We start from the raw sequence: 55,023 nt of genomic DNA on the forward strand, positions 1-55,023 counted from the left end.
GCACGGCGACGGGAAACATCTGACGCCGGGAGAGGTCGTCAAGCCTGACGAGCGGCTCTCCTGGCCCCGGATGGTCGGCATCGGCGCCCAGCACGTCATCGCCATGTTCGGCGCGACGTTCGTGTTCCCGCTGGTCATGGGGCTCGACGCGAACCTGGCCGTGATGATGTCCGGCGTCGCGACGATCCTGTTCCTGCTCATCGTCAAGGGCAAGATCCCCAGCTACGTCGGGTCGAGCGCGTCCTTCGTGGGGGCCGTGGTGGCGATCAGGGCGGCCGGGGGCGGGGACGCGACCGTCACCGGCGCGCTGCTGGCCGTCGGCGTCGTGCTGGCCGGCTGCGGGCTGGCCATCCACCTGCTCGGCGTGCGGATCATCCACCGCGTCTTCCCGCCGATCGTCACCGGCGGCGTGGTGATGCTGATCGGCTTCGGCATGGCCTACGTCGCGGCCGACGTCTACTGGCCCAAGGACCCGTGGGTGGCGCTGCTCACGATGGCGGCCACGTTCGTGTTCATCGGGGTCTTCAAGGGCTTCCTCGGCCGCATCGGCGTGCTCCTCGGCCTGGTCTTCGGTTTCGCGCTGTCGTGGGTCTGGGACGTGGTGGGCGGTAAGATCCTGGCCCCCGACGCCACCGGCAAGGTGACCGAGCACTTCCGCGTCAACCTCCAGGGCGTCGCCGACGCCGACTGGATCGGCCTGCCGTCGCTGCACGGGCCGGTGTTCGAGGTGTCGGCGATCGTGCTGGTGCTGCCGGTCGTGATCGCGCTCATCGCCGAGAACGTCGGCCACGTCAAGGCCGTCGGCGAGATGACCGGCGCGGACGTCGACGGCTACATGGGCCGCGCCATCATGGCCGACGGCGTCGGCACCGTGGTCGCCACCTCGGTCGGCGGCCCGGCCACCACCACGTACGCCGAGAACATCGGCGTCATGGCGGCCACCAAGGTCTACTCCACTGCCGCCTACTACATCGCCGCCGTCATCGCGATCCTGTTCGGCCTGTGCCCCAAGTTCGGCGCGCTCGTGGCCGCGACCCCCGACGGCGTGCTCGGCGGCGTCACGACCATCCTGTACGGCATGATCGGCCTGCTCGGCGCCCGCATCTGGATCGAGAACAAGGTGAACCTGTCCGACCCGGTCAACCTGGTCCCGGTGGGCGCGGGCATCATCATCGCCATCGGGCCGGTCGCGTTCCCGATCACCAGCACGTTCTCCCTCAGCGGCATCGCGCTCGGCACGATCGTGCTGCTCGTCGGCTACCACCTGCTGCGCGCCACGCGCCGCGAACCGGTGCCCGAAACAGGCCGATAACCCCCTCTCTGACCGGCCGGCGACTTCCCCGTACGGAGGTTCGCTCTGGTGACCGCGGGATATTTGGCAGATCATGCCCGTGTAGCCGCATCCCAGCGGTCCTAATGTGCCCGCAAAGGCACGGTCGCCGGCCCGGAAGAGAGGGCGCAGATGGTTTTCGGATGGACCAGACACGGTGACGGCAGGCATCTGGCGCCCGGCGAGGTGGTCAGGCCCGACGAGCGGCTGAGCTGGCCGCGCATGGTCGGCTTCGGCGCCCAGCACGTGATCGCGATGTTCGGCGCCACGTTCGTGTTCCCGCTGGTGATGGGGCTCGACCCGAACGTCGCCGTGATGATGTCCGGCGTCGCGACGATCATGTTCCTGCTGATCGTGAAGGGCAAGGTGCCCAGCTACCTGGGCACCAGCGCGTCGTTCGTCGGCGGCGTGTTCGCCATCAGGGCCGCCGTCGGCACCGACCAGAGCCTCGCCGACGCCGTCGTGACCGGCTCGATCCTGGTCGCCGGGCTCGTGCTGGCGCTGGCGGGGCTGGCCGTGCACGTGCTCGGCGTGCAGATCATCCACCGGGTCTTCCCGCCCGTCGTCACCGGCGCGGTGGTGATGCTCATCGGGTTCGGGCTGGCGTACGTGGTCGCCGACGTCTACTGGGGGCAGGACCAGTGGGTGGCGCTGATCACGATGCTGGTGACGTTCGTGGTAATCGTGGCGTTCAAGGGGTTCGCCGGGCGCGTCGGGGTGCTCATCGGGCTGGTCACCGGGTTCGCGCTGTCCTGGGTGCTGGACCGGGTGGCGGGGCCGGTCACCTCCGTGCTGCCCGGCCAGAACCTGCGCGACGCGGCCGGCGCCGCCTGCCCGGCCGAGGGCACGTACTGCGTGGCCACGGCCTTCCCGCACGACCGGGTCGGCTTCGACGCCGTCGCCAAGGCCGACTGGTTCGGCCTGCCGGACTTCCACGCGCCCGACTTCCGGTTCTCCGCCGTGCTGCTCGTGCTGCCCGCGGTGATCGCGCTCATCGCCGAGAACGTCGGCCACGTCAAGGCCGTCGGCGAGATGACCGGCACCGACGTCGATCCCTACATCGGCCGGGCGATCATCGCCGACGGCGCCGCCACCGTCGTCACTAGCGCCGTCGGCGGCTCGCCCACCACCACGTACGCCGAGAACATCGGCGTCATGGCGGCCACCAAGGTCTACTCCACGGCCGCCTACTACATCGCCGGCCTGATCGCGATCCTGTTCGGCCTGTGCCCGAAGTTCGGGGCGCTGGTCGCCGCCACGCCGGGCGGCGTGCTCGGCGGCGTCACCGTCATCCTCTACGGCATGATCGGACTACTCGGCGCCAAGATCTGGATCGAGAACCGGGTGGATTTCGCCGATCCGGTGAACATGGTCCCGATCGGCGCGGGCATCATCCTGGCGATCGGACCGGTGACGCACATGATCGGCGGAGACTTCTCCCTGGAGGGCATCGCGCTCGGCACCGTCGTGGTGGTGGGCGGCTACCACCTGCTGCGCGTCATCGCCGGGCGCTCACCGGAACCGGCCCGCAAACCGGCCCCGGGCGAGGCCGGGTGAAGCCGCCGCCGTTCACCCACCACGCCCCCCGCGACCTGGAGGCGGCGCTGCGGACGCTCGCCGAGGTGCCCGGCAAGGTGCTGGCCGGCGGCCAGAGCCTGATCCCCATGCTCAACATGCGGCTGGCCGCGCCCGAGCACATCGTCGACATCAACCGCCTGACCGCCCTGGACACGGTGGCGGCGGGCGGCGACGGGGTGCGGGTGGGCGCGCTGGCCCGGCACTCGCGGGTGGCCCGGTCCGGCGCGCACCCGCTGCTGACCAAGGCGCTGCGGCTGGTCGCCCACCCGGTGATCCGCAACCGGGGCACGGTCGTCGGGAGCCTGGTGCACGCCGATCCCGCCGCCGAGCTGCCCGCGGTGCTGGCCGTCCTGGGCGGCTCGGTGCGGCTGGCCCGCTGGACCCCCGCCGGCGTCACCGAGCGCGACGTGCCGGCGCGGGAGTTCTTCGTCGGGCCCATGGAGTCGCTCGTCCGGCCGGACGAGCTGGCCGTGTCGGCCTACTTCCCGGCGCTCGGCGGGCGCGCCGGGACGGCGTTCGAGGAGGTGTCCCGGCGGCACGGCGACTACGCCCTGGCCGGCGTCTGCGCCGTGGTCACGCTCGACGACGACCTGCGCGTCGCCGCGGCCAGGGTCGCCTGCGTCGGCGTGGGCCCGGTCCCCGTCCTGATGGACGTGACCGGCGAGTGCGGCCACCGGCCGGCCGCGAGCGTCGACTGGCCGGCCGTCGCGCGGGCCGTGCGGGAGGGGACCGACCCCGAAGGGGACATCCACGCCACCGCCGCCTACCGGCGGCACCTGGTGGGCGTGCTGGCCGAACGGGCCCTGCGCGCGGCGGCACAGGAGGGGACGGCGACCGGTGGAACATGAGATCACGCTGACCGTGAACGGCACGGCCAGACGGGTCAGCGTCCCCGGACGCCGCCTGCTGTCCGACTGCCTGCGCCACGACCTCGGCCTGACCGGCACGCACGTCGGCTGCGAGCACGGCGTCTGCGGCTGCTGCACGGTGCTGCTCGACGGCGAGCCGGTCCGGTCGTGCCTGACCTTCGCGGTCACCGTGGACGGGCACGAGATCACCACCGTCGAGGGCCTGGCCGGCCCGGACGGGCTCTCACCGGTGCAGCGGGCCTTCGCCGAGTGCCACGGCCTGCAGTGCGGCTTCTGCACCCCGGGCTTCCTGTGCACGGTGACCGCCCTGCTGGCCGGCAACCCGGCGCCCACCCACGAGGAGGTGCTCGAAGGCGTGTCCGGCAACCTGTGCCGGTGCACCGGCTACCAGAACATCGTCAAGGCCGTCCACCGCGCCGCCGAGCTGCTGGCGGAGGAGTCGTGACCGGCGCGCGGGCCGGCGGGCCGCGGGAGGAGGGACCGTGACGACCAGGATGTTCGGCGAGCCGGTGCAGCGGCGGGAGGACCCGAGGCTGCTCACCGGCCAGGGCCGCTTCCTCGACGACCTGGGCCGCGACGCGCTCGCCGCCGCGTTCGTCCGGTCACCGCACGCCCACGCCCGCGTCGGCGACATCGACGTGTCCGCCGCGCTCGACGTGCCCGGCCTGGTCGCGATCTACACCTGGGAGGACCTGCCCGAGCGGGTGGGCCGGCCGCTGCCGCTGCTGATCCCGCACCCGGCGCTCACCCACGGGCGCACGGCGTACCCGCTGGCCAGGGAGGTCGTCCGGCACGTCGGCGAGCCCGTGGTCATGGTCGTGGCCGCCGACCGGTACGCCGCCGAGGACGCCTGCGCGCTCATCGAGGTCGCCTACGAGCCGCTCAAGCCGGTCGTCGGCCTGGCCGAGGCGGTGCAGGGCGCCCAGCTCGTGCACGAGGACGTGCCGGGGAACGTGGGGGCGCACCTCGTCCAGGAGGTGCCGGGGGCCGACGGCAGGGGCGCGCGCGAGGCCGTCGAGAGCGCGCCGCACACGCTGGCCTTCCGGCTCGACATCGAGCGCAGCGCCAGCATGCCGCTGGAGGGGCGTGGCGTGCACGCCCGCTGGGACGGCCGCGACCTGCGCGTCCACTCCAGCACCCAGACCTCCACCAGCGTGCGCATGGCCGTCGCCGCCGCGCTCGGGCTGCCGCTGCCGCAGGTCGAGGTGATCGCCCCGGACGTCGGCGGCGGCTTCGGCGTCAAGATCGTGCACCCGTGGCCGGAGGAGATCCTGGTGCCGTGGGCCGCGATGACGCTCGGCCGCGAGATCAAGTGGACCGAGGACCGCAGGGAGCACTTCATCTCCTCCGCGCACGAACGCGCCCAGATCCACCACGTACGCGTCGGCTTCGACGACGACGGCCGCGTCCTGGGCCTGGACGTGACGATCCGGCACGACCACGGCGCCTACACGCCGTACGGGATCATCGTCCCCATCGTCACCTCCACGCAGTTGCTGGGGCCGTACAAGCCGGGGGCCTACCGGGTCGAGTTCACCGCGGTCTACACCAACACCGTGCAGGTCACGCCGTACCGGGGGGCCGGTCGGCCGCAGGGCGTGTTCTGCATGGAGCGGACCATGGACAAGATCGCCCGCTACCTGGGCAAGGACCGCACCGAGGTGCGCGCGGCCAACTTCATCGGGCCCGATGAGTTCCCCTACGACCAGGGGATGACGTTCCAGGACGGCCGCCCGCTCATCTACGACAGCGGGAACTACCCGGAGATGCTCCGCATGATCAAGGAGCTGATCGGCTGGGACTCCTTCGAGCGGCGTCCGGGCCGGGGGATCGGCATCGGCTGCTACGTCGAGGGCACGGGCGTCGGCCCGTACGAGGGCGGGCACGTGCAGATCACCTCCGACGGCCGGGTGCACGTCTCGACCGGCCTGACCTCCCAGGGCCAGGGCCACGAGACCGCCTTCGCCCAGATCGCCGCCGCCGAGCTGGGCGTGCCCATCGAACGCGTCAGCGTGGTCACCGGCGACACCCGCAGGTTCGGGTACGCGGTGGGCACCTTCGCCTCCCGCGCCGCCGTCGTCAGCGGCAACGCCATCGCCCTGGCCTGCCGGAAGGTCAAGGAGAAGGCGCTGCGCATCGCGGCCGACGCCCTGGAGGCCGACCCGGCCGACCTGGCGATCGACGACGGCCTGGTGCACGTCGTGGGCGCGCCGTCCGCCGCGATCCCGCTCTCGACGGTGGCGGTGCTGGCCAACCCGCTGCGGTACGCCTTCGACGAGGAGACGGCCAGGGCGACCCAGTTCTCCGGCGCGGCCGACCCGGCCCGCCCGCCGGTGGCCGAGGGCGACGAGCCGGGCCTGGAGGGACGCGAGTTCTACTCGCCGATCAGGTCCACGTTCGCCTCCGGCATGCACGCGGCCATCGTCGAGACCGACCCGGACACCGCCGAGATCAGGGTCGTCAGGTACGCCGTCGTGCACGACTGCGGCCGGCTGATCAACCCGATGATCGTGGAGGGCCAGATCCACGGGGGAGTGGCCCAGGGCATCGGCGGCGCCCTGTACGAGCGCATGGAGTACGACGTCCACGGCCAGCTCGTCAACGCCTCCTTCATGGACTTCCTCATGCCGTACGCCACCGAGATCCCCCCGATCGAGACCGCCCACCTGGAGACGCCCTCGCCGCTCAACCCGCTCGGCATCAAGGGCGCGGGCGAGGCCGGCGTGATCCCGGTGTCGGCGGTCATCGCCTCGGCCGTCGAGGACGCCGAGGGCATCGAGATCGACCGCATGCCCATCTCCCCGTCGGACCTGTTCGAGCTGCGTATGCGATGATCGGCGCCATGCTCGCTCCCGGCGCCGGCCTGACCCGCTTCCCCGACGTGCCCGACGACGTGCGCACGATCGACCTGGCCTGGAACGAGATCACGCACGTGCCCGCCCGGGTGGCCGGGCTGGCCGCGCTGGAGGAGCTGCGGCTCGACGGCAACCGGCTGCGCGAGCTGCCCCGCCTGTCCGGCCTGACCGCGCTGCGCGCCCTGCACCTCGACGGCAACGAGCTGAGCGAGGTCCCCGGCTGCCCGCCCGGCCTGGAGACCCTCTTCCTCTACGGCAACCGCATCGAGCGCCTGACCGGCGACCTCGGCCCGAGCCTGCGTCACCTCGCGCTCGGCGGCAACCGGCTGACCTCCGTGCCCGCCGCGCTGTGGAAGCTGACCGCGCTGGAATCCCTCAACCTCGCCGAGAACGCCCTCACCGAGATCCCCGCCGACATCGGCGGCCTGACCCGGCTGCGCATGCTCGACCTCGGCCACAACCGGCTGGCCTCGATCCCGCCCGAGGTCGGCGACCTGCCGCTCACCGACTACCTCTACCTGAGCGACAACGGCTTCACCGACGTCCCGGCCGCGCTCGGCCGCCTCGACCGGCTGGCCTACCTCAACCTCACCGACAACCGGCTGACCAGGCTCCCGGACGCGCTCGGGTCGATGGCGTCGCTGGTGGAGCTGCGCCTGTACAACAACCGGCTGGAGGCGTTGCCCGAGACCGTCGGCGGGCTCGGCCGGCTGCGCGAGCTGCACCTGCAGGGCAACCGGCTGACCCGGCTGCCCGCCGCCCTCGCGGCGCTGACCGAGCTGCGCGTGCTCGACCTGCGCAACAACCACCTGAGCGAGCTGCCCGCGCTGCCGTCCGGCCTCACCCATCTCGACCTGCGCAACAACCGGCTGCGCGAGCTGCCCGCCGCGGTCGCCGAGCTGACCGGCCTGCGCAAGCTCGACCTGCGCTGGAACAAGCTCTACGACGACCCGCCGGTGCTCGATCTGCTGCGCGCCCGGGGCTGCGTCGTCCTGCGCTGAACCGGCGCGGGCGGGCGTGCGTACCTCCGCACATGACGACACTTCCACGTCTGGCCGTCCTCGCGCTGCTGGCCGGGCTGGTCGCCGCCTGCTCCTCCGGCGGCGGCTCCGCGGCGCCCGGTCCGAGCGCCCCGCGGGCGGCGGCGCCCCAGACGGTCGAGCAGCTCGCCGCCAAGGTCGGCTGCAAGCCGCGCATGCAGGTCGACGCCGCCGAGATCCGTACGGGCTACTGCCGGACCGCCGACGGCCAGTTCTTCGTCACGACGTTCGCCAGCCAGTCCGGCAAGGACGCCTGGATGGACGCCGCCCCCGAGTACAACCCGCACCTGGTCGGCAACCTGTGGACCGTGCTGTCCAGCCGCAAGGTGCTGGAGCTGCTGAAGGAGCGGCTCGGCGGCGACCTCCACCTGAAGGACCACCGCACGAACCAGATGCGCACGGTCGGCTGAGGCGCCCTACGCCGCCGCGAGCATGACCCGCTTGCGGAACACCCAGTACGTCCAGCCCTGGTAGACCAGCACGAACGGCAGCGTGATCAGCCCGATCCAGCTCAGCATCGTCAGCGTGTACGGCCCCGAGGCGGCCGCCGCCAGGGTCAGCCCGGGCAGCGGCGCGACGCGCAGCTCCATGAAGACCGCCAGCGTGGCCAGCACGATGCCCGCGGCGGTCGCGCCGAACGCCCAGCCCTCCCTGCGCCGCCAGATCAGCGCCGCCGCGGCGGCCAGCGCGGCCATGGCGGCCAGGGCGGGCAGCGAGCCCAGGTTGGACAGGGCCAGCACGGCCACCGGGATGGCCACCGCCGCCGCGGCCATGGCGGCGGTCCTGGCCCGGCGGCGCACCGGGCCGGTGGTGCGCAGCGCGAGGAAGACCGCGCCGTGCAGCACGCAGAGCGTCAGCGTGAACGCGCCGCCGAGCAGGGCCGCCGGGCCGCTGTCGAACAGCACGTCGGCGAAGATCGCGCCCCACAGGAACGCCGGGAGGCCGCTGCCGACCAGGATGCCGAGGTCGCACCAGATCGGGTTGGCGACCTTGCCGCGCCATTCCAGCCCGACGCCGCGCACGATCAGGCCGACCAGGATGAGCGTGACGGGCAGGTAGAACGCGCTGAACAGGCCGGAGTACCAGGCGGGGAAGGCGGCGAACATGGCGCCGACCGCCGTGATCAGCCACACCTCGTTGCCGTCCCAGACCGGGCCGATGGTCTGCAGGCTCTGGCGCTGCTCGGCGGCGTTCCTGCTGAGGAGCGGCGCCAGCAGGCCGACGCCGAAGTCGAAGCCTTCGAGGACGAAGTACCCGGTCCAGAGGAAGGCGATGATGACGAACCACAGGTTGATCATGGTCTGGTCCCTCTAGTACATCAGCGACGGTTCGAGCGGCTGCGCCTCGGGAGCGGGCTGCCGCTCCTCGACGCCCTTGCGCACGTGCTTGGCCAGCAGGACGACCTCGGCCACGGCCAGGCCGCCGTACAGGAGTGTGAAGACGGTCAGCGAGATGGCGACCTCGGCCAGGGTCACGCCGGGCGAGACGCTTGAGGCGGTCAGCAGCTCGCCGGCGACCGTCCAGGGCTGCCGGCCGATCTCGCTCAGCAGCCAGCCCGCGATCACCGCCGCGAACGGCAGCGGCAGCGCCAGCAGCAGCGCCCGCGCCAGCCAGGACGGCACCTCGCGCCTGCGCCGGGTCAGCCAGAGGCCGAGCAGCGCGAGCCCCGCGGTGGCCATGCCGAACACGATCATCACGCGGAACGACCAGAACACGATCGTCGGGTCGGGCCGGTAGTCGCCGGGGCCGAACTGCTGCTCGAAGCGCTTCTGCAGGTCCTCGGTGCCCTGGACGGTGGCGCCGGGGTCGTTGGTGGCCAGGAAGCTGAGCACCTTGGGGATCTCGATGCCGGGCGCGAGGGAGAAGGCCGCGCCCGCGGTGTCGCGCTCCAGGCCCTCGGCCGCGGCCAGCTTCATGGGCTGCTGCTCGTACATGAGCTTGGCCGACATGTCGCCGGTGCCCGCGACGACCGCCCCCGCGATCGCCGTCATGACCAGCGCGCCGCGGGCGGCGCTGCGCCACATCGGCGCGCGCGTCCGCAGCAGCCAGTAGCCGCTGACCGCCAGCACGAACCCGCCCGCCACGATGAAGGCGGCCCCGATGACGTGCGGCACCTGCGCGACCGCCGTGGAGTTGGTCAGCACGGCCCACAGGTCGGTCATCCTGGCCTTGCCGTCCACGACCTCGTAGCCGACCGGGTGCTTCATCCAGGCGTTGGCCGCGAGGATGAAGTAGGCCGACAGGTTGGAGCCGATCGCGGCGGCCCAGATGCTGGCCAGGTGCGCCTTCTTCGGCAGCCGGTCCCAGCCGAAGATCCACAGGCCGAGGAACGTGGACTCCATGAAGAAGGCCAGCAGCGCCTCCATGGCCAGCGGGGCGCCGAAGACGTCACCGACGAACGTGGAGTACTCACTCCAGTTCATGCCGAACTGGAATTCCTGCACGATGCCGGTCACCACACCCATGGCGAAGTTGATCAGGAACAGCTTCCCGAAGAACTTCGTGAGCTTGAGGTAGTGCTCCTTGCCCGTGCGGTGCCAGGCCGTCTGGAGGCCTGCGACGAAGATGCCCAGACCGATGGTCAGGGGCACGAACAAGAAGTGGTACACGGTGGTGACCCCGAACTGCCACCGTGCCAGGTCAAGCGCGTCCATCAATCCCCACCTGCTCATAGCTCTACAAGCTGTAGTACTTCTACCTGTAGTAGTACTACAGGCCGTAGAGCATCGCGATGCGACGTTGGTCACATCCCCCGGTTCTGCCTACTTTTCGAGGATCCCGTACGGGTACGTCCCGGCGCGTCACCCGCCGGGCGGATTGCGGACTACCCCGCCCGGCGGACCCCGCCCGCGGCGTCGAGGTAGGCCTGCAGATTGCCCAGCTCGAAGCCGCGCCGCCTGATCTTGTCGATCAGCACCCGGAAGTCGGCCGCCAGGTTGGGCCGGAAGTGCAGGAGCAGGATGTCGCCCGGACGCAGGCGCTTGTCGGGCACCTGGTAGGCGATCTTGCCGCCCGGCTGCACGGTGGCGGTCCACAGCAGCACGGCCTTCACCCCGCACCGCCGGGCGGCCCGCAACGTGTCGGTGTTGTAGCTGCCGAACGGCGGCCGGAACAACGCCGGACGGGTCCCGATCTCCTTCCCGACCACCTGGGCCGCGCCGCAGATCTCGCGGCGCTGCCCGTCGAGGGGCAGACGGCGCAGGTCGGGATGGGTCAGGGTGTGGTTCTCGACGGGCACGTGGAGATCGCGCAGCTGCCGGAAGTACCCCCACTTGCCCGCGCCCACGTAGCGGCCGGGACCGCTGGCCGGGTCGGGGCTGCCCTTGGCCTCGACCGCGTCGCGCATGGCGAAGGCGGTGATGGGGACGCGCCGGTCGCGTACCAGCTTGACGAAGCCGGGGTCCTGCTCCCAGCCGTCGTCGATGGTCAGGAAGACGACCTTGCGCCTGGTGGGGATCGAGCTGATCACCGGGGGCAGGCCGTTCTCGCCCCTGATCGGGCCCACCTCTCCGGCCCGCGGCAGCGCTCCCGGCGGGCCCTGCGGAGTGGGCCGCGACGTGGGCCCCCCGGTCGCGGACGGCTTCGCCGACGGCCCGGTCACGACCCCGCCGGTGTCGCCGCCGGTGCCGCCGCCGGTGCCGCCGCCGGCGCATCCGGCGGCCAGCGCCACCAGCACCCCGGCGAGCACGGCCGGCCCCAGCCCGCCACGCCCGGCCCCGCCCCTGACCGTTCCACGCCCCCAGCACATGGAGCACCATCTTGCCAGCCCTGATCCGCACGACGCGTCGCCCGACTGGCAGGTCTTGCCCTTAACCAGCCGGTCCCCGGTGCCTAGAGTGGCCGCATGAAGGTGGCGGGCAGCGCCGTGATCGGCGTACAGCGAGATCGAGTGTGGGCCGCGCTCCAGGACCCGGCGGTGCTCGTGCGCACCATCCCGGGCTGCGAGCGCCTGGAGGAGACCGGGCCGGACACCTACAGGATGACGGTCAACGCGGGCGTGGCGTCCATCAAGGGCGTCTACCAGGGGGAGGTCGCGCTGGCCGAGCCGCGCGCGCCCGAGAGCTTCACGCTGCGGGCGCGCGGCCAGGGCGCCCCGGGCACGGTCGAGGCCACCGTCCTGGTACGGCTGAGCGAGATCGACGGCGGCACCCGGGTGGACTACGACGCCGACGCGGTGATCGGCGGGATGATCGGCGGCGTCGGGCAGCGCATGCTCGGCTCGGTCGCGAAACGCACGGCGGGCGAGTTCTTCTCCGCCGTCGAGGGCCACCTCAGCGCACCGCCCCCGGTCCCGGCGGCCCAGGCCGCCACGGAGGTCGCCACAGTGGCCGCACCGGGGGCCGCACCGGCCGCTCCGGCGGTCTACGAACGGCCGCCCGCGCGGCCCGCCGAGCCCCGCCCGTGGGCGCTGCTGGCCGCCTTCGGCATGGGCGCGGCCGCCGCGCTCGCCGGCGTCGCCGTGGGCCGGCTGCTCGGCCGCGACACAAGTGGCCGGCGCGGCTGAGGGACTCGCCACGACGACCCTCGCGGAAAAGGATCTCCAGGCGTAGCGTGGCGGTATGCGGCAGGCACACGCTGAAGACGCACGGAACGAAGCCAGGCGCATCGTACGCAACCTGCTGGGGGAGGAGCGCCCCACCGCCGAGTCCCTGGTCGCCGAGGTGCGGCCGGTGTTCGGCGACCAGCGGACCGACCGCGCGCTCGGGCTCGCGCTCGGCGCGTCGCTCACCCGCCGGTCGGCCGAACTGGCCGCCATCGCCGCGCTCCTCGTCGGCACCCGCGAGCTGGGCGCCGGCTGGTGGACGCGGCCCAGGGGCGGCAAGCTGCCGCCGCCCGACGAGGTGCTGCGCACGGCCGTCGCGATCGAGCCGTGGACCGACCTGACCGCGCTGGAGATGCTCGCCGCCTGGATCGCCGACGACGCCGCCGACCAGCTCTGGGGCCGGCCCGTCGCCGAGGTCGACCTCAACTCCTGGCAGGCCGAGGACCGCTTCGAGCTGCCGCCGGGGGTCCGGCCGGGCCAGCGGCTCGTGGTGCACTTCGACGCGGGCGGCCGGCTCGACGCGGTCGTCGCCCGCCGTCCCGACGACGCGCTGGGGTCCAACCTCGACTTCCAGTCGCTGCGTTACTCCAGGCCCGCCGAGGCCCAGTGGAGCTGGGGGGTGGCCGCCGGGCTCGGGCCCCACCGGCTGCCCGGCGAGAAGCCCGACCCGTACGCCCGCGAGATCCCGGCCGCCGCGGCGGGCGTGCTGCGGGCCTGGGCCGTCCGCCACGGCGTCACCCGCGAGGAGCTGGGCGAGCGGTGGGGGACCGTCGGCGACGTGGTGGCCGCCATCGAGCGGGTCGACTGGATGTGGCGCAGCGGCGAGTGGTTCGGCTGGTGGCGCGGCGCGTCCGCCCTGGTGGACGACTCGGCCTACCTGCCGTACCGGCTGGAGGAGCTGGCCGCCGGGTGACCCGCGGCCGGCGGAATCGTCGTGCGGGCCGCGTGGTTGTCGATGGGGTGAAAGTCGAGATTTTCTCCGATGTCGTGTGCCCCTGGTGTTACATCGGGCACGTCCGGTTCGCCCGCGCCGCCGAGCGCTTCCGTGCCAAGGGCGGCACGATCGAGGTGACCATGCGCCCGTTCCAGCTCAACCCCGACGCCCCCGCCGAGGGTGAGCCGCTGATCCCGGCCCTTGAGCGCAAGTTCGGGCCGGGGGCGCGGCAGATGACCGAGCGGGTCAGGGCCGTCGCCGTCGAAGAGGGCCTGGAGATGGACTACGAGCGGGCCGTCAACGCCAACACCTTCGAGGCCCACCGGCTCATCGAGACCGCCACCGCCCAGGGGCTCGGCAAGGAGATGGCCGACCGGCTGTTCCGCGCGTACTTCGGCGAGGGCGCCAACGTCGGCGACCCCGCCGTGCTGAGCCGCCTGGCCGGCGAGGTCGGCGTCCAGGACACCGGCGACGGCGCCGAGCAGGTGCGCGAGCACCTGGCCAGGGCCGGCGCGCTGGGTGTCAGCGGGGTGCCGCTCTTCCTGTTCGAGGGCAAGTTCGCGGTGTCGGGCGCACAGCCCGAGGACGCCTTCGCGGCGGCGATCGACGAGGTCGCCGAGCGTACCGGCCAGACGCCGATCACCCAGCTCGCCCCGCCCGCCGACGGCTGCGACGACGACGGCTACTGCGCGGTCTGAACGGCCCCGCCCGCGGCGGTGCGACAATCGGAAGGTGTCGAGCCGCCGCCTTGGTTACCTGCTCAAGCATGCCGCGCTGCGCCTGGCCGAGTTCACCGGCCCGGCGCTCGCGCCCTACGGGATCGACGGGCGCGAGCTCGGGGTGCTGTCGGTGATCGACGCCCCCGAGCCGCTGTCGCAGCAGGAGGCGGCCCAGCGGCTCGGCATCGACCGCACGACGATGGTCGCCATGGTCGACGCGCTGGAGAGCAAGCGGTTGGTGGCGCGGCGGCCGCATCCGGGCGACCGCCGCAAGAACGCGGTCGAGCTGACCGAGCACGGCCGCGAGACCATGCGCCTCGCGGTGCCGGCCGTGGAGGCGGCCGAGGGCGCCTTCCTGTCCGCCCTGCCGGAGCACGAGCGCCGCCTCTTCCACGCCGCCCTCGACCGGCTGGTGTGAGCCACACGGCCCAGGCCGGGGCGAGGCACACGGCCCAGACCGGAGCTTGGCACCCGGCTCAGGCCGGGGCGCCGCCTTCGCCGAGCTGGCCGGAGCGGTGGTGGCGGCGGCAGAGCACCTGGTAGCGCACCGGCGAGGCGTCGGTGTCGCCGATCACGACCTGCTCGCCCGTCCGCGCCAGCACCCCGCCCACCACGCGCGCGTTGAGCTGCCCGGGACGTCCGCACCAGCACAACACCTCGACCTGCAGCCGGCACACCTCGTCGGCCAGCTCGAACAGCCGCTGCGCGCCGGGGAACATGACCGATCTGAAGTCGGAGGCCAGCCCGAAGGCGTAGACGTCGATGCCGTGCTCGTCCACCAGGTCGGCGAGCTGCTCGATCTGCTCGACCGTGTAGAAGCAGGCCTCGTCGCAGATCAGGTAGTCGATGCGCTCGTGCGCGGTGACCAGGCCGACGAGGTCGAGGGAGTCCTCCACCTCGATCGCCTCAAGGCCCAGCCCGATCCGGCTGGTGACCTTCGGGCCGCCGGAGCGGTCGTGCTTGGTCAGGACCAGCCCCCGCCGCCCCTGGCGGCCGTGGTTGTAGTTCATCTGGAGCGCCAGAGTGGACTTCCCGCAGTCCATGGGGCCGAAGTAGAACTTCAGCACGGCGTCCCGGGCTCCGGATGGCACGGCTGACAAGGCAGACAGTTCGGTCACAGGAGGCCAGCTTAGCGGCTTGGCTTGTTCCATGACCTCGTGGGACATTTCTCCCCTGGACTATCAGGAGGAACTGTGGTCACCGACAATCCACCGACGCTCGACGCGATGCTGACACAGGACGACGTGACGGCCGCCCAGGCCGACGCCACCCGATGGCGGTACGGTTTCCTGGTCGTCGTGGCGGGCATCGTCGCGATCCTGATCGCCTTCGGCGCCGCGGTGTTCGCCACCAAGGAGTTCGCCGCGCTGTTCGCGGGCGTGGCCGGGGTGGTGGGCACGATCATGGGCGCCTATTTCGGCGTGCAGGCCGGCCAGTCGGGGAAGGCCAGAGTCGAGGCCGAACTGGCAAAATCCCAAGAGCTGGTGGTGCGCCTGGCGGCCTACGTCGGCACCCAGAACGCGCCCCGGGTCATCGACGAAGTTCTCGGCCGTCGCCGAAGCTGAGGAGCCATGCGTAGCGTCCGAATCGGAGTGGACACCGGGGGCACGTTCACCGACGTCGTGGCGGTGGACGAGCAGACCGGTGAGATCGTCACCACCAAGACCCCCTCGACGCCCGCGAACCCGGCCGACGGGTTCGTCGCGGGCATCGGGAAGCTGGGCGAGCTCGACGTCGCCTCCATCGTCCACGGCACCACCGTCGCGACGAACCAGCTGCTCGAAGACCGCATCGGCAACCTCGGGTTCATCACCACCGAGGGCTTCGAGTTCATCCTGGAGATCGCCAGGCAGAGTGTGCCGGACGGCTACGGCAACTCCTACTTCTGGGTCAAACCGCCGCGGATCGTCCCCGTGCACCTCGTCAGGACGGTCGGCGGCCGGCTCGACCACCTCGGCAACGAGGTGCGGCCGTTCTCCGAGGAGCAGGCCGTCGAGGCGGCGCGCTGGCTCAGGTCGAAGGGGATCACCGCGGTCGGCGTGTGCTTCCTGCACTCCTACGCCAATCCCGAGCACGAGCGCCGCATGCGCGAGATCCTCTGGCGCGAGCACCCGGAGGCGGTGATCTCGCTCTCCAGCGACGTGCTGCGCGAGTACCGCGAGTACGAGCGCTCGATCACCACCCTGGTGGACGCCGCGGTCAAGCCCGCCGTGCGCGGCTACATCGCCGGCCTGTCCAACCGGCTCGGCATGCCGTTCTCGGTGATGAAGTCCAACGGCGGCGTGCTGTCGGCGCGCGAGGTCGTCAACCAGCCGATCACCACCGTGCTGTCGGGCCCGGCGGCGGGCGCGCTCGGCGCGGCGCTGATCGCCTCCACGGCCGGGCACCCGTCGGTGATCACCCTCGACGGCGGCGGCACCTCGACCGACGTGGCCGTGGTGATCGACGGCGAGCCGTCCCTGACCACCGAGGGCACGGTCGGCCGGTACCCGTGCAAGATCCCGATGATCGACATCGTCACGGTCGGCGCGGGCGGCGGCTCGGTGGCCTGGATCTCGCCCGAGGGCACGCTGAAGGTCGGCCCGCGCTCGGCCGGCGCCGATCCGGGGCCCCTGTGCTACGGCAAGGGCGGCTCGGAGGTCACGGTCACCGACGCGCACGTGTTCCTCGGCCGCATCCCGCCCCACCTGCTGGGCGGCGAGATCCCGCTCGACGCCGACGCCGCCCGTCAGGGCGTCGAGGCGCTGGCCGACAAGCTCGGGCTCAGCCCCGAGCGCACCGCGACCGGCATCCTGGAGATCAGCGCGTTCAACCAGAGCAACGCGATCCGGCAGCTCACCGTCAAGCGCGGCCTCGACGTACGGGACTTCCCGCTGGTGACGTTCGGCGGGTCGGGGCCGCTGCTGGCCTGCCGCCTGATCGACATCCTGGGCCTGCCCGCTGTCGTCGTCCCGCGCGACCCGGGCAACGTCTCGGCGTTCGGCCTGCTCACCGTCGACGTCAAGAACGACTACGTGCGCACGTACGTCACCCGCGACCTCGCGCTCAAGACCGCCGCGCAGATCTTCCAGGAGCTGGAGGGCCAGGCCGCCGAGGCGCTCGACCGCGAGGGCTTCGACGACCCGGTCCACGTGCGCAGCGCCGACCTGCGCTACTACGGGCAGGCGTTCGAGGTGCGCGTCGCGGCCCCGGCGGGCCCGCTCGACGACGACTGGAAGCGCACGGTGATCGACGCCTTCCACGACGCCCACGAGAAGCTGTACGGGTACGCCTACCGCGACGACCCCCGCCACGGCGTCGAATGGGTCAACCTGCGCGTCTCGGGCATCGGTCCCATCACCCGTCCGGCGATCCGGCGGCTCGGCAAGCCGGGGGAGGGGGCCACCTCGGTCCGTCCCGTGCACTTCGAGGAGACCCGCGACACCCCGATCCACCAGCGAGCCGCGCTCGGGCCGGGCGCCACCGTCCAAGGGCCGGCGGTCATCGAGGAGTACGGATCGACGATCCCCGTGCACCCGGGCTTCACCGCGAAGGTGGACGACTACGGAAATGTGGAGATCCGACGTGATTGATCCGATCCTGGTGGAGATCGTCGAGGGCACGCTGGCCTCCGTCGAGCGGGAGGTCGAGACGGCCATCGCCCGTACGGCCCGCTCCCCGATGATCCGCGACGCGCACGACTTCCGCGCCGGCATCCACGACGCCCGGCTGCGCAAGCTCACCGGCCGCTCCTACAGCGCGCTCGTCCAGCCGATCGTGCGCGACTTCCCGATCGAGACGATGAAGCCCGGCGACGTCTACTTCCACAACGACGTCTACCTGTCCGAGGGCGGCATCGGCCACCTGCCCGACCTGTGCGTCACCGTGCCGGTCTTCCACGACGGGGCCGTGGTGGCGTTCGTGCAGGCGTTCGGCCACCACGACGACATCGGCGGCGCGGTGCCCGGCTCGATGCCCTCGCACGCCCGCTCGGTGTACGAGGAGGGCCTGATGATCCCGCCGATCAAGCTGTGGGACCAGGGCGTGCCGAACGAGACCGCGCTGCGCATCATGACCCGCAACTCCCGCATGCCCGACTCCCTGGCCGGCGACCTCGACGCCGAGTGCTCGGCCTGCCTCATGGGCGCCCGCCGCCTCGGCGAGCTGTTCGACCGGTACGGCAGGCAGTCCGTCGAGGAGTGCTTCGACGCGATCGTCGCCAAGACCACCGAGACCTTCCGCAGGGAACTGCTCGCCAAGATCCCCGAAGGCACGTACGTCTGGGAGGACTACGCCGAGCACGACGGCGTCGACGAGCCCCGCCTGCACGCCCAGCGCATCACGCTCACCGTCGACCACGCCGCCGACGCGCCGCTCACCATCGACTTCACCGGCACCTCACCCCAGGCCAAGGGCCCGATCAACCACGCGGGCGACTACGCCGACGGCGTCTTCCTGAAGAAGTGGCTGGCGCCGGTGCTGCGCAACCTCGCCGACACGCCCGAGCGCATGGCCGAGCTCGACGTCAACGAGGGCGTCGTGCCGCTGATCAGGATGGTCTTCCCGGAGAAGGGCACGCTGCTCACCCCGGTCTTCCCGGCGCCCACCAACGCCCGCACGTTCGTCATCCTGCGCCTGCTCGGCGTGCTGGCCGGGGTGCTGGCCAAGGCCACCGGCGGACGCATGCCCGCCGACCAGGAGACCATCCGCTACACCGGCGTCCACGGCAGCGACGCCGACGGCACGCCGTACCTGATGCGCGAGGTGCTGGGCGGCGGCTCGGGCGGCCGCTGGTACGCCGACGGCGAGGACACCATCCACATCGTCCCCGACTCGCGCAACATCCCGGTCGAGTTCGCCGAGGCGCGCTGGCCGTTCCGGGTGGAGCGGCTGGGGCTGGCCTGCGACTCGGGCGGCCCCGGCATGTTCCGCGGCGGCCTGGGCTACGACAAGCACATCAGGATGCTCAGGGACGCGTCGTACATGTCCATCGCCGACCGGTCGATCCTGTCGTGCTGGGGCGTCAACGGCGGCCTGGCCGGACGCCCGTTCCGGGTGGAGATCGCCGGCAAGGAGATGGACGGCCTGGTGGACGACCACCCCGTCCAGGCCGGCGACCTGATCCGGATCCGCACCACGGGCGGCGGCGGCTGGGGCTCCCCCTACGACCGCGACCCGAGGGCGGTGGCGGCCGACGTCCGCGACGGCAAGGTCTCGATCGCCGGCGCCCTGGGCGACTACGGCGTGGTCCTGGACGGCGACCGCATCGACGAACGCGGCACCGCCGAGCTCCGCGCCCGCCTGCGCCCGCCCGCGGACCGCTTCTTCGACCGCGGCCCCGGCTACCCGAGGCTGTCCGGCGGCAGGACGTTCGCGGAGGTGGACGAACTGTAGGGAACCGGCGGGGGCTACTCCTCGTCGAAGCTGGCGAAGTAGGTGGCCACCATGTCCTGGTCGCCGTGCCCCTGCGCCTCGGCGCGGCGCAGGCGCTCGCCGGCCGCCGCCACCATGTCCAGCCGCACCCCGGCCGACTCGCCCGCCTGGGTGATCAGCCGGGTGTCCTTCTCGGCGTTGTGCACGGTGAAGGACGGCTCCAGGTCGCCCTCCAGGATGGCCTTCGACTTGGCCTGGAAGTAGACGTTGTCCAGCGGGCCGCCGCTGATCACCTCGCGGACCAGGCCGGGGTCGAGGCCGAGCCCCTTGGCCAGGGCCAGGGCCTCGGCCACGATGCCGGTCATCGAGATGGCGTAGCTGACGGCGGCCATCTTGAGCCTGGTGCCGGTGCCCTGGGCGCCGTCCTCGCCGAGCCACAGGGTGCGCGCGCCGACGGCGTCGAACACCGGGGCGAGCGCCGGCCTGGCCGGCTCGGGGGCGGCCGCCAGGATCAGCAGCGTGCCCTGTTCGGCCGGCTGCCTGGTGCCCTGGACGGGCGCGTCGGCGAAGGTCAGCCCGTGCTCGGCGGCCAGGGCGGCCAGACGGTCGATCGCCGCCACGCCGACCGTGCTCATCTGCGCCCACACCTGGCCGGGGCGCAGCGCGGGCGCGGCGGCGGTCATCGCGTCGTGCACGGCGTCGCCGTCGCTGAGCATCGTGACGATCACGTCGGCGCCCTCGACCGCCTCGGCGGGGGAGCCGGCGACGACGGCGCCGTCGGCCGCCAGCGGCTCGGCCTTGTCCCGCGTGCGGTTCCACACCCTGACCGGCAGGCCGGCCTTGAGCAGGTTGCGGGCCATGGGCGCGCCCATGAGCCCGGTCCCGAGCAGTGCGACTTCAGTCATGAGGATCACCTTACGACGGCCCGCTCCGGCGGCTTCGGCGAGGTACGGCGTCGCGATGCGAGGATGGCCGGCATGGGACCTTCGCGGATCGTCGCCGTACGTCACGGGGAGAGCCAGGCGAACCTGGCACACGCGCAGGCCGGCGACCGGCCACTGGTCTACGAGCGGGGCGACCACGAGGTGACGCTGACCGACCTCGGCCTGCTCCAGGCGCGGGCGCTCGGCCGGATGCTGGCCGGGCTGCCCGCCGGCGAGGCGCCCGAGGAGGTGTGGTGCTCTCCCTACCTGCGGGCCCTCGACACCTGGAAGGCCGCCCGGGAGACCTGGGGCGCCGGCGCGCTGCCGGTGACCGTGGACGAGCGGCTCAGAGACCAGGAGTCGGGCGATTTCGCCCGGTTCAACCTGGCCGCCATCGGCGAGCGGTTCCCCGGCGAGGTGCGGCGGATGCGGGCCGAGGGCCCCTACGCCTACCGTCCGCCCGGCGGCGAGTCGCTGGCCGACGTGGTGGTCCGGCTGAAGGACTTCCTGCACGGGCTGCGCGCGGCGGCGGACGGGCGGCGGGTGCTGATCGTCGCGCACGACTCGGTGGTGCTGGGCCTGCGGCACGTCATGGCCGGGCGGGACGACGCCGACCTGGCCGACGTCCTGCGGTTCGCGCCGGTGCTGAACGCGTCGGTGTCGGTCTGGCGGGCCGCGGGCGCGGGGTTCGAGGTGGTGGCGTTCAACGACGTCACCCACCTAGATCCCGCTTGAGCCGCAGCAGCCGCGCCCGCCGCGCATGGGCCTGCCCGGTCAGCACGGCGCTCACCGCCACGAACGCCAGCCCGAGCGCCAGCGCGCCGGTGGCCACGGCGGCGACGAGCGCGGTGGTGAGCAGGGCGGCGCCCAGGGCGATCCAGCCGGCGATCACCCGGTCGCGGGCGAACAGCGGCGTCCTGCGCGTGCTCAGCCAGCCGCCGTAGCAGGCCCAGGCCAGGCAGAACGCGGTGAGAGCGGCGAAGGCCAGGTGGGTGCGGCCGGGCAGCGGGCCGGGCTCGGTCCACCACAGGGCGCAGACGAAGACCGTCCCGGCGGCCCCGGCGAGCAGGGCGGTCAGCGCGCGCACGCGCCGCCACGGCGACAGCGACGGTTCGAGGCGCTCGATGATCTCGTCGGCGGTCAGGCGCGGCTCATCGGTCATGGTCGATCTCCTTCAGGTGCTCGCGCAGGAGGCGGCGGGCGCGGCTGAGCCTGGACTTGACGGTTCCGGCGGGGATGCCGCAGATCTGGGCGCACTCCTCGACCGGCAGGTCCTCCAGGTAGTGCAGGACGAGGATCTCCCGCTCGGGAAGGGGCAGGGCGGACAGGGCGGCGAGCAGGCCGGCGCGGTCCACGACGGCCTCGGCAGGATCTTCGGACACCGGTTCCGGCTCGGCCGCGCTCTCCGTCCTCGCGTACTCCGCACGCAGGCGGTCGGTGACCGCCCGGCGGGCGATGGTGAACAGCCAGGGCGCGAACCGTCCGGGCGCGCGCAGCCGGGGCAGGCCGCGCACGACGGCCGCCCAGATCTCCTGGGCGACGTCGTCGGCCCGCTCGGCGTCCAGCATGCGCCGGACGTAGGTCCAGACCGGGGTGTGCCAGCGGCGTACGAGTTCGGCGATCGCCGCGCGCTCGCCCAGCTGGGCGCGTACGACGAGCAGCTCATCTGTCATGTCGTCCTTCCGTCACCCAGCTCAGTCGGGCGGGAGGGCGACCCGGTTCACGTCTCGACGACGAGATCGGCGCGCTCGCGGGTGCGGTCGGCGGCGAACCAGGCCCGTTCGGCGGCGAACCACTGCCGCCACCGGGGTTCGAGCTCGGGGCCGTCGCGGTCGAGGACGCGCCGCAGCCGCACGGCCTCGGGGGCCTCCACCCAGACGGTGAAGGCCAGCAGGCGGGCGGCCGACCGGCGGGCGGTGCCGACGCCCTCGACGACCAGCACGGGCGCGGCCGGCACCGCGACCTGCTCGGCGTAGCGTTCGCGCACCCAGTCGTACCGGCGGAAACCGGCCGGGCGGCCGTGCCGCAGCGGTTGCAGGACCTGCTCCTCCAGCAGCCGGAACCAGGCGCCGGGGCCGTCGTCCCAGTGGACGGGGAAGTCGTCGCTGTGGATCACCTGGCAGCCGATCGCCGTGCCGAGCCGGCCGGCGAACGTGGTCTTGCCCGAGCCCGCCGGGCCGTCGACGGCCACCAGGCGGACGGGCCCGCAGGAGGGCGGCAGGGCCTGGATGCGGCGGGCCAGGGAATTCACCGGACCAGGGTAGGCGATGGTGGACGGCCGCCTGAGAGAATATTCTTCCGGCCCAACGCAAGCTGGAGGTTGACCTTGCTCGGACCCCTCGGCGACGTCGTCGTCCTCGATCTGTCCAGGGCCCTCGCGGGGCCGCACGCCGCGCAGATGCTCGGCGACCTGGGCGCCCGGGTGATCAAGGTGGAGCATCCGGACGGTGGTGACGACTCGCGCGGATGGGGGCCGCCCTTCGTGGGGCCCGACCACGACATCTCGACCTACTTCCTGGCGGCCAACCGCAACAAGCAGTCCATCGCGGTCGATCTCAAGTCCGCCGAGGGCAGGCGGCTCATCGAGCGGCTCGTCCGCCAGAGCGACGTGCTGATCGAGAACTTCCGCACCGGCGTGCTCGACCGGCTCGGCTTCCCCGTCGAGCGTCTGCACGAGCTCAACCCGCGCCTGGTCGTCCTGTCGATCACCGGGTTCGGCCACGACGGGCCCGAGGGCGGCCGGCCGGGCTACGACGTGATCGCCCAGGGCGAGGCGGGGCTGATGTCGCTGACCGGGCCCTCGCGCGAGGAGCCGTACCGGGTGGGCGCCTCGATCGCCGACCTGCTGGCCGGCATCCACGGCGCGTACGGCGTGGCGGCGGCCCTGTACGAGCGAGAGCGCACCGGCCGGGGCCGGGTGGTGCGCACGTCCCTGCTGGCCGCGGTCACCGGTGTCCACTCCTACCACGGCACGGCCTGGACGGTCGGCGGCCAGGTGCCCGGCGCCAACGGCAACCACCACGCCTCCATCGCCCCCTACGGCGCCTTCCGCTGCGCCGACGGCATGCTGCAGATCGCCGTGGCGAACGACGGCCAGTGGAAGAAGGTCGCCAAGCTACTCGACATCGACCCTGATGTGGCGAAATATGCGACCAACAGGCAGAGATTCGCACACCGGGACGAGCTGATCGCCGACATGGAGAAGGCCCTGGCCGACCACGACCGCGCCCACTGGCTGGCCAGGCTGGGCGAGGCCGGCGTGCCCGCGGGCGCGATCAGGTCGATCGACGAGGTCTACGCCTGGGAGCAGACCCGCTCCCAGGGGCTCCTGGTCGAGGTGGACCATCCCGTGCTGGGCCCGATCGAGCTTCCCGGGCCGCCGCTGCGCTTCGACGGCCTGCCCCCGGCCGAGCACACCGCGCCCCCCGCGCTCGGCCAGGACGGCGACGCCGTGCTCGCCTGGCTCGAAGAGCGGGAGGGATGATCGGCAATTCCCGGCTCCGGCATGTACCCTCGTGCGTCACCATGGCATCATCGGTTGATCGTTAGGAGCGATAGTGAGCCGTCCGGACGCGCGCACACTGATCGAAGCGGTCCTCGACAGGGGGTCGTGGAAGTCGTGGGACGCGCCGCCCGCCGATCCGGCGGAGCCCGGCTCCTCCTACGCCGAGGAGCTGGCCGCGGCCCGCGTGAAGTCCGGCTACGACGAGTCGGTGATCACCGGCGAGGGGCTGCTCGACGGCCGCAGGGTCGCCGTCGTGGTCTGCGAGTTCTCCTTCATGGCGGGGTCGGTCGGGGTCGCCGCGGCCACCCGCATCGCGGCCGCGGTCGAGCGCGCCACGCGTGAGCGGCTGCCGCTGCTGGCCGCCCCGGCCTCGGGCGGCACCCGGATGCAGGAGGGCGCGCTGGCGTTCGTCCAGATGGTCCGGATCACCGTCGCGGTGCAGGCGCACCGCGCGGCCGGGCTGCCGTACGTCGTCTACCTGCGCCACCCGACGACGGGCGGCGTGCTGGCCTCCTGGGGCTCGCTCGGGCACGTCACGGCGGCCGAGCCGGGGGCGCTGATCGGGTTCCTCGGGCCGCGGGTGTTCGAGGCGCTGCACGGCTACCCCTTTCCCGAGGGCGTCCAGGTGGCCGAGAACTTCTACGAGCACGGCCTGGTCGACGCCGTCGTGTCGGCCGACGACGCCCGCAGGGTCGCGATCAGGGCCCTTTCCGTGCTGTGCGCCGCGCGTACCGGCGTCGAGGCGGGCGAGCCGCCCGCAGAAGACCTGCGGCCGGTGGAGGCGTGGGAGGCGATCACCCGCTCGCGCCGCGACGACCGGCCGGGCGTGCGCACGCTGCTCAAGCTCGCCGCCACCGACGTGACGCCGCTCAGCGGCAGCGGCGCCGGGGAGAACGAGCCGGGGCTCGTGCTGGCGCTGGCCAGGTTCGGCTCGGCGCCCGCCGTGGTGCTCGGCCAGGACCGGCGAAGACAGCGCCGGCGCTCGCCGCTCGGCCCGGCCGGGCTCAGGGTGGCCAGGCGCGGCATGCGCCTGGCGGCCGAGCTGGGGCTCCCGCTGGTCACCGTGATCGACACCGCCGGGGCCGACCTGTCGAAGTCGGCCGAGGAGGGCGGGCTGGCCGCCGAGATCGCCCGCTGCCTGGCCGAGCTGGTCACCCTCGACGCGCCGACCGTGTGCCTGCTGCTCGGCGAGGGCGCGGGCGGGGCGGCGCTGGCGCTGCTGCCGGCCGACCGGGTGTTGTGCGCGCAGCACGCCTGGCTGTCGCCGCTGCCGCCGGAGGGCGCCTCGGCCATCCTCTACCGGTCGGTCGACTTCGCCCCCGAGATCGCCCAGGCCCAGCACATCCGGGCCACCGACCTGCGGCGCGACGGCATCGTCGACCGGGTGATCCCCGAGCTGCCCGATGCCGCCTACGAGCCCAGGCAGTTCTGTGAGCGCGTGGGGCGGGCGCTGGAGCACGAGATCGCCAAGCTGCTGGAGGTGCCCCCGGCCGACCGCCTGGCGGCCCGCCTGGCCCGCTACCGGGCCCTGGGCTGAGCGCCTACGGCACGGGGATGCGTTCGACGCGGATGGAGAAGACCTCCTCGCGCGGCACGACCACCTCGTACGCGCCGTGGTCGACCATCCAGTAGCCGAGCGCCTCGGCCTTCATGCCGCTGTGGCCGGTGTAGGCGATGTGCAGGCCGTCGTCGTCCTCGTCGAGGACGATGCACGGCTCGCCGCCGAAGGCGCCGACGGTGCGGACGAGCACCAGCCACTCCAGCCGCGACCTGGCCACCACCCGCCGCCAGTAGCCCGAGGCGGGCTCGAAGCCGTCGAGCTCCACCTCGCTGAACAGCACCACCTGGTCGTTGTCGGGGCCGAGCGCGGCCGGCAGCGTACGCTCGCCGAAACGGGCCACGAAGCCGGAGGCGACCGGCGTGATCTCCTCGCTCATGCGGCGGGCCGCCAGGTCAGGCCGTCGTAGCCGGCGAAGGGCCGCTCGCCCTCGCCGGTGACGTGGACGATCTCCGCCCCCGCCGGGATCGGCATCGGGACGGTGTGGAACTGCGGCACCACGTGGTCGGGCGAGGTGGTGAACCCGTTGCCGGCGAACGGCGGCACGTCGCTCCAGTCGCCTCCCATGTGCGGGCCGTAGGGCACCGCGTAGGTGTCGACGTCGCGGGCGTGCCAGCGCATCAGGTAGAGCTCGGGCACCTCGGGGAACAGCTCCGAGCCGTCGAAGGACAGGTCGAGGCCGTAGTAGAGGGCCGCCGGCGTGGTCAGCCTGACGCAGTCCTGGACCCGGTAGACGTAGCCGGAGATCACGGTGCGCTTGCCCGACAGGTACGGCACGAGCAGACGCGGCGGCACGACCTTCTGCATCTGCGTTCCGCTCATGGCTCTACTTTACGGTCGGTTGACCCTTGAGCACCCGGTGATCCAGACACGGGAGCATGGCCCGGGCGGTGGCCGTCCATTCGGTGTCGAGGCGGACGAGCTGGACCCCCGGACCGGTGCCGAGGTCGGCCCGGACCACTCCGAGCGGATCGACCAGCATGCTGCGCCCCACGCCGAACCCGTCCTTCGACTCCTCCGGGTTGGGCGCCTGGCCGACGGCGGCCGTCCACATCGTGTTCTCCAGGGCCCGTGCGCGGACCAGCGTGACCCAATGGTCCTCCTTCAGCGGGCCCGACCCCCAGGCGGCGATCACCGCGAACAGGTCGGCGCCCTTGTCGACCAGCGCCCTGGTCAGCTCGGGGAAGCGGATGTCGTAGCAGGTGACCAGCCCGACGCGCAGCCCGGCCAGCTCGACCACGGCCGGTTCGGCGCCCGGCGCCACCAGGTCGGACTCCTTGGAGCCGAAGGAGTCGAACAGGTGGATCTTCCGGTAGGCGGCCTTGACGTCGCCGTCGGGGCCGATCGCCACGGCCGTGTTGTGCACCTTGGCGCCGGCCGGGCCCTCGCCCGGCTCGAACACGCCGGCGATCACCGCCAGGCCGTGGGTGCGGGCCGCCTCCGCCAGCCCCGACACGAACGGCCCGTCGAGCGGCTCGGCCAGCTCGGTGACGCGCCTGCCGTAACGGGTGAGCGTGGCCTCGGGGAAGATCGCCAGGTCGGCCCCCTCGGCGCGGGCGAGCGCCTCCCTGGCCCTCTTGAGGTTGGTGGCCGGGTCAGGAGAGACCGGAATCTGGCAGAGGGCGATTGTGGTCACGGCCCGACTCTAACCGGTTGGGCACCAGTCGAAACCAGGTCAGGCACCGCCAGATCCACTCAAGTGGGCCGTACCGAAATCTGGTGAGCCACCAGCCGCTGAACAACGTCTGCGCCACCACTGTGGTCAGCGCCACCGCGAGCACCGGCCAGCGGGTGGCGCCGGTCTTCAGCGGGACCGTGCACAGCGCGATCACCGCCGTGCCGGTGACGTAGTTCGTCAGCGCCATCCGGCCCAGCGGCTCCAGCAGGGCCGACGACCACGGCCGCAGCGCCAGCAGCAGCCCGCCGGCGTACGCCGCCGCCCCCGACAGCGCGGCCGCGCTGTAGACGGTCCAGTCACCCGCCCCCGGCACGTCCGCGACGCCCGCCCAGGTGACCGTCAGCACCAGGGAGGTCAGCGCCGAGGCCGCGAACACGGGAGCCAGCAGGCTCCGCGGCGGGCGCAGCCGCATCAGCCCCATGCCGACCAGGAACAGCCCGGGGATGAGCGACGGGCCCGCGCCGTGGAAGGTGGCCCAGACGGTCGCCACGACGCCGAGCGCCAGCACCGGCAGGCCGCCCGGCAGGAACGAGGCCGGCAGCAGCACCACCAGGCCGTAGAGGGCGTAGTCGGTCAGCACCTCGCCCTGGTAGAAGGTGTGCTGGAGCAGGCCGAAGCAGGCCAGCCAGGCCAGCCGGCGGGCCAGCGCCCAGCGGCTTCCCGAACGGTCGAGGAACAGCACGAAGCTGATGCCGAACAGCAGCGAGAAGATCGGGTAGAAGCGGCTCTGGAACAGCGCCTCGATCGTGCGGTCGATGCCGGTGTAGGGCTCGTGGCCGGCGTGCTGCCAGGTGTTGACCAGCATGATGCCGCCCACCGCGAAGCCGCGGAGGGCGTCCAGCTCACGGATGCGCGTCACAGGAACCAGGTGAACCACCATATGAGGAATCCGGCGCCGGCGACCGCCGCCACGAGGTGCGGCCACCGCCGATCGTGGAACAGGGCCGCGACGCTCAGCACGGCCGAGGCCACCGCTATCCACGTGTACAGGCCGATCGTGCCCGGGACGCCGACGGCCAGGGCCGTCTCGTTCCTGCTCGCCATGCCGTAGACGGCCTGGCCGGTCAGCCCGGCGAACGCCACGCCGGCCAGCCCCGCGTAGGCGGTCACCGACCTGCCGCGCAGCGCGCCCGCGGCGAGCTGGACGAGCGAGACGAGCGCGAACAGCGCGAAGGGCGCGGCCAGCCAGGGCGCCTGCGAGATCCGGTACGGCGCGCCGGTGACGTGCGTGTCGGCGAGCCGGAGCGTCGGCGGCCGGGCCGGGTCGGACTCGCACGGCTTCGGCGACACGCGGTCCGGGGCCTCGACGAACTCGGCGATGTGCTTCCTGGCGCACGCGCTGGTGAGGAAGACGGCGTGGCTGCCGCGGAACGTCTCGAACCGGGCGCCGGGGATGGCTTCGGCGGCGGGCCCGGCCGTCCTGGCGGGGGTGGTGGGGTCCCGGTCGCCGCCGACGACGAAGACGGGGGCCTTCGGGACGGCGTTCACGGGGGCGGATTTGGGAAGTTGCCACGCATCACACACCGCTTTGTCCGCGTTTACCGTGAAAAGTCGGGATTTGGTGGTGAAGGTGTTGAACGGCACCTCGTCCTGGCACTGCACCGCGTGGTACAGCCCGAACTCGTGCGACACCAGCCCCTCGCCCACCGCGTCGGCCAGCGGCCGCAGCAGCTCGTCGTGCCCCTCGGCCAGGCCGCCGACCAGCGCGGGCGCCACGGCCGACACGTCCGCCTCGTGCAGCGCCTCGGCGAGGACGGTGGCCACGTCGTCGCCGGACATCGTCGCCGTGAACGGCCGGCCGAGCAGCGGATCGGTGGTCGGCACCCGGGCGGGGGAGCGGTTGAGCCCGGCCACCACCCGGTCGAAGGCGTCGCCCACGCCGAGCGCGGCCACGGTGTCGCGCAGGTTGCGGTCGGCGTCGTCGTACCAGGCCACGGACTCGGGCAGGAACGAGTCCAGCACGACCGACCGCACGCCCTGCGGGTCGGCGGCGGCGACGTCGGTCATGACCCGGGTGGAGTAGCTGACGCCGAACAGGTTCCAGGAGGGGTAGCCGAGCGCCTGGCGCAGGGCGACCACGTCGGCGGCGATCTCCTTGGTGTGGTAGCCGCGCAGGTCGATGCCCTGCTCCTGGAGGCGGGCGCGGCAGCGCAGGGCCGCCGCGCCCACGTCGGCGGGTGGCCTGCGCAGCCGTCCGAGCAGCGCCTCGGCCGTCTCGGGGCAGCCCAGCACCGGACGGGAGTACTTCCCGCCGCGCTGCTCGATCGTCACCACGTCGCGGTCGGGGAACATCTGGCTCAGGAACCCGGTGAGCTGCAGCGACGACGACGCCGGCCCGCCGCCCATGTAGACGATCGGATCGGGTTGGCGGCCAGGGGCCGTCGAGGTGTGCACGGCGTACCCGACCTTGATGGTCCGGCCCGGCGTGTCGCGGCGCTCGGGGACCAGCAGGAACCCGCAGACGGTGTGCTCCGGCACGGCGACCGGGCAGGGCGCGGCCTCCACGGGAGGGGGCGTGTCAGGCGTGACGAGGGGAACGCTCAGGGCGAGGGCTAGCACGACCCGGATGATCACGAGACGAGACTAATAGTGTGGGGGCGTGACCGAACCACTTGTTTCCAGGATGCGCGCCTTCGGCACGACGATTTTCGCCGAGATGAGCGCGCTCGCCGTGCAGACCGGGTCCATCAACCTCGGACAGGGCTTCCCTGACACCGACGGCCCGGCCGCCATGCTCGACCGCGCCGTGCAGGCGATCACCTCGGGCGCCAACCAGTACCCGCCGGGGCCTGGGGTGCTGGAGCTCCGGCAGGCGGTCTCGGAGCACCGGATGGCCCACTACCGGCTCGACTACGACCCGGCGGGCGAGGTGCTGGTCACCGTGGGCGCCACCGAGGCCATCGCGGCGAGCGTGCTGGCGCTGTGCGAGCCGGGCGACGAGGTGATCGCGTTCGAGCCGTACTACGACTCCTACGCGGCCTCGATCGCGCTGGCCCAGGCCAGGCTCGCGGCGGTGACGCTGCGTCCGGTGGACGGCCGCTTCACCTTCGACCCCGACGAGCTGCGCGCCGCCGTCACGCCGCGTACCCGGGCGATCCTGGTCAACTCACCGCACAACCCGACGGGGACCGTCTTCACCAGGGACGAGCTGACGGTCATCGCCGAGCTGTGCCAGGAGCACGGCCTGATCGCGATCACCGACGAGGTCTACGAGCACCTCACCTTCGACGGCGTCGAGCACGTCCCGCTGGCCACGCTGCCCGGCATGCGCGAGCGCACGGTCATGATCTCCTCTGCGGGCAAGACGTTCTCGGTCACGGGCTGGAAGACCGGCTGGGTGTGCGCGCCGCCCGAGCTGGTGCGGGCGGTCTCCACGGTCAAGCAGTTCCTCACCTTCACCGCGAGCGCGCCCTGGCAGCTCGCGGTGGCGTACGGACTGCGCACCGAGCTGGAGTGGGTGGCCGCGCTGCGCGCCGGGCTCCAGGACAAACGCGACCGGCTGATGGACGGGCTGGCGGCGGCGGGCTTCGAGGTGTTCGGGCCGGCGGGCACGTACTTCGTGCAGACCGACATCCGGCCGCTGGGCTTCACCGACGGCCTGGAGCTCACCCGCCGCCTGCCCGAGCTGGCCGGGGTGGTGGCCATCCCCACGCAGGTCTTCTACGAGCACCCCGAACGCGGCCGGCACTTCGTCCGCTTCGCGTTCTGCAAGAAGGACGAGGTCATCGACGAGGCGGTGACCCGGCTCAAGCGCCTGTCGCAGGGGTAGCCCGGCGCAGGCCGTCGAACAGCACGGCCAGGGCCCTGGCCCGCAGGTCGTCGCTCCAGTTGTGGTGCTGCGCCGCCAGGCAGGCGGCGCTGAGCAGGGCGAGCAGCTCCGTCATGCCCACGTCCGCGCGCACCGCCCCCGCTCGCTGCGCCCGCTCCAGCAGCGCGCCGATCGCGCCCCTGATGTCGGGCGCGCCCGCCTTGGCGTCGATGCCGGCGCTGGCCAGGGCGTCCACCAGGATCTTCTTGACCGTCGAGTAGGCCACGATGCGGTCGAAGAACTCGAAGAAGGCCGCTCCGGCGTCGGCGGCGCCGGCCAGCTCTGCTGCCATCTCGGCCAGCCGCTCCTGCCGGTCGGCCACGATCGCCGCGTACAGGGCCTCCTTGGTGGGGAACTGGCGGTAGATCGTCCCCACGCCCACGCCGGCCAGCGCGGCGATCTCGCGCATCGAGGCGTCGAGCCCGTCGCGGGCCAGCACGACCTCGGCCGCCTCCAGCACACGGGCGCGGTTGCGCCGGGCGTCGGCACGCATGGGCCCTCCTCGCGTCGAACATCCTCGCGTTGACATCCGGAACCGTTGTTCCGTATCGTTCCCCGCATCCAAGCGGAACAGTCATTCCGATTCTAGGGGCATTCGTGCACTTCCCAACCATGGGACGTTCCGGGCTGCGCGTCTCCCGCGCCTGCCTCGGCACCATGAACTTCGGCACCGAGCACGGCCTGGCCGCGGGCGACGCCGCCGAGGCGGGCCGCGTCATCGACGCCTACCTCGACGCGGGCGGCAACTTCATCGACACCGCCGACCTCTACCACCGGGGCGAGACCGAGGAGATCGTCGGCCGGGCGCTGCGCGGCAGGCGCGAGTGGGTCGTGCTGGCCACCAAGGGCGCCATGCCGGTCGGCCCGGAGGGGCGGGGCCTGTCCAGACGGCACCTCACCCGCGCCCTGGAGGCCAGCCTGCGCCGCCTCGGCACCGACTACATCGACCTCTACCAGTGTCACCAGTGGGACCCGGGCACGCCGATCGAGGAGACGATGGCCACCCTCGACGGCTTCGTCCGCGCGGGCAAGGTGCGCTACCTCGGCTGCTCCAACTTCACCGCCGCGCAGATCGTCGAGGCGCAGTGGGCGGCCGAGCGGGTGGGCGGCACGCCGTTCGTGAGCCTGCAACCGCAGTACTCGCTGCTCCAGCGGGTCGTCGAGGCCGAGATCCTGCCCGCCTGCGCCCGGTTCGGCCTCGGCACGGTCGTGTACGGCGCGCTCGGCGGCGGCGTCCTGACCGGCCGCTACCGGCGCGGCGAGCTCCCCGACCCGGACAGCCGCATGGGCCGCCTGCTCGGCGCCGCGATGCCCGGCGCGGCCCGCTGGGCGCAGTCGCTGCTCAACGACCGCAACCTGGCCGTCGCCGAGGGGCTGGCCGAGGTCGCGGCCGAGCTGGGGGCCGACCCGGCCGCGGTCGCCCTGGCCTGGGTCGCGGGACGTCCCGGCGTCACGTCGGTGCTGCTCGGGCCGCGCTCGGTACGGCAGCTGCGGGAGAACCTGGCCGCCTTCGACCTCACCCTCCCGCCGGAGGCGGCCACCCGCCTGGACGACCTCTCCGACCCCGCCCACACCCCTGCCGACGGCTCCTTCTTCCACCTCGTCCCCCGCTGACCTCCGACCGGCGCAACCGAGAGTAAAGCGTTCCCGGTGGTTTCGCTGCCATGGCGCCCCACGCCACGATGAGGGCATGGCCATGACCCTTCGCCTGAACGACGAACAGACCGAGGCTCTTCGTGCGCGTGCCGAGCTGGAAGGGCGAAGCATGCGGCAGATCGTGCTGCGCGCGATCGAGGAGTACCTGGAGCGCGCCTCCGACGACGAGATCACCGACGCTCTTGCGGAGAAGGGGGCCAGGCGATTCGCGGACCTGTTGCGCAGGCTGGGCGCGTGATCCGCTACGTCAGCCTCGACACAAGGGCCTCGGATCGCGCGGCCGCGCTGGGCGGCCCCCTTCAGCGCGCGACCTCGGGCTCCTGGGAGGCCGTGCTCCTGCGGCCGCAGACCTCGCTGTTCGGGCATGACACCCATCCCGACCTGATGACCAAGGCCGCGGTCCTCCTCCACTCGATCGTCACCAACCAAACAAGCGCGCAGGCTGGCTGACGACCTACGTCTTCCTCGCGAAGAACGGAATCGAGTTCGACCCGGCCGACGACGACGCCTACGACCTGGTCGTCGCCGTCGCCTCCGGCAAGCTCGACGACGTGACGGAGATCGCCGGGGCGCTGCGCACGTTCACGAGGTGAGCTTGACCGGGAGGCGGCGTTGGCGGATGGCGGTGCGGACGGCCTTGGCGAGCTGGTCGTACTCGGCCACGCGGGCCGAGGAGGCGCGGTAGGCCAGGCCGATCGTGCGGCCGGGGGCGGGGGCGGCGAAGCGGCGCAGCGCCAGGCGTACCCGCTTGCCGGTCTCCACCGGCACGGCCGACTCCGGCAGCAGCGTCACGCCGAGGCCGCCCGCCACGAGCTGCACCAGCGTCGGCAGGCTGGTCGCGTACGTGGTCGCGGTGGCCCGCGCGCCCACCTCGCGGCACACGTCTATGGCCTGTTCGCGCAGGCAGTGGCCCTGGTTGAGGAGCACGATGTCCAGGCCCTTGAGCGCGTCGCGGTCGAGCGGCGCGGGGTCCGCGGCCAGGGGGTGGTCGTGGGGGAGGGCCAGCAGGAAGTCCTCGTCGTAGAGCGGCGTCTCCACCAGGCCGCCCACGTCCGTCGGCAGGGCGAGCAGGACCAGGTCGAGCCGTCCCTCGCGGACCTCCTCCAGGATCGTGTCCGTCTTGGCCTCGTGGACGGTCAGCTTGAGCTGCGGGAAGCGCTGGGCGAACATGGGCAGCAGCGCGGGCAGCACGTACGGCGCCACGGTGGGGATGACGCCGAGGTGGGCCGGTCCGCTGAAGGGCTCGCGGTTCTGGGCGGCCTCGCCCATCAGGTCCTCCACGGCGGCCAGCACTCGCCAGGCGTGCTCGGCCACGCGCTCGCCGGCGGAGGTGAGCAGCACCTTGCGGGTGGTCCGCTCCAGCAGCTGTGTGTCCAATATCTCCTCCAATGAGGCGATATTTCCGGAGAGGGTGGGTTGGCTCATCTTCAGTGCCGTCGCCGCCTCCCTGAAGTGGAGATGCTCGGCCACGGCGAGGAAGGAACGCAGCTGAGCGAGGGTGGGCATGGGCTCACTGATAGGAATCACCTCTCAGATTGGTCCAACTACTCGATTTCTCGAATCAATGCTAGGTGCGGCAACGTAGGTGCCCTGACCCGCACTTCCTCCGAAGGAGTAGGAACTTGCTCACCGTCGGTGACCGCTTCCCCGAGTACGAACTCACGGCCTGTGTCGACCTCGACCCCGACAAGGCGTTCGCTGAGATCAACCACAAGACCTACGAGGGCAAGTGGCGCGTGGTGTTCTTCTGGCCGAAGGACTTCACGTTCGTCTGCCCGACCGAGATCGCCGAGTTCGGCCGTCTCAACGGCGAGTTCGCCGACCGTGACGCCCAGGTGCTCGGCGTCTCGGTGGACTCCGAGTTCGTGCACCACGCCTGGCGCAAGAACCACGAGGACCTGCGCGACCTGCCCTTCCCGATGCTGAGCGACATCAAGCGCGAGCTGTCGCAGGCCTGCGGCGTGCTCGGCCAGGACGGCGTCGCCCAGCGCGCCACGTTCATCGTCGACCAGAACAACGAGATCCAGTTCTCGATGGTGACCGCCGGTTCCGTGGGCCGCAACGTCAAGGAGGTCCTGCGGGTCCTCGACGCCCTGCAGTCCGACGAGCTGTGCCCGTGCAACTGGAACAAGGGCGAGGCCGGCCTCGACGCCCAGAAGCTGCTTGCCCAGTGAGCGTCGACACCCTGAAGTCGCTCCTGCCCGACTACGCCAAGGACACCAGGCTCAACCTGGGCTCGGTCACGACCACCTCGTCGCTGACCGACCAGCAGCTCTGGGGCACCGTCCTGGCGTGCGCCCTGGCCACCAGGTCGGCGCGGGTCATCGCCGAGCTCTCGCAGGACGCCGCCGAGCACCTGTCGGCCGAGGCGTTCACCGCCGCCAAGGCGGCCGCGTCGATCATGGCGATGAACAACGTCTACTACCGCGCCACCCACCTGATCGGCGACGAGACGTACGCGACGCTGCCGGCCAGGCTCCGGATGACCGTGATCGGCAACCCGGGCGTGGACAAGACGGACTTCGAGCTGTGGTGCCTGGCGGTCTCCGCGATCAACGGCTGCGGCCGCTGCCTGGAGTCGCACGAGCAGGTGCTGCGGGGCGCGGGGCTGCCGCGTGAGCAGGTCCAGGAGGCGCTGCGGGTGGCCGCCGTGATCAACGCCACCGCCGCGACCCTGGAGGCCGAGGCCGCGCTCCAGACGGTCTGACCTCCCCGCGGAACCGCGAAGGCGCGAACCGCGTAACGAGCAGAACCGCGTAACCGCAAGACCGCGAAACCGTAGAACCGCGAAGGCGGGTGCCCGTACGGGTGCCCGCCTTTCGCGTGCGCGGGGGTCCTAGCTGCCCTGGGGTTCGTCGAGCGGGGTGAGCGCCTGGCTGGCCTGCTCGTGCTCCAGGCCCGTGGCCTGCAACAGGTCCACCGCGATCGACCGCAGCTGCGCGATGATGACGTGCGCCGAGAAGCCCAGCCGCTCGGGCCGTTCCCGGCCGGCCACCGCGAGCAGCGCCTGCCGCGCCAGCAGGGGATCGCGTCCGGCGGCCAGCTCCAGCTGCAGCAGCAGCGCCGCCTCCGAGACCTCGCGCATCGCCTCGGCCAGCGCCGTGGGCGGCGGGCTCGCCTCGCCCAGCGCGGCCAGCGTGCGGCGGACCATCACCCGGGCGTTGCGCAGGGCCAGGTCGACGGGGACGGCGGCGGTCTCGTACCGGGTCAGGGCGGCCCGGCGATGCCAGTGCAGCGGCGAGATCATGGTGATCTCCTTGCTGGTCTCCAGCGCCATCGAGAACTCCTCGACGGCGGCCTGCGTCGTCCGCGCCTCCTCCAGCGCCTCGGCGGCCAGGTCGACGTCCCGCTTCTCGATCGCCTCCGCCGCCTGCTCCAGGACGGTGGACAGCGCGTCCAGCACCCCCGACAGGTGTTTGGCCGCGATGGTGAACGGGCTGGCGGGCATCAGCGCGACCGCCGCGACGCCGATGACGCCCCCGGTGAGGGCGTCGGCCATGCGGTCGAGGCCGCCGGCGTTCTCGCCGGGCAGCAGCGTGGCCACCAGCACCGCCGACGAGCCCGCCTGCGCGACGAACAGCGCCCCGCCGTTGAGCAGCAGCGCGACGGCCATGGCCAGCCCGACGACCAGCGCCAGCTGCCAGGGGCCCGAGCCGATCCAGGACACCAGCAGGTCGCCGACGCCGACGCCGACGCTCACGCCGACCACCAGCTCGGCGACGCGCCGCAGCCGCTGGCCGAGCCCCACGCCGACGCAGATCAGCACGGAGATCGGCGCGAAGAACGGCCGGGCGTGCCCGAGCAGGTCCACGGCGACGATCCAGGCCAGCGCCGCGCCCACCGCGCACTGCACGATCGAGGGCGCCATGAGACCGAACGTGCCCAGTCGTTCCCTTACATGATCGCTGAGCCTCGTTCGCACCTTTTCACCTTGGCGGATCTTTGTGACATTGAGGTCACGTTTGCCCCGTGACATCCGGCTGAACCACGCCGGGGGCGAGCCGCCTGCGGACGAGCACGATCACCGCGACCACGACCGGCGTGGCCATCCACAGGAACGTGGAGTCCTCGCCGACGCCGAATGCCAGGACCGCGCTGACCGCCCAGAGCACCCCGCAGCCCCAGTACACCCAGGCCGAGGTGGCCATGCGCCGCCTGCTCGCGTGGGCGTTGAGCAGCCCCTGCGACAGGGCCAGCGTGAACAGCGCGCCCTGGCAGAACATCAGGAGCGCCTCGGTCCCCGCGAACAGCGCCAGCGCCAGCCCCTTGGACGCCTGCACGTCGATGTCGGCCGCCGACATCTCGCTCCACAGGTTCATCGTGTACGGCAGGAACGCCGAGCACAGCAGCAGCGGCACATGCAGCAGCAGGACCGGCTGGGAGACCCGGTGGAGCTGGTCGAAGAGCGTGTGGTGGGCCCGCCAGCTGAACCACAACATGAGGAAGGCCAGTGCGAACGCCGCGAACGAGCCCTGGTGATGGCTCAGGAAGCCCGCGAGGTCACGGAAGTCGTCCTCAGAGGGGCGGGGGATCTCCAGGACGAGCAGCGTGATCGCGATCGCGAAGACGGCGTCGCTGAACATCCCGACCCGCTCCGGGGTCATGCCGGGACGGGGGGCCGGTGGGGGGCTGGACACAGCGGGTCTCCGTGACTCGTGGGGGGACGACCAGCATAGAGGGGCCGGACCTGTCTGGGCTCACCTGCCCAGGAAGGCGTCCACCGCGGCCAGGAAGGCGGCCCGCTCGGTGGCGTGGACGAGGTGCCCGGCCTCGATCGTGACCAGCTCGGCGCCGGGGATCAGGCGGGCCAGCCCGGGGGCGTCGAACGGGCTCAGCCGTCCGCCCGACAGCACCAGCGTGGGCGCCGTGATCTTCCCCAGCTCGGCGGCCAGCGCCGGGTCGGGATCGACGATGAACGGCTCGGTCTGGTGCATCATCCGCCAGTCGAAGCCGGTGGAGTCGTCCTCCACGAGCGGCTGCCGCCCCTTGATCGGGTACGGCGCCGTGACGTCCTCCAGCACCAGCCGCTCGACCCGCTCGGGGTGGCGCATGGCCACGTGGTAGGAGACCATGCCGCCGAGCGAGTGCCCGACCAGCCGGACGCGGTCGAGGCCCAGGTGGTCGAGGAGCGCCACGACGTCCTCGGCCATCGTGCCCACCGCGTACTCGCCCGGACGGTCGCTGGCCCCGTGGCCGCGCAGGTCGGGGGCCAGGACGTGGTGACGGGCGGCGAAGTGCTGGGTGATGCCGTTCCAGTCGTTGTGGTCCGCGGTCCTGCCGTGGAGGAGGACCAGCGGCGGAGCGGCGGGGTCGCCCTCCTCGCGGTAGACGAGCTTGATGCCGTTGACGTGGGCTTCGCGAATCACATCCGGGACACTACCTTCGTTCCTTTTGTGCCCTTCCAGGTTCCGCCGAGAGCTTGACCGGCCAGCGCACCTTGACATCGCCGCGGCCGTTCATGGGCAGACATTGCCCATGAACCCCGCCGGGCCGCTCGGCTAGCGTCGCGACGGTGGGGAAGCCGGTACTGGAGAAGGGGCAACGCATGCCGGACCCGATTGAAGTGCGAAAGGTGCCGATCGAGAGCGTGACCGACGCCTCCGGGCTGTCCCGGCTCATCGAGGACGGGGTGATCGAGGCGCGCCGGGTGCTCGCGGTGATCGGCAAGACCGAGGGCAACGGCGGCGTCAACGACTACACGCGCATCCTGGCCGACCGGGCCTTCCGCGAGGTCCTGGCCGAGCACGACCACCCGTCCCCCGAGAGCGTGCCGCTGGTGTGGTCGGGCGGCACCGACGGCGTGCTCAGCCCGCACGCCACCGTCTTCGCCACCACGGCGGACGCGCCGATGAGCGACGAGCCGCGCCTGTCGGTGGGCGTGGCGATGAGCGAGGTGATCCTGCCCGAGGACATCGGCCGTCCGGCGATGGTGGAGAAGGTGGCCGCCGGGGTGCGGGAGGCCATGAAGATCGCCGGCATCGACGACCCGCGTGACGTGCACTACGTCCAGACCAAGACGCCGCTGCTCACCCTGGCCACCATCACCGAGGCCAGGAGCCGCGGCCAGGACACCGCCATCGAGGAGACCGGCCCGTCGATGGACCTGTCCAACTCCACCACCGCGCTCGGCATCGCCGTCGCGCTCGGCGAGATCGACATGCCGCGGGCCGACCAGATCCACAAGGACCTGTCGCTGTACTCCTCGGTGGCGTCGTGCTCGTCGGGGGTGGAGCTGGACCGGGCGCAGATCGTGCTGGTGGGCAACGTGCGCGGCATCGGCGGGCGCTACCGCATCGGGCACAGCGTCATGAAGGACGCGCTCGACGCCGACGGCATCTGGGCGGCCATCAGGGACTCCGGGCTGCCGCTGCCGGACCGCCCCCACCCTTCCGACCTCGGCGGGCGGCTGGTCAACGTGTTCATGAAGTGCGAGGCCGACCCGTCGGGGCGGGTGCGCGGGCGGCGCAACATCATGCTGGACGACTCCGACGTGCACTGGCACCGGCAGATCAAGGCGGCCGTCGGCGGGGTGGCGGCCTCGGTCACCGGCGACCCCGCGGTGTTCGTCTCGGTGGCCGCCGTGCACCAGGGGCCGTCGGGCGGTGGACCGGTCGCGGCCATCGCCGACCTCGGCTGAGCGGCCGGGCCTCGGTCAACCGTCCGGGCCTCGGTCGCTCGGCCGGCCCGGATGACCGGTCGGCCCCGGCTCGCACCAGGGGAGCACGGTCAGCTCGGGCCAGGCTTCGGCGCAGCGCGCCGCCTTGGCCTCGTAGACCTCGCGCGGTGCCTGCCGGGGGTTGGGACGCAGCACGAGGTTGAAGGCGTCGGCCACGCCGTAAGGGGCGTAGACCTGCCACGCCCCCGACGGGGTGATTCGGACGCCGATCGCGCTCGTGGTGCTGGGGAAGGAGTCGATCGCGGCCTCGGAGCTGTCGTAGGGCGGGCACGGCACGCCGAAGCGGCGCTCGTACCACAGGTGGACGCGGGCCTCGTTGCGGATCTCCACCGGCACGTCGCCGAACAGCTCCCGCCCGGCCCTGATCGCGCGGTCCTCCGCCTCCCACGACAGGTCGGACGGATCGTGATAGATCAGGTCGTAGTCTTTGACGCCGTAGCCCGCCGGACGCCCGGTCACGTGGTTCCAGATCGCCTGGACGACCGCGCCCGCCGCCAGCCACCAGCCGGGCAGGCCGAGCGAGCGGGCTCCGCCGAGCACCCGCACCAGCACCGGGTCGGTCTCCAGCACGGCCCGCACGGCCGCAGTCTGCTCGTCGAGGGGGAGCCGAGAGATCCGCACCGCACCTGTCTAGCAGCCCGGCCCGACAGAACACCGACAGAAGACCGGCAGAACACCGGCAGAACGCTCACGAGCATCCCAGGAAGGAAGGCATCCAGGAGCGGGGGCGGTAAGGCTCGCGGGTAGTCTCGTTCGTTGTGCCGACCATCCCACAGCCACTCGACCCCGACGACGACGGCAGCGCCGCCCCCGCCGTGGCCGCCGCCCTGGCCGCCTACGAGTCGGGCGCGTGCGGCCCCGCCGACGTGCTGGCCGCCCTGAGCGGCGCGCGGCTGCTGGTGCCGGTGGTCGCCCTGCTGACCGAGTCCGAGGTCGGTGAGCACGGGCTGCGCCAGGAGAAGGAGAGCGAGATGGCGCTGCCCAAGCTCGTCGGCCAGGACGGCAGGCACGCGGTGCTCGCCTTCACCGGCACCGACGCGCTGAGCAGATGGCGCAAGGACGCCCGCCCGATCCAGACCGGCACGCTCCAGGTCTGCCGGGCGGCCGTGCACGAGGAGGCCGCGGCGGTCGTGGTCGACGTGGCAGGCCCGGTGCAGTTCGTGATCGAGGGCGAGGTGCTGAGGGCGCTGGCCGCGGTCGAGTCCGGCACCGTCGGCCAGCTCGGCGGCGTCACGGTCGCCAGGATGGAGCCCGCCCCGCCCCGCCGCCGCTGGTTCTCCCGCCGAAACAACTGAACACCGCTTCCCCACGGAAACGGCTGAGCACCGCTTCCTCCCTCAAGCCGGACAAGCCGACGCCCCCGACCGGTGTCGTCACCGGCCGGGGGCGTTCGCCGGACGTCCTCAGGAGCGGATGTGCTCAGGAGCGGACGTCCTCAGGAGCGGACGTCGTCAGGAGACGGTCAGGTAGAACCCGGTGTCGGCCGCCACGCCGTCGGCGAGCTGGCTGTAGACCGCGACCGCCCGGTAGTGGCCGCCGCAGATCGCCGCCCCGCGCTGCACCGACAGCGAGCGCGGGTAGCTGGACCGGCCGGTCGGCGTCACGTGGATCGCCAGGTCGCCGTTGTAGTCGACGTCGTCGCCGAGGATCACGCAGTACGTCCCGCGGAACATGCGCCTGACCTCCTCGACGTTCTTGCTGGCGGTCACCACGCCGTCCGCCCTGACGGTGGCCGAGGCCTGGGCGTAGGGAGTGTCCGCGTACGCCGCCGCGGGGGTGAGGACGGCCGCCGCGACGAGCGCGACGCCGGCGGCGCGCCGGATGATGTTCATATGGGTGCTCCCTCGGTTCTCGGTCAGGAGATGGTCAGGTCGAAGCCGCCGTCGGCGAGCCGGCCGGTGCTGGTGTCATAGACGCCGACGGTGATCGTGTTGGACTCGTGGCAGGTCGCCGACGAGTTCCGGTAGGCGATGAACGGCAGGCGGCGGGGCGCCCGCGGGGTGATCTGGATCACCGCGGCGGACGTGGTGACGTGCCTGTCGACCATCACGCAGTAGCGGCCGGTCGAGGCCCGCCACGTCTTGAGGATGTTCTTGCCGTTGTTCAGCTCGCCGTCCGCGTCGACGATCGCCGCGGCCCGCGCGTAAGGGGCCTGCAGGTCGGCGTACGCGGCGGGGCCGGTCATGATGAGGCTTGCGGCGCTCAGCGCGAGGCCGCCGGCCAGGATGCCACGGAACATGGGTCTTCCTCTCGGTCACTCTTCCGGGGGGCCACGACAGAAAGTAAGTTCCTGACCACCCCCGCAGCCGCGTGCCACCCCGTCCCGGACGATCAAAGTTCCTTGGGGGATCGCCCCCGAACCCATGACCGCCGGCGTGCGTCGCGGCCCTCCGTCCGGGGCGCGAAGGCCCGCCGGGACGCGGGTTCGCTCTTGGCGCACGCCATACCCGGGCCGCCCGCCGCGATCCCGGGACGGCCGCCGGGCCGCCGCATTAGTGTCTGCTCGTGGTCGCACTGATGGCGCTGCTCGGTCTGGTCGCCGGACACCAGGTCAGGGCGCTGGCCGACGCCTACGACGACCTCGCGTCCCCGCCGTCCTGGCCGCCGGGCGTGGAACTGCTGACCGCCGCCGTGACGGCGCTGACCGCCTGGCTCGCCGGGCCGCCGTACACGGGGCTCGCGCTGGCCGGCACGGCGCTGGCGGTCATCGACTGGCGTACCACCCTGCTGCCCGACGCGATCACGCTGCCCGCGTACCCGATCATCGCACTGACCCTGCTCCCCACCGGGGAGCTGCCGCGCGCGCTGCTCGGCGCGGCGGCGCTGGCGGCTGTCTACGGTCTGTTGTGGTTCGCCAGGCCGGCCGCGATGGGCCTCGGCGACGTCAAGCTGGCCGGGCTCATCGGCATGGCGGCGGCGGCGATGAGCTGGCAGACGTGGGTGGCCGCCGCGTTCGCCGGGCAGGTGCTCGGCGCGCTGTACGCGGTCGCGCTGCTGCTCACCGGGCGGGGCGACCGGCACACCCAGTTCCCCTTCGGGCCGTTCATGCTGCTCGGTGCTTTCGTGGCGCTCTGTCTCGGCTGGTGAACGACGGACATCCCACCCGGCCGCACGTGGAAGACTTGGAGTCATGTTGCGCTGGTTGACGGCCGGAGAGTCCCACGGCCCCGAACTCGTTGCCATCCTCGAAGGACTGCCCGCCGGGGTCGAGGTGACCACGGCCGCGATCGACGAGGCCCTGCGCCGCCGCAGGCTCGGCTACGGCCGCGGCGCGCGGATGAAGTTCGAGCAGGACCAGGTGACGATCGTCGGCGGCGTGCGCCACGGCCGCACCATGGGCAGCCCGGTCGCCGTCCGCGTGGGCAACACCGAGTGGCCCAAGTGGGAGAAGGTCATGTCGGCCGACCCGGTCGACCCGGCCGAGCTGGCCGGCCTGGCCCGCAACGCGCCGCGGTCCCGTCCCCGCCCCGGCCACGCCGACCTGGCCGGCATGCAGAAGTACGGCTTCGACGACGCCCGTCAGGTGCTCGACCGGGCCAGCGCCCGCGAGACCGCGGCCCGCGTCGCGCTCGGCGAGGTCGCCAGGCGCTTCCTGAAGCAGGCGCTCGGCGTCGACATCGTCAGCCACGTCACCTCCATCGGCGGCGCGCAGACCCCGACCGAGGTGCTGCCCGGCCCTGGCGACCTGGCCAGGATCGACGAAGACCCGGTCCGCTGCTCCGACCCCGAGGGCAGCGCCGCCATGGTCGCCGTGATCGACCAGGCGCACAAAGACGGCGACACGCTCGGCGGCGTCGTCGAGGTGCTCGCCTACGGCCTGCCGCCCGGCCTGGGCAGCTACACCCACTGGGACCGCAGGCTCGACTCCCGGCTCGCCGCGGCCCTCATGGGCATCCAGGCGATCAAGGGCGTCGCGGTCGGCGACGGCTTCGAGACCGCCCGCCGGCCCGGCTCGCGCGCCCACGACGAGATCGAGTACACCGCCGAGAACGGCGTCAAGCGCGTCACCAACCGCGCGGGCGGCGTCGAGGGTGGCATGACCAACGGCGAGGTTCTGCGGGTCAGCGCCGCCATGAAGCCCATCTCCACCGTGCCGAGGGCCCTGGCCACGATCGACGTCAAGACCGGCGAGGCGGCCAAGGCCCACCACGAGCGCTCCGACGTGTGCGCCGTCCCGGCCGCGGGCATCGTGGCCGAGGCCATGGTCGCGCTGGTGCTGGCCGACGCGGCCCTGGAGAAGTTCGGCGGCGACTCGGTGGAGGAGGTCGCCCGCAACCTGTCCGGCTACCTCTCCTCGATGGTGATCAAGTGACGGCCGCGCGGAGCGAACGAGAAGGGGTGAGCGACCAGTGACCAGAGCCGTGCTCATCGGCCCGCCCGGATCCGGCAAGACCACGATCGGCCAGCTGCTGGCCGAGCGGCTCGGCGTCGCCTTCCGCGACACCGACGCCGACGTCGAGGCCGTGGCCGGCAAGCCGGTCGCCGACATCTTCGTCGAGGACGGCGAGGCCCGCTTCCGCGAGCTGGAACACCAGGCTGTGCGCCGCGCCCTGGCCGAGCACGACGGCGTCCTGTCGCTCGGCGGCGGCGCCGTGCTCAACGAGGAGACCCAGGCCCTGCTCGCCGGTCACCACGTGGTCTACCTGCAGGTGGGCCTGGCCGACGCGGTCCAGCGGGTCGGGCTCGGCTCGGCCAGGCCGCTGCTCGTGCTCAACCCGCGCAGCCAGCTCAAGAAGCTGATGGAGGAGCGGCGGCCGGTCTACGAGCGCCTGGCCGTGGTCACGCTCGCCACCGACAAACGCGACCCCGGCGAGCTCGCCGACGAGATCCTGGAGGGTCTGCCGGCATGACCGCGACGCGGATCGCCGTATCCGGCGACAGCCCCTACGACGTCGTGGTGGGCAGCGGCGTGCAGGCCGAGCTGCCTGGCCTGTTCCGGCCGGGCGTGCGCACGGTCGCCGTTGTCCGCCCGCAGGGCCTGCCCGAGCTGTCCCGTCCGGTCCTCGCGGCGCTGGCCGAGGCCGGCTACGAGGTGGCCGACCTGCCCGTCCCCGACGGCGAGGCGTGCAAGACGCCCGAGGTGGCCGCCGGCCTGTGGTCCGCGCTCGGCCGCCACGGCCTGACCCGCTCCGACGCCGTCGTGGGCGTGGGCGGCGGCGCGACGACCGACCTGGCCGGGTTCGTGGCCGGCACCTGGCTGCGCGGCGTGCAGGTCGTGCTCGTCCCGACGACGCTGCTGGCCATGGTCGACGCTGCCGTCGGCGGCAAGAACGGCATCGACACCCCCGAGGGCAAGAACCTGGTGGGCACGTTCCTGCCGCCCGCCGGGGTGCTCTGCGACCTGGCCGTGCTGCCCGGCATGCCGAAGGCCGACTACGTGGCGGGGCTCGCTGAGATCATCAAGGGCGGCTTCATCGCCGACCCGCAGATCCTCACGCTGATCGAGTCCGACCCCGAGGGGGCCACCCGGCCCGACGGCCCCCACACCCGCGAGCTGATCGAGCGCAAGATCCGCGTCAAGGCCCACGTCGTGGGCGCCGACCTGCGCGAGCAGGGCCTGCGCGAGATCCTCAACTACGGCCACACGCTCGCCCACGCCATCGAGCGCGACGAGCACTACACGATCCGCCACGGCGAGGCGGTCGCCATCGGCATGGTCTACGCCGCCGAGCTGTCCCGGCTGTCCGGCCGCGCCGACCTGACCGCCCGCACCCGCGCGATCCTCACCTCCGTGGGCCTGCCGGTCTCCTACCACGCCGGCGCCTGGCCGCGGCTGCGCGACCACATGCGGCTGGACAAGAAGAACCGGGGCGCCAAGCAGCGTTTCGTCGTCCTCGACGACCTGGCCAGGCCGGGCCGCCTCGAAGACCCCGCCGAAGAGCTGCTCGAAGCCGCCTACAAGGAGATCGCGCGATGATCCTCGTGCTCAACGGCCCCAACCTGAGCCGGCTCGGCACCCGCGAGCCCGACGTCTACGGGGCCGAGACGCTGGAGGACCTCGCCGAGCTGTGCCGTGAGACCGGCCGCAAGCTCGGCGAGCAGGTCGAGGTGCGCCAGACCGACGACGAGGCCGAGCTGATCGGCTGGCTGCACGAGGCCGCCGACGGCCGCATCCCCGTCGTGCTCAACCCGGCCGCCTTCACCCACTACTCCTACGCCGTGCGCGACGCCATCGCCCAGCGCACCGCCCCGCTCGTCGAGGTGCACATCAGCAACCCCGCGGCGAGGGAAGAGTTTCGCCACACCTCGGTCGTCGCCGGGGTGGCGACGGGCACGATCGCCGGATTCGGACTACAGTCCTACGTCCTGGCGCTACACGCTATCGCGGAGATGAACAGCAGCTCATGAGGCAATACAAGTCCTTCGTCGCACTCGGGGACAGTTTCACCGAAGGACTGAACGATCCAGGCCCCGACGGGCACTACCGCGGCTGGGCCGACCGGGTGGCCGAGCGGCTCGCCGCCGACGACCCGGCGTTCCGCTACGCGAACCTGGCCGTCCGCGGCAAGCTGCTCGACCAGATCGTCACCGAGCAGGTGCCGCGGGCCATCGAGATGGGTCCCGACCTGGTCAGCTTCTGCGCGGGCGGCAACGACCTGCTGCGGCCGGGCAGCGACCCCGACGTGATGGCCAAGCGCCTGGCCCGCGCGGTGCGCGACCTGCGGGCCGGAGGCGCGGACGTGCTGCTGTTCACCGGGGTCGATCCGCGCGACACGCCGCTGATGCGGCGGCTGCGCGGCCGTTTCGCCATCTTCTACCTGCACATCCGCTCCATCGCCGACCTCTACGGCTGCCGGCTGGTCGACCAGTGGTCGATGCAGGGGCTGCGCGACTGGCGGGCCTGGAGCGCCGACCGCCTGCACATGAACGAGGACGGCCACCGGCTGGTGGCGGCCCGCGTGCTCGACGTGCTCGGGGTGCCGTTCGACGACTGGCGCAAGGATTGGCCGGAGCGGCTGGTCGACCCGCGGGCGCGGCGCCGCGAGGACGCCCAGTGGATCCGCGAGCACCTGGTGCCGTGGATGTCCCGCCGCCTGCGCGGCACCTCCTCCGGCGACGGCCTCACCCCGAAACGCCCCGACCTCACCCCGTTCTAGCCGCTCTCGCAGGACCGCCCCCGGATCAGGCCCGCTCAGGGTTCCGTCGCGGGCTCGCGGGGCCACGGAGTGGGGCAGGGCGGGCTCGCGTGACGGCGGCCCGCCGGTGAAGGGTCAGCGGGCGTTTCCTGGAAGGCCACCGGCCCCGTACGGCGGGTGGCCTGACCCGGCGAAGCCGTAAGAAAAAAGGCCGTTGCCCGAAGACAGCCCCTGAAAAGCAGCGGGTCAGGACTCGGTGGACAGGCGCTTGAGCGCGGCACGGGGGACGGCCGGGTCGGTGGTGCGCCAGAACGGCGGCAACGAGCCCAGCAGGAAACCGCTGTACCGGGCCGTGGCCAGGCGCGGGTCGAGGACCGCGATGACGCCCTTGTCGTCCTGGGCGCGCAGCAACCGGCCGGCGCCCTGGGCCAGCAGCAGGGCCGCGTGGTTGGCCGCCACCGCCATGAACCCGTTGCCGCCGCGCGCCGCGACGTGCCGCTGCCGGGCCGAGGTGAGCGGATCGTCGGGACGCGGGAACGGCACCCGGTCGATGATGACCAGCCGCAGTGACGGCCCGGGGACGTCGACCCCCTGCCACAGCGACAACGTGCCGAACAGGCAGGTCGGCTCGTCCTCGGCGAACTGCTTGACCAGGAGCATGGTCGAGTCGTCGCCCTGGCACAGCAGCGGCACGTCGAGCCGCTCGCGCAGCGCCTCCGTGGCGGCCTTGGCGGCGCGCATCGAGGAGAACAGCCCCAGCGTGCGCCCGCCGGCCGCCTCGATGAGCTCGGTGATCTCGTCGAGATACTGCTGCGGCAGCCCGTCGCGGCCCGGCTGGGGGAGGTGTTTGGCGACGTAGAGGATGCCGGCGCGCTGGTGGTCGAACGGCGAGCCGACGTCGATGCCCTGCCAGCGCTTGCTGTCGCCCAGCCCCCACTGCGCGGCCAGCCCGTCGAACGTGCCGCCGAGGGCGAGCGTGGCGGAGGTGAGCACCACCGTGCGCTCGCCGAACAGCCGGTCGCGCAGCATGCCGCTCACGCTCAGCGGCGCGACCCGCAACATGGGCGGGCGGCGGTCGGTGGCGCCGTCGAGCCAGACCACCTCGGCGCGGTCGGCCTCGGCGGCGTGGCCGTAGGCGTCGAGCATGCGCACGGCGGTGTCGTGCACCTCGTCGAGCGCGGTGAAGGCGGCCTTGCGCTGGCCGGCCTTGTCGGGGTCGTCCTTGTCGGCGTTGCGCGGGCCCATGGCGGTGATGCAGCGCCAGGCCGTGTCGCGGATGAGCTGCAAGGTGAGGCCGAGCACCTGCGGCAGCTCGTCGATGCGGCCGGGCGGGGCGGCGGCCAGCAGCGCCTTGAGGTCTTCGCCCGCCTCCATGAGCTGGTCGGCGAGCGGCTGCTCGATGAGCCGGCCGACGCGGCGCACGGCCAGCAGCACCGACGCCTCCGACAGCTCGCTGGTGACCACCGAGGTCACCCGGTCGACCAACTCGTGGGCCTCGTCGACGACCACGACCTCGTGCTCGGGCAGCACCGGCAGGTCGCCCATGGCGTCGATGGCCAGCAGCGCGTGGTTGGTCACCACGACGTCGACCTCGCCCGCGCGGGCCCTGGCCAGCTCGGCGAAGCACTCGGGGCCGCTCGGGCAGCGGGTGGCGCCCAGGCACTCCTGCGCGCTCACCGAGAACTGCCGCCAGGCCTGCTCGCTGACGCCGGGAACCAGCTCGTCGCGGTCGCCCGTCTCGGTCTCGTCGGCCCACTCCTGGATGCGCTGGACCATGCGGCCGGTCGCGCTCACCTCGCGCGGGTCGAAGAGCTGGTCCTGTTCGTCCTCCTCGGGCCAGCCCGCCGTCGCCTTGTAGCGGCACAGGTAGTTGCGCCGGCCCTTGAGTATGGCGAACGTCGGTTCGTGCGGCAGTTCCTTGCCCAGCGCCTCGGCCAGCCGGGGCAGGTCGCGGTCGACGAGCTGGCGCTGCAGCGCGATGGTGGCCGTGGAGATCACGACGGGGGAGTCGCTGTCCATGGCGTGCCGGATCGAGGGCACCAGGTACGCCAGCGACTTGCCGGTGCCCGTGCCCGCCTGGACGGCCAGGTGTTCCTCGTCGTCGATGGCCTTCTGGACGGCCTTGACCATGGTGACCTGGCCCTGCCGTTCGCTCCCTCCGAGAGCGCCGACCGCGATGCTGAGCAGTTCGTCCACTGACGGGAGATGGGAGTCCGGCACGGTCGTCAACGGTACCCGCAATCCCGGGCCGACGCGCCGGGACGCCCTGTGTCCGGTCATGCGCATCCCGGCGTTCGCGGGCTCCCCGCGCGACTCGCGTGGCACACTGTCGAGCGGAACTTCAACTGGTCAGGAAGATCTTGCTGGTGTGATCGATGGGGTTCACGGTCTCGATGGTGAGAGCGGTTAGGTAGGGTTTTCCGGGGTTGAGTGGACGAATAAAGGCTGGTTAAAGCAGTATGTCTGCCATGTCGGAAGTTGTCCCGTTGCCGTCGTTCGGCGAAGTCTTCTTCGATGCACGAGGTCAGGAGCGGTGCCTCCGGGTCACGTGGCATGAGGGCACACTCGTCCTCAGCCTGTGGCGAGGGGAGATGTGCACAGCGAGCTTCCGCATGCCGATGGAGGACGTCGGCAGGCTGCTCGACACGCTCGACGACGGCTACGCCGAGGCCACGGGCGAGCAGCCCGCGGTGCCCGCGGCCGATCCGGGAACCGAGGTCATGCCGGGCACCGGCACGTACCACCGGCCGCCCCAGCACGCCCAGCAGCAGCCTCCGCCGCCCGCGCTCGACGAGCGGCCCACCGCGTCGCTGTCGCCCAACGACGTGCTGGTCGCGCGCGGCCCCGCGCCGCAGGACAAACTCGTGGCCTCCTACAGCGAGACCACCGGCCCCCGGGAGACGCCGTCGTACGGCGAGCGCAGCCCCTTCACCGGCCCCCAGTACGTCGAGCAGCCCGCCGCCCAGTACCCCGGCGACCCGCACAGCGGCCCCCACTACACCGGTGACCCGTTCAGCGGCCCGCAGTACACGGGCGATCCGCTGAGCGGCCCGCAGTACACGGGTGACGCCTTCAGCGGCCCGCAGTACACCGGCGACCCGCTGAGCGGCCCCCAGTACACCGGCGACCCCTTCACCGGCCCCCAGTACGTCGAGAGCAGCGAGCCCGTCTACCAGCTGCCCACCGACCAGCGCCGCCCGGCGCCGCTGAGCACCGACCCGCTCGGCTTCCCGTCGCAGGCCGCCGACCCCTACCCGCCGGCCCAGCAGTACTCCCCGGACTCGTACGGCTCCTACCAGCCGCCGCCGTCCCAGCCCCCGGCTCAGCAGCCGCAGAGCACGGCCGGGCTCGGCACGCCCATGCACGGCATCCCCGGCGCGGGCCGCAGGCACAACCCCGCGCCCGCCCAGGACTCCTACCGCGCGGCCGACACCTACCAGGGCTACCAGCAGCCCGCGCAGCCCAACCCGGTGGACCCGCTGCTGGCGCTCGGCCGCCAGGAGTACCCGCCGCAGTCGTCCGACCCGAACATGGGCCGTCCGTACGTGACGGACCCCCTGTTCTCGACCGGCGAACGCCTGCGCCCCGACCAGCAGCAGGACTACGGCGACGGGCGCGACCGCCGGGAGTGGTGACACCCTCCTCCCAGCCGCCGGGTACGCTCTCGGCATCCACCCGGGCGAGCTGGAGGAGCGTCGTTGAACCCGACCATGGGCCTGCAACTGCTGCTGATGGCCGGTGGCGCGGTCGCGGTCGCGGCGGTGGCGCGGCGGCGGGGCTGGCCGGCCCCGCTGTTGCTGGTCGCGGCCGGCCTGCTGGTCTCGCCGCTGGTGCCGGCCGTGCCGTTGCAGCCGGAGCTGGTGCTGTTCGTGTTCCTGCCGCCGCTGCTCTACTCGGCCGCGCTCGACAGCTCCTACCTGCGCCTGCGTGACGTCAAGCGGGCCGTGGCGCTGCTGTCGATCGGCCTGGTGCTGTTCACCACGGCCGTGGTGGGGCTGGTCGTCCACCTGCTGCTGCCGCAGCTCCCGCTGGCCGCCGCCTTCGCGCTCGGCGCGATCATCGCGCCGCCCGACGCCGTCGCGGCCGTCGCCGTGGGCCGGCGGCTCGGGCTGCCGCGCAGGTCGCTGACGATCCTCATCGGCGAGAGCCTGTTCAACGACGCCACGGCGCTGACGGCCTACCGGGTGGCCATCGGGGCGGCCGTGGGCGGCAGCATCGACCTGTTCCAGGGCGTGGCGCAGTTCCTGTTCGCGGCGCTCGGCGGGGTGGCGATCGGGCTGGCGCTGGCGTTCGTGTTCGCCTGGGTGTTCCAGCACACCCGCGACTCGCTGGTCGAGAACACGCTGATGCTGCTGATCCCGTTCGCGGCGTATCTGGCGGCCGAGTCCGTGCACGTCTCCGGGCTGGGGCCCGAGCCGGTGCACGCCTCGGGCGTGATCTCCGTCGTGGTCGTCGGCCTCTACCTGGGCAACCGCATGCACCAGCGGGGGTTCGGCACCCGGCTGGTGTCCGACGCGGTGTGGAAGGTCACCGACTTCTTCCTGGAGTCGATCGTCTTCGCGCTCATCGGGCTGCAGCTCGTGACCGTGGTCAAGGGCATCAGCGGCTACGGCCCCTGGCAGGTCGCCGGCTACGCGCTGGCGGTGCTCGCGGTGACGATCGTGTCCAGGTTCGTGTGGGTCTTCGCCTTCACCCCGCTGGTCAAGCTCGTCCGGCGGGGCCCGGCGCCCAGCCCGCAGCAGACGGTGATCCTGGGCTGGGCCGGCATGCGGGGCGTGGTGTCGCTGGCGGCGGCGTTCTCCATCCCGCCGGAGATCCCGGCCGACGACCGGGCCATGCTGCTGTTCCTGACGTTCACCACGGTGATCGGCACCCTGCTGATCCAGGGCATGACGTTCCCCGCGCTGATCAGGAAGCTGCGCGTGTCGAGCGAGCAGGAGCGCTACGAGGACACGCTGGCCGAGGCGGCCGCCCAGCAGGCCGCGCTGGAGGCGGGCCTGGCCGAGCTCGAACGGCTGGTCGAGCAGGAGGGCGAGCCCGACGAGATCAAGAAGCAGGTCATCGACCAGCTCAGGGAGAAGTCGTGGCGGCGGTCGCTGACCGCGTGGGAACGTCTGGGCGGCGGCACCGCGCAGGGCGGCGCCGAGACCCCCAGCAGCATCTACCGGCGGCTGCGCCGTGACATGCTCACGGCCGAGCGCGAGGTGTTCGTCCGCCTGCGCGACGAGCGCCGCCTCGACGACGAGGTGCTGCGCGAGGTGATGGCCCAGCTCGACTTCGAGGAGGCCATCCTCGAACGCTGACCCCGACGGGCGCCCGTGAGGGCGCCGGCCGGGTCAGCCCATCTGGTTGTCCACGAAGCACCAGCGCCAGCTCTCGCCCGGTTCGAACGACTGGATCACCGGGTGCGTGGTCTCGTGGAAGTGCTTGGTCGCGTGCTTGTTGGGCGAGGAGTCGCAGCAGCCGATGTGGCCGCACTCCAGGCAGCGCCGCAGGTGCACCCATCGGCCGCCGCTGGCCAGGCACTCCTCGCAGCCCTCTGGGGTCTTCGCCGCCGGGTCGTCGGCCTGGGAAAGATGCTCGCACATTGCCATGGATCAGATCCTAGGACCCGGCCGCCGGCGCCTTCCGCCCAGACCTCCCGTACGGACCCTGACCTGCGAGAACGCCGTGCCTGCCGGGCCTTCGGGGACGGAGTCCCGCGCGAACGGCGGGGTGGTCGATCAGACTCTTCTCAGGGGGTCCGCGCTCAGGGGAGTGAGAAGGCATGGCCGATGTGTTCGCGAAGTGTCGTCTGCCCGGGTACCAGCCGGTCAAGGAGCTGGGCGTCTATCCGTACTACCACCCGATCCAGGCGCGGCCGGGCGACGGCGAGGTGGTGATCGGCGGGCGGGTGCTGGTGCAGGCCGGGTCCAACGACTATCTCGGGCTCTCGGGGGATCCCCGCGTCAAGGAGGCCGCCGTCGCGGCGATCCGGCGGCTCGGGGCGGGTAGCGGCGGTTCGCGGCTGACGAACGGCTCACTCGCGCTGCACGAGGAGCTGGAGGCGCGGCTCGCGGAGTTCCTCGGACGTCCGGCGGTCATGGTGACCAGCGCCGGCTACCTGGCCAACCTCGCGCTGGGCGCACTGCTGGGGCCCGGCGACGTGGTGATCGGCGACCGGCTGGTGCACGCGTGCCTCATCGACGCCGTCCGCCTGGGCGGAGCACGCTTACGCCGCTACCGGCACAACGACATGGAGCACCTGGAACGGCTGCTGGCCGCGGGCGACCCGGACACCGGCCGGATGATCGTGACCGAGGGCATGTTCTCCACCTCGGGGAACGTGTGCGACCTGCCGGGCATCGCCAAGCTGGCCCGCGCGTACGGGGCCCGCGTCGTGATGGACAGCGCCCACGACGCCGGCCTGCTCGGGGACGCCGGTCGCGGCGCCGCCGAGGCGCACGGCCTGGAGGAGGCCGTGGACGTGCAGACCATCACCTTCTCCAAGTCGTTCGGCACGATCGGCGGCGCGGTCGCCGGGCCGGCGGAGATCATCCTCGACCTGCGCCACCACGCGCGGTCCATGGTGTTCACCGCCGCGCTGTCACCGGCCTGCGCCGCCGCCGCGCTGGCCGCCCTGGAGATCGTCGTCGCCGAGCCGGAGCGGCGGCGCCGGTTGCGGTCGGCGGCCGGGCGGCTGAGCGGCGAGCTGGCCGGGCTGGGGTACGCCGTCGTGCCGTCGGACCGTCCGGTCATCGCCGTGCCGGTGGGGGAGGACCTGCGCTGTTTCCGGTTGTGGCGGGAGCTGTTCGACGAAGGGGTGTTCACCACGGCCATGATCTCGCCCGGGGTGCCGCCGGGGCAGGCGCTCATCCGGGTCAGCCTCACCGCCACCCACACCGACGCCCAGCTCGACCGGATCGCGGCCGCCTTCGCCGCCGCCGGCCGTCGAACGGGGCTTCTTCACTGATCGCGGGCGCCGCCGCGGGCGCGGGGCGCTGGGTAAGGTCGAGGTATGCGACTCATCAAGAGCCGGTTCGTGCCCCTGGCGCTCTTCGCCGTCTGCGTCCTGGCCGCCGGGTGCGGCGAGGTCAACGACACGATCGACAAGGCCCAGGCGTGCCTGGAGGCGCCGAAGATCGTCACCGAGCTGGCCGCCAAGGTCAAGGACCTCACCGACGACCCCAAGGCCATGGAGAAGGCGCTCGACGACGCCGCGGGCAAGCTCAACGACGTGGCCGACAAGGCCGCCAACACCACGCTCAAGCAGGCCAGCGAAGACCTTGCCAAGACTTTGGGCGGGATCAACGTGCAGAACGTGAACGACGCCGTCGACGCGGCCCAGAAGGTGGGCAGCGAGGCGGTCGACTACGCCCAGCAGGTCGCCAAGGCGTGCAGCTGAAATCCCGGCTTCTCTAGGGGAAAAGGGGACGAATTACCATATAAGGCATGGAGCCCGACCCGCGTTTCACCTTGGCCAACGAGCGCACCTTCCTCACGTGGCTGAGCACGGCGCTGGCGCTCAGCGCGGGCGGGGTGGCCATGGCGGCGGTGCCCTCCGACGTGTTCGTGCCGTGGGTCCGCACGGTGCTGGCGGTCATGCTGGTGTCGTTGTCCGCGCTGGCCGCGGGCATGGCCTATCCGCGCTGGCGCAACATCCAGCGCGCCCTGCGCAACCAGGCGCCGCTCCCGCCGCCCGCCCTCGCGGCGGTCTTCGGGTACGGCGTCGCCACCGTGGCCGTCGTCGCCCTCGTGCTCATCATCCTGTCGGTCTAGATGTCACAGGAGATCTGGGACGCGGGCCTGCAGAGCGAGCGCACCCGGCTCGCCTGGGTCCGCACCGCCGTGGCGCTGGCCACGGGCGGGCTCGGCGCGGCCGGGCTCGCGGTGCGCCACGGCCTGCCCGCCGTGGCCGTCGCGGGATTCGCGCTGGCCGCGCTGTGCGGCGCGGTCCTGCTGATCAGGACGGGGGTGCGCTTCCGCCGGGTCCAGGAGGCCCTGCACGGCGGACGGCCCATCGACGCCGGCCTCGACGCGCTGTTCGCCTGGCTCGGCACCCTCAGCGTCGTGCTCGGGGCGGTCACCTTCGTGCTCACGGTCCGGTGACCCCCGGCTTGCGATGTTCCGCAGGGGAGGCGGACACTCGTAGTGAGGGGGTGACCTCAGTGGAGGAAGAACGCAGGACCCTGCCCTTCGAGTGCCGCGGTTGCTGGCACGTCTGGGAAGAGGACTACCTCGTCCGGCACGTCGACGACGAGCACGGGAACGCCGCCGAGATCTGGCTCAGGGACGGGCTCGTGGTGCCGCCGCCGTCGTACGGGGTGATCTGCCCGCATTGCGGCTGCCAGCAGACCACCACGTTCCCGGCCGGTTATCTCGCCCGGCATCCGGAGCTGTTCCGATCGGGCGAGCCCGTCGTGCCGGACGCGACGCCGCTGCTCAGCCCGGTTCCGCCGCGGCGTCCGTACTGACGGGAAACGCGACGGCGGCCGGGCATGTGCCGAAAAACGGCGCTAAACCATGACACTTGGTAAGCGTTTCGTAGCTTGAAGTGTCATAAGGTGCGTCTTGCGCAGGCGCGGGGTCAGGCGCAGACTCAGGTCTAGACCACTGAATCCCCAGCCGGGGGTGATCCTCGTGCGCGACGGGTTCGAGACCCGCGAGACCTGGCCCTTCGAGTGCCTGCGCTGCCTGCGTGTCTGGGAGGAGGAATTCGTCGTCCGGCATTTCGCCGACGACCACGGCAATCAGGTCGAGATCTGGCTCAGCTCCGGCGTTGCCGTGCAACCCCCCTCCTCGGGCACGTGCTGCCCGGGATGCGGCGCCTACCACGTGACGTCGTTCCCGAACGGCTACCTGGCCAGGCACCCCGAGCTGCGGCCGGACCCGGAAGCGCGGCCCGAGGTGCGGCCGCAACTCGTGCCCGAGCTCGGCGCCGTGT

The 55,023-nt window shown here is 72.4% G+C and carries 62 protein-coding genes (2 of these 62 only partly in view); 39 read left to right on the plus strand and 23 right to left on the minus strand.

All coding sequences use genetic code 11. The features are described from left to right. From ABT158_RS43210 to ABT158_RS43240, 7 genes are all read left to right on the plus strand, one after another. Positions 1-1,312, plus strand: the 3' portion of a protein-coding gene (locus tag ABT158_RS43210) for a uracil-xanthine permease family protein (RefSeq protein ID WP_352363870.1). 17 nt of this gene lie to the left of the window's left edge; 1,312 of the gene's 1,329 nt are visible here — the last part of the coding sequence; its start codon lies beyond the left edge, outside the window; it ends in the stop codon at positions 1,310-1,312. Between the two features lie 150 nt (positions 1,313-1,462). Continuing rightward, positions 1,463-2,887 (plus strand): uracil-xanthine permease family protein, encoded by a 1,425-nt coding sequence (locus tag ABT158_RS43215; RefSeq protein WP_352363871.1) that lies wholly within the window; start codon positions 1,463-1,465, stop codon positions 2,885-2,887. Next, the gene (locus ABT158_RS43220; protein ID WP_352363872.1) at positions 2,884-3,756 is read left to right on the plus strand and encodes an FAD binding domain-containing protein; all 873 of its coding nucleotides are present in this window, start codon (positions 2,884-2,886) and stop codon (positions 3,754-3,756) included. The genes ABT158_RS43215 and ABT158_RS43220 overlap by 4 nt, the downstream gene beginning before the upstream one ends. Next, entirely contained in the window at positions 3,746-4,222 is a 477-nt protein-coding gene (locus ABT158_RS43225; RefSeq protein WP_352363874.1) for a (2Fe-2S)-binding protein, read from the plus strand. The genes ABT158_RS43220 and ABT158_RS43225 overlap by 11 nt, the downstream gene beginning before the upstream one ends. Positions 4,223-4,259: 37 nt before the next feature. Next, on the plus strand, positions 4,260-6,611 hold the full coding sequence (gene cutA / locus ABT158_RS43230; RefSeq protein ID WP_352363876.1) for an aerobic carbon-monoxide dehydrogenase large subunit: 2,352 nt from the start codon (positions 4,260-4,262) through the stop codon (positions 6,609-6,611). An 8-nt stretch (positions 6,612-6,619) separates the two neighbouring features. Further along, positions 6,620-7,633: a leucine-rich repeat domain-containing protein gene (locus tag ABT158_RS43235; protein WP_352363878.1), complete on the plus strand. Its 1,014-nt coding sequence runs from the start codon at positions 6,620-6,622 to the stop codon at positions 7,631-7,633. Between the two features lie 32 nt (positions 7,634-7,665). Then, positions 7,666-8,082: a hypothetical protein gene (locus tag ABT158_RS43240; protein WP_352363880.1), complete on the plus strand. Its 417-nt coding sequence runs from the start codon at positions 7,666-7,668 to the stop codon at positions 8,080-8,082. Positions 8,083-8,088: 6 nt separating this feature from the next. Here the strand turns inward: ABT158_RS43240 and cydB are convergent, their stop codons facing one another. From cydB to ABT158_RS43255, 3 genes are all read right to left on the minus strand, one after another. Next, the gene (gene cydB, locus ABT158_RS43245) at positions 8,089-8,970 is read right to left on the minus strand and encodes a cytochrome d ubiquinol oxidase subunit II (protein ID WP_352363882.1); all 882 of its coding nucleotides are present in this window, start codon (positions 8,968-8,970) and stop codon (positions 8,089-8,091) included. Positions 8,971-8,982: 12 nt separating this feature from the next. Further along, positions 8,983-10,326, minus strand: a complete 1,344-nt coding sequence (locus tag ABT158_RS43250; protein WP_352363884.1) for a cytochrome ubiquinol oxidase subunit I — start codon at positions 10,324-10,326, stop codon at positions 8,983-8,985. Positions 10,327-10,496: 170 nt separating this feature from the next. Continuing rightward, positions 10,497-11,420 carry a polysaccharide deacetylase family protein gene (locus ABT158_RS43255; RefSeq protein ID WP_352363886.1) on the minus strand — a complete coding sequence of 308 codons (924 nt, stop codon included), beginning with the start codon at positions 11,418-11,420 and terminating at the stop codon, positions 10,497-10,499. Positions 11,421-11,516: 96 nt separating this feature from the next. Here ABT158_RS43255 and ABT158_RS43260 point away from each other — a divergent pair, with 96 nt between their 5' ends. The 4 genes from ABT158_RS43260 to ABT158_RS43275 are packed head-to-tail and all read left to right on the plus strand — an operon-like array spanning position 11,517 to position 14,286. After that, positions 11,517-12,176 carry an SRPBCC family protein gene (locus tag ABT158_RS43260; RefSeq protein WP_352363888.1) on the plus strand — a complete coding sequence of 220 codons (660 nt, stop codon included), beginning with the start codon at positions 11,517-11,519 and terminating at the stop codon, positions 12,174-12,176. Positions 12,177-12,231: 55 nt separating this feature from the next. Continuing rightward, entirely contained in the window at positions 12,232-13,128 is an 897-nt protein-coding gene (locus ABT158_RS43265) for a hypothetical protein (RefSeq protein ID WP_352363890.1), read from the plus strand. Positions 13,129-13,175: 47 nt separating this feature from the next. Further along, positions 13,176-13,847: a DsbA family oxidoreductase gene (locus ABT158_RS43270; protein WP_352363892.1), complete on the plus strand. Its 672-nt coding sequence runs from the start codon at positions 13,176-13,178 to the stop codon at positions 13,845-13,847. 34 nt (positions 13,848-13,881) lie between these two features. Next, on the plus strand, positions 13,882-14,286 hold the full coding sequence (locus ABT158_RS43275) for a MarR family winged helix-turn-helix transcriptional regulator (protein WP_352363894.1): 405 nt from the start codon (positions 13,882-13,884) through the stop codon (positions 14,284-14,286). A 58-nt stretch (positions 14,287-14,344) separates the two neighbouring features. Here the strand turns inward: ABT158_RS43275 and ABT158_RS43280 are convergent, their stop codons facing one another. Beyond that, positions 14,345-14,959 (minus strand): thymidine kinase, encoded by a 615-nt coding sequence (locus ABT158_RS43280; protein ID WP_352363896.1) that lies wholly within the window; start codon positions 14,957-14,959, stop codon positions 14,345-14,347. Between the two features lie 135 nt (positions 14,960-15,094). Between ABT158_RS43280 and ABT158_RS43285 the strand changes: the two genes are divergently transcribed. The 3 genes from ABT158_RS43285 to ABT158_RS43295 are packed head-to-tail and all read left to right on the plus strand — an operon-like array spanning position 15,095 to position 19,241. Next, positions 15,095-15,433 (plus strand): hypothetical protein, encoded by a 339-nt coding sequence (locus tag ABT158_RS43285; protein ID WP_352363898.1) that lies wholly within the window; start codon positions 15,095-15,097, stop codon positions 15,431-15,433. Positions 15,434-15,439: 6 nt separating this feature from the next. Then, positions 15,440-17,440 carry a hydantoinase/oxoprolinase family protein gene (locus tag ABT158_RS43290; RefSeq protein WP_352363900.1) on the plus strand — a complete coding sequence of 667 codons (2,001 nt, stop codon included), beginning with the start codon at positions 15,440-15,442 and terminating at the stop codon, positions 17,438-17,440. Beyond that, complete coding sequence (locus tag ABT158_RS43295; RefSeq protein WP_352363902.1) at positions 17,433-19,241, plus strand: hydantoinase B/oxoprolinase family protein; 1,809 nt, start codon at positions 17,433-17,435, stop codon at positions 19,239-19,241. The genes ABT158_RS43290 and ABT158_RS43295 overlap by 8 nt, the downstream gene beginning before the upstream one ends. 14 nt (positions 19,242-19,255) lie before the next feature. On the opposite strand, the gene ABT158_RS43300 is transcribed toward ABT158_RS43295, so the two are convergent. Beyond that, complete coding sequence (locus ABT158_RS43300) at positions 19,256-20,125, minus strand: NAD(P)-dependent oxidoreductase (protein ID WP_352363904.1); 870 nt, start codon at positions 20,123-20,125, stop codon at positions 19,256-19,258. Between the two features lie 72 nt (positions 20,126-20,197). On the opposite strand from ABT158_RS43300, the gene ABT158_RS43305 reads away from it, so the two are divergent. Then, complete coding sequence (locus tag ABT158_RS43305) at positions 20,198-20,878, plus strand: histidine phosphatase family protein (protein ID WP_352363906.1); 681 nt, start codon at positions 20,198-20,200, stop codon at positions 20,876-20,878. Here the strand turns inward: ABT158_RS43305 and ABT158_RS43310 are convergent. The 3 genes from ABT158_RS43310 to ABT158_RS43320 are packed head-to-tail and all read right to left on the minus strand — an operon-like array spanning position 20,856 to position 22,394. Next, a complete protein-coding gene (locus tag ABT158_RS43310) occupies positions 20,856-21,305 on the minus strand; it encodes a hypothetical protein (protein ID WP_352363908.1) in 450 nt (149 codons plus the stop codon). The two genes, ABT158_RS43305 and ABT158_RS43310, sit on opposite strands and share 23 nt — an antisense overlap. Continuing rightward, a complete protein-coding gene (locus tag ABT158_RS43315; protein WP_352363910.1) occupies positions 21,295-21,816 on the minus strand; it encodes an RNA polymerase sigma factor in 522 nt (173 codons plus the stop codon). The genes ABT158_RS43310 and ABT158_RS43315 overlap by 11 nt, the downstream gene beginning before the upstream one ends. A 47-nt stretch (positions 21,817-21,863) precedes the next feature. Beyond that, positions 21,864-22,394 carry a uridine kinase family protein gene (locus tag ABT158_RS43320; RefSeq protein ID WP_352363912.1) on the minus strand — a complete coding sequence of 177 codons (531 nt, stop codon included), beginning with the start codon at positions 22,392-22,394 and terminating at the stop codon, positions 21,864-21,866. Between the two features lie 75 nt (positions 22,395-22,469). Between ABT158_RS43320 and ABT158_RS43325 the strand changes: the two genes are divergently transcribed. Continuing rightward, positions 22,470-23,627 (plus strand): CaiB/BaiF CoA transferase family protein, encoded by a 1,158-nt coding sequence (locus ABT158_RS43325; protein ID WP_352363914.1) that lies wholly within the window; start codon positions 22,470-22,472, stop codon positions 23,625-23,627. 73 nt (positions 23,628-23,700) lie between these two features. Beyond that, a complete protein-coding gene (locus ABT158_RS43330) occupies positions 23,701-25,185 on the plus strand; it encodes a carboxyl transferase domain-containing protein (protein ID WP_352363916.1) in 1,485 nt (494 codons plus the stop codon). Between the two features lie 4 nt (positions 25,186-25,189). Here the strand turns inward: ABT158_RS43330 and ABT158_RS43335 are convergent, their stop codons facing one another. From ABT158_RS43335 to ABT158_RS43355, 5 genes are read right to left on the minus strand one after another with little or no spacing between them, the layout of a single operon-like run. Beyond that, complete coding sequence (locus ABT158_RS43335) at positions 25,190-25,585, minus strand: hypothetical protein (protein ID WP_352363918.1); 396 nt, start codon at positions 25,583-25,585, stop codon at positions 25,190-25,192. Then, positions 25,582-26,028: a hypothetical protein gene (locus tag ABT158_RS43340; protein ID WP_352322420.1), complete on the minus strand. Its 447-nt coding sequence runs from the start codon at positions 26,026-26,028 to the stop codon at positions 25,582-25,584. Before ABT158_RS43340 ends, ABT158_RS43335 begins: the two co-directional genes overlap by 4 nt. 4 nt (positions 26,029-26,032) lie before the next feature. Further along, entirely contained in the window at positions 26,033-26,842 is an 810-nt protein-coding gene (locus ABT158_RS43345) for a carbon-nitrogen hydrolase family protein (RefSeq protein WP_352363920.1), read from the minus strand. Continuing rightward, entirely contained in the window at positions 26,802-27,743 is a 942-nt protein-coding gene (locus ABT158_RS43350; RefSeq protein ID WP_352363922.1) for a DUF418 domain-containing protein, read from the minus strand. Before ABT158_RS43350 ends, ABT158_RS43345 begins: the two co-directional genes overlap by 41 nt. Further along, entirely contained in the window at positions 27,740-29,458 is a 1,719-nt protein-coding gene (locus ABT158_RS43355) for an alpha/beta fold hydrolase (RefSeq protein WP_352363924.1), read from the minus strand. The genes ABT158_RS43350 and ABT158_RS43355 overlap by 4 nt, the downstream gene beginning before the upstream one ends. A 25-nt stretch (positions 29,459-29,483) precedes the next feature. Between ABT158_RS43355 and ABT158_RS43360 the strand changes: the two genes are divergently transcribed. After that, positions 29,484-30,653: a pyridoxal phosphate-dependent aminotransferase gene (locus tag ABT158_RS43360; protein ID WP_352363926.1), complete on the plus strand. Its 1,170-nt coding sequence runs from the start codon at positions 29,484-29,486 to the stop codon at positions 30,651-30,653. On the opposite strand, the gene ABT158_RS43365 is transcribed toward ABT158_RS43360, so the two are convergent. Next, on the minus strand, positions 30,631-31,185 hold the full coding sequence (locus ABT158_RS43365; protein ID WP_352363928.1) for a TetR/AcrR family transcriptional regulator: 555 nt from the start codon (positions 31,183-31,185) through the stop codon (positions 30,631-30,633). The genes ABT158_RS43360 and ABT158_RS43365 overlap by 23 nt on opposite strands. 119 nt (positions 31,186-31,304) lie before the next feature. Between ABT158_RS43365 and ABT158_RS43370 the strand changes: the two genes are divergently transcribed. From ABT158_RS43370 to ABT158_RS43380, 3 genes are all read left to right on the plus strand, one after another. Beyond that, positions 31,305-32,306, plus strand: coding sequence for an aldo/keto reductase (locus ABT158_RS43370; RefSeq protein ID WP_352363930.1), 1,002 nt, complete (start codon positions 31,305-31,307; stop codon positions 32,304-32,306). A 76-nt stretch (positions 32,307-32,382) separates the two neighbouring features. Further along, a complete protein-coding gene (locus tag ABT158_RS43375) occupies positions 32,383-32,586 on the plus strand; it encodes a ribbon-helix-helix protein, CopG family (RefSeq protein ID WP_352363932.1) in 204 nt (67 codons plus the stop codon). Further along, on the plus strand, positions 32,583-32,798 hold the full coding sequence (locus ABT158_RS43380) for a hypothetical protein (protein ID WP_352363934.1): 216 nt from the start codon (positions 32,583-32,585) through the stop codon (positions 32,796-32,798). Before ABT158_RS43375 ends, ABT158_RS43380 begins: the two co-directional genes overlap by 4 nt. A 132-nt stretch (positions 32,799-32,930) precedes the next feature. On the opposite strand, the gene ABT158_RS43385 is transcribed toward ABT158_RS43380, so the two are convergent. Further along, positions 32,931-33,854 carry a LysR substrate-binding domain-containing protein gene (locus ABT158_RS43385; protein ID WP_352363936.1) on the minus strand — a complete coding sequence of 308 codons (924 nt, stop codon included), beginning with the start codon at positions 33,852-33,854 and terminating at the stop codon, positions 32,931-32,933. 116 nt (positions 33,855-33,970) lie between these two features. On the opposite strand from ABT158_RS43385, the gene ABT158_RS43390 reads away from it, so the two are divergent. Together ABT158_RS43390 and ahpD are read left to right on the plus strand one after the other, a co-directional pair. Continuing rightward, positions 33,971-34,522 carry a peroxiredoxin gene (locus tag ABT158_RS43390; protein WP_352329929.1) on the plus strand — a complete coding sequence of 184 codons (552 nt, stop codon included), beginning with the start codon at positions 33,971-33,973 and terminating at the stop codon, positions 34,520-34,522. Further along, positions 34,519-35,055, plus strand: a complete 537-nt coding sequence (ahpD, locus tag ABT158_RS43395) for an alkylhydroperoxidase, AhpD family (RefSeq protein ID WP_352363938.1) — start codon at positions 34,519-34,521, stop codon at positions 35,053-35,055. The genes ABT158_RS43390 and ahpD overlap by 4 nt, the downstream gene beginning before the upstream one ends. Positions 35,056-35,184: 129 nt before the next feature. Here ahpD and ABT158_RS43400 read toward each other — a convergent pair whose 3' ends face one another. From ABT158_RS43400 to ABT158_RS43410, 3 genes are all read right to left on the minus strand, one after another. Beyond that, the gene (locus ABT158_RS43400) at positions 35,185-36,216 is read right to left on the minus strand and encodes an FUSC family protein (protein WP_352363940.1); all 1,032 of its coding nucleotides are present in this window, start codon (positions 36,214-36,216) and stop codon (positions 35,185-35,187) included. Between the two features lie 88 nt (positions 36,217-36,304). Continuing rightward, entirely contained in the window at positions 36,305-36,985 is a 681-nt protein-coding gene (locus tag ABT158_RS43405; RefSeq protein WP_352363942.1) for a TMEM175 family protein, read from the minus strand. A gap of 60 nt (positions 36,986-37,045) precedes the next feature. Next, complete coding sequence (locus tag ABT158_RS43410) at positions 37,046-37,714, minus strand: alpha/beta fold hydrolase (protein ID WP_352363943.1); 669 nt, start codon at positions 37,712-37,714, stop codon at positions 37,046-37,048. Between the two features lie 179 nt (positions 37,715-37,893). Here ABT158_RS43410 and bar point away from each other — a divergent pair, with 179 nt between their 5' ends. Beyond that, positions 37,894-38,985, plus strand: coding sequence for a barbiturase (gene bar, locus ABT158_RS43415; RefSeq protein ID WP_352363945.1), 1,092 nt, complete (start codon positions 37,894-37,896; stop codon positions 38,983-38,985). Positions 38,986-39,000: 15 nt separating this feature from the next. On the opposite strand, the gene ABT158_RS43420 is transcribed toward bar, so the two are convergent. Next, positions 39,001-39,645, minus strand: coding sequence for a nucleotidyltransferase family protein (locus tag ABT158_RS43420; RefSeq protein WP_352363947.1), 645 nt, complete (start codon positions 39,643-39,645; stop codon positions 39,001-39,003). Positions 39,646-39,782: 137 nt separating this feature from the next. Here ABT158_RS43420 and ABT158_RS43425 point away from each other — a divergent pair, with 137 nt between their 5' ends. Further along, complete coding sequence (locus ABT158_RS43425; RefSeq protein WP_352363949.1) at positions 39,783-40,319, plus strand: SseB family protein; 537 nt, start codon at positions 39,783-39,785, stop codon at positions 40,317-40,319. A 156-nt stretch (positions 40,320-40,475) separates the two neighbouring features. Here ABT158_RS43425 and ABT158_RS43430 read toward each other — a convergent pair whose 3' ends face one another. Both ABT158_RS43430 and ABT158_RS43435 read right to left on the minus strand, forming a co-directional pair. Continuing rightward, positions 40,476-40,856 (minus strand): hypothetical protein, encoded by a 381-nt coding sequence (locus ABT158_RS43430; RefSeq protein WP_352363951.1) that lies wholly within the window; start codon positions 40,854-40,856, stop codon positions 40,476-40,478. A gap of 23 nt (positions 40,857-40,879) precedes the next feature. After that, positions 40,880-41,263, minus strand: coding sequence for a hypothetical protein (locus ABT158_RS43435; RefSeq protein ID WP_352363953.1), 384 nt, complete (start codon positions 41,261-41,263; stop codon positions 40,880-40,882). Between the two features lie 266 nt (positions 41,264-41,529). Between ABT158_RS43435 and ABT158_RS43440 the strand changes: the two genes are divergently transcribed. Genes ABT158_RS43440 through ABT158_RS43465 form a run of 6 tightly spaced genes read left to right on the plus strand, consistent with a single transcriptional unit; the run spans position 41,530 to position 46,121 of the window. Next, positions 41,530-42,111 carry a prepilin peptidase gene (locus tag ABT158_RS43440; protein WP_352363955.1) on the plus strand — a complete coding sequence of 194 codons (582 nt, stop codon included), beginning with the start codon at positions 41,530-41,532 and terminating at the stop codon, positions 42,109-42,111. 43 nt (positions 42,112-42,154) lie between these two features. Next, on the plus strand, positions 42,155-43,336 hold the full coding sequence (gene aroC / locus ABT158_RS43445; protein WP_352363957.1) for a chorismate synthase: 1,182 nt from the start codon (positions 42,155-42,157) through the stop codon (positions 43,334-43,336). A 37-nt stretch (positions 43,337-43,373) separates the two neighbouring features. Next, a complete protein-coding gene (locus ABT158_RS43450; protein WP_352363959.1) occupies positions 43,374-43,874 on the plus strand; it encodes a shikimate kinase in 501 nt (166 codons plus the stop codon). Then, positions 43,871-44,941, plus strand: a complete 1,071-nt coding sequence (gene aroB, locus ABT158_RS43455) for a 3-dehydroquinate synthase (protein ID WP_352363961.1) — start codon at positions 43,871-43,873, stop codon at positions 44,939-44,941. The genes ABT158_RS43450 and aroB overlap by 4 nt, the downstream gene beginning before the upstream one ends. Beyond that, complete coding sequence (aroQ, locus tag ABT158_RS43460) at positions 44,938-45,372, plus strand: type II 3-dehydroquinate dehydratase (RefSeq protein ID WP_352363963.1); 435 nt, start codon at positions 44,938-44,940, stop codon at positions 45,370-45,372. The genes aroB and aroQ overlap by 4 nt, the downstream gene beginning before the upstream one ends. After that, positions 45,369-46,121 (plus strand): SGNH/GDSL hydrolase family protein, encoded by a 753-nt coding sequence (locus tag ABT158_RS43465; RefSeq protein WP_352363965.1) that lies wholly within the window; start codon positions 45,369-45,371, stop codon positions 46,119-46,121. Before aroQ ends, ABT158_RS43465 begins: the two co-directional genes overlap by 4 nt. A gap of 225 nt (positions 46,122-46,346) precedes the next feature. On the opposite strand, the gene ABT158_RS43470 is transcribed toward ABT158_RS43465, so the two are convergent. Next, positions 46,347-48,320, minus strand: a complete 1,974-nt coding sequence (locus tag ABT158_RS43470) for an ATP-dependent DNA helicase (protein ID WP_352363967.1) — start codon at positions 48,318-48,320, stop codon at positions 46,347-46,349. A gap of 392 nt (positions 48,321-48,712) precedes the next feature. Here ABT158_RS43470 and ABT158_RS43475 point away from each other — a divergent pair, with 392 nt between their 5' ends. Next, positions 48,713-49,735 (plus strand): hypothetical protein, encoded by a 1,023-nt coding sequence (locus tag ABT158_RS43475; RefSeq protein WP_352363969.1) that lies wholly within the window; start codon positions 48,713-48,715, stop codon positions 49,733-49,735. Between the two features lie 63 nt (positions 49,736-49,798). Continuing rightward, positions 49,799-51,403 (plus strand): Na+/H+ antiporter, encoded by a 1,605-nt coding sequence (locus ABT158_RS43480; protein WP_352363971.1) that lies wholly within the window; start codon positions 49,799-49,801, stop codon positions 51,401-51,403. Positions 51,404-51,436: 33 nt separating this feature from the next. Here the strand turns inward: ABT158_RS43480 and ABT158_RS43485 are convergent, their stop codons facing one another. Further along, positions 51,437-51,694 (minus strand): ubiquitin carboxyl-terminal hydrolase 14, encoded by a 258-nt coding sequence (locus ABT158_RS43485; RefSeq protein ID WP_352363973.1) that lies wholly within the window; start codon positions 51,692-51,694, stop codon positions 51,437-51,439. A 173-nt stretch (positions 51,695-51,867) separates the two neighbouring features. Here ABT158_RS43485 and ABT158_RS43490 point away from each other — a divergent pair, with 173 nt between their 5' ends. From ABT158_RS43490 to ABT158_RS43515, 6 genes are all read left to right on the plus strand, one after another. Further along, positions 51,868-53,052 (plus strand): aminotransferase class I/II-fold pyridoxal phosphate-dependent enzyme, encoded by a 1,185-nt coding sequence (locus tag ABT158_RS43490; protein ID WP_352363974.1) that lies wholly within the window; start codon positions 51,868-51,870, stop codon positions 53,050-53,052. Between the two features lie 45 nt (positions 53,053-53,097). After that, positions 53,098-53,484: a DUF8711 family protein gene (locus ABT158_RS43495; protein ID WP_125635023.1), complete on the plus strand. Its 387-nt coding sequence runs from the start codon at positions 53,098-53,100 to the stop codon at positions 53,482-53,484. Between the two features lie 47 nt (positions 53,485-53,531). After that, positions 53,532-53,858, plus strand: coding sequence for a YidH family protein (locus tag ABT158_RS43500; RefSeq protein WP_352363977.1), 327 nt, complete (start codon positions 53,532-53,534; stop codon positions 53,856-53,858). Then, positions 53,859-54,188, plus strand: a complete 330-nt coding sequence (locus ABT158_RS43505; protein WP_352363979.1) for a DUF202 domain-containing protein — start codon at positions 53,859-53,861, stop codon at positions 54,186-54,188. A 59-nt stretch (positions 54,189-54,247) separates the two neighbouring features. Then, positions 54,248-54,553 (plus strand): hypothetical protein, encoded by a 306-nt coding sequence (locus tag ABT158_RS43510; RefSeq protein ID WP_352363981.1) that lies wholly within the window; start codon positions 54,248-54,250, stop codon positions 54,551-54,553. 166 nt (positions 54,554-54,719) lie between these two features. Further along, positions 54,720-55,023: the 5' portion of a hypothetical protein gene (locus ABT158_RS43515; protein WP_352363983.1), read on the plus strand. It continues 149 nt past the right edge of the window; 304 of the gene's 453 nt are visible here — the first part of the coding sequence; it begins with the start codon at positions 54,720-54,722; its stop codon lies beyond the right edge, outside the window.

Source organism: Nonomuraea sp. NPDC001636 (genome assembly GCF_040298265.1).
Taxonomy (GTDB): Bacteria; Actinomycetota; Actinomycetes; order Streptosporangiales; family Streptosporangiaceae; genus Nonomuraea.

Bases quoted from the DNA above. Each gene is read 5' to 3' on its own strand.
- ABT158_RS43365 (WP_352363928.1), bottom strand. From the start codon at position 31,185: ATGCGTGCCGACGCCCGGCGCAACCGCGCCCGTGTGCTGGAGGCGGCC.
- ABT158_RS43290 (WP_352363900.1), top strand. From the start codon at position 15,440: ATGCGTAGCGTCCGAATCGGAGTGGACACCGGGGGCACGTTCACCGAC.
- aroQ (WP_352363963.1), top strand. From the start codon at position 44,938: ATGATCCTCGTGCTCAACGGCCCCAACCTGAGCCGGCTCGGCACCCGC.
- ABT158_RS43215 (WP_352363871.1), top strand. From the start codon at position 1,463: ATGGTTTTCGGATGGACCAGACACGGTGACGGCAGGCATCTGGCGCCC.
- ABT158_RS43465 (WP_352363965.1), top strand. From the start codon at position 45,369: ATGAGGCAATACAAGTCCTTCGTCGCACTCGGGGACAGTTTCACCGAA.
- aroC (WP_352363957.1), top strand. From the start codon at position 42,155: ATGTTGCGCTGGTTGACGGCCGGAGAGTCCCACGGCCCCGAACTCGTT.
- ABT158_RS43430 (WP_352363951.1), bottom strand. From the start codon at position 40,856: ATGAACATCATCCGGCGCGCCGCCGGCGTCGCGCTCGTCGCGGCGGCC.
- ABT158_RS43285 (WP_352363898.1), top strand. From the start codon at position 15,095: ATGCTGACACAGGACGACGTGACGGCCGCCCAGGCCGACGCCACCCGA.
- ABT158_RS43435 (WP_352363953.1), bottom strand. From the start codon at position 41,263: ATGTTCCGTGGCATCCTGGCCGGCGGCCTCGCGCTGAGCGCCGCAAGC.
- ABT158_RS43335 (WP_352363918.1), bottom strand. From the start codon at position 25,585: ATGAGCGAGGAGATCACGCCGGTCGCCTCCGGCTTCGTGGCCCGTTTC.
- ABT158_RS43260 (WP_352363888.1), top strand. From the start codon at position 11,517: ATGAAGGTGGCGGGCAGCGCCGTGATCGGCGTACAGCGAGATCGAGTG.
- ABT158_RS43495 (WP_125635023.1), top strand. From the start codon at position 53,098: ATGCGACTCATCAAGAGCCGGTTCGTGCCCCTGGCGCTCTTCGCCGTC.
- ABT158_RS43400 (WP_352363940.1), bottom strand. From the start codon at position 36,216: ATGGCGCCCTCGATCGTGCAGTGCGCGGTGGGCGCGGCGCTGGCCTGG.
- ABT158_RS43265 (WP_352363890.1), top strand. From the start codon at position 12,232: ATGCGGCAGGCACACGCTGAAGACGCACGGAACGAAGCCAGGCGCATC.
- ABT158_RS43475 (WP_352363969.1), top strand. From the start codon at position 48,713: ATGCCGATGGAGGACGTCGGCAGGCTGCTCGACACGCTCGACGACGGC.
- ABT158_RS43305 (WP_352363906.1), top strand. From the start codon at position 20,198: ATGGGACCTTCGCGGATCGTCGCCGTACGTCACGGGGAGAGCCAGGCG.
- ABT158_RS43500 (WP_352363977.1), top strand. From the start codon at position 53,532: ATGGAGCCCGACCCGCGTTTCACCTTGGCCAACGAGCGCACCTTCCTC.
- ABT158_RS43235 (WP_352363878.1), top strand. From the start codon at position 6,620: ATGCTCGCTCCCGGCGCCGGCCTGACCCGCTTCCCCGACGTGCCCGAC.
- bar (WP_352363945.1), top strand. From the start codon at position 37,894: ATGCCGGACCCGATTGAAGTGCGAAAGGTGCCGATCGAGAGCGTGACC.
- ABT158_RS43505 (WP_352363979.1), top strand. From the start codon at position 53,859: ATGTCACAGGAGATCTGGGACGCGGGCCTGCAGAGCGAGCGCACCCGG.
- ABT158_RS43315 (WP_352363910.1), bottom strand. From the start codon at position 21,816: ATGACAGATGAGCTGCTCGTCGTACGCGCCCAGCTGGGCGAGCGCGCG.
- ABT158_RS43385 (WP_352363936.1), bottom strand. From the start codon at position 33,854: ATGCCCACCCTCGCTCAGCTGCGTTCCTTCCTCGCCGTGGCCGAGCAT.
- ABT158_RS43310 (WP_352363908.1), bottom strand. From the start codon at position 21,305: ATGACCGATGAGCCGCGCCTGACCGCCGACGAGATCATCGAGCGCCTC.
- ABT158_RS43485 (WP_352363973.1), bottom strand. From the start codon at position 51,694: ATGGCAATGTGCGAGCATCTTTCCCAGGCCGACGACCCGGCGGCGAAG.
- aroB (WP_352363961.1), top strand. From the start codon at position 43,871: ATGACCGCGACGCGGATCGCCGTATCCGGCGACAGCCCCTACGACGTC.
- ABT158_RS43240 (WP_352363880.1), top strand. From the start codon at position 7,666: ATGACGACACTTCCACGTCTGGCCGTCCTCGCGCTGCTGGCCGGGCTG.
- ABT158_RS43300 (WP_352363904.1), bottom strand. From the start codon at position 20,125: ATGACTGAAGTCGCACTGCTCGGGACCGGGCTCATGGGCGCGCCCATG.
- ABT158_RS43375 (WP_352363932.1), top strand. From the start codon at position 32,383: ATGGCCATGACCCTTCGCCTGAACGACGAACAGACCGAGGCTCTTCGT.
- ABT158_RS43255 (WP_352363886.1), bottom strand. From the start codon at position 11,420: ATGTGCTGGGGGCGTGGAACGGTCAGGGGCGGGGCCGGGCGTGGCGGG.
- ABT158_RS43490 (WP_352363974.1), top strand. From the start codon at position 51,868: ATGGCCGATGTGTTCGCGAAGTGTCGTCTGCCCGGGTACCAGCCGGTC.
- ABT158_RS43370 (WP_352363930.1), top strand. From the start codon at position 31,305: ATGGGACGTTCCGGGCTGCGCGTCTCCCGCGCCTGCCTCGGCACCATG.
- cydB (WP_352363882.1), bottom strand. From the start codon at position 8,970: ATGATCAACCTGTGGTTCGTCATCATCGCCTTCCTCTGGACCGGGTAC.
- ABT158_RS43250 (WP_352363884.1), bottom strand. From the start codon at position 10,326: ATGGACGCGCTTGACCTGGCACGGTGGCAGTTCGGGGTCACCACCGTG.
- ABT158_RS43340 (WP_352322420.1), bottom strand. From the start codon at position 26,028: ATGAGCGGAACGCAGATGCAGAAGGTCGTGCCGCCGCGTCTGCTCGTG.